Annotated in this window: 67 protein-coding genes and 2 tRNA genes (1 of these 69 running past the window's edge); 8 read left to right on the top strand and 61 right to left on the bottom strand. The window is 50.0% G+C overall.

The window, feature by feature from the left end; genetic code table 11:
- The 3 genes in view from FD09_RS05515 to FD09_RS05505 are tightly spaced (at most 16 nt apart) and all read left to right on the top strand, a layout consistent with a single transcriptional unit that may run on beyond the window.
- On the top strand, positions 1-25 hold the 3' portion of the coding sequence (locus FD09_RS05515) for a cupredoxin domain-containing protein (protein ID WP_057819180.1). Its footprint begins 347 nt before the window's first position; only the last 25 of its 372 coding nucleotides appear in the window; the start codon falls outside the window, past its left edge; its stop codon occupies positions 23-25.
- A gap of 16 nt (positions 26-41) precedes the next feature.
- Positions 42-308 (top strand): cupredoxin domain-containing protein, encoded by a 267-nt coding sequence (locus tag FD09_RS05510; protein ID WP_057819178.1) that lies wholly within the window; start codon positions 42-44, stop codon positions 306-308.
- On the top strand, positions 308-2233 hold the full coding sequence (locus tag FD09_RS05505) for a copper-translocating P-type ATPase (RefSeq protein WP_083487615.1): 1926 nt from the start codon (positions 308-310) through the stop codon (positions 2231-2233). The genes FD09_RS05510 and FD09_RS05505 overlap by 1 nt, the downstream gene beginning before the upstream one ends.
- A gap of 62 nt (positions 2234-2295) precedes the next feature.
- On the opposite strand, the gene FD09_RS05500 is transcribed toward FD09_RS05505, so the two are convergent.
- From FD09_RS05500 to FD09_RS05480, 5 genes are all read right to left on the bottom strand, one after another.
- Positions 2296-2940 (bottom strand): TetR/AcrR family transcriptional regulator, encoded by a 645-nt coding sequence (locus FD09_RS05500; RefSeq protein ID WP_057819174.1) that lies wholly within the window; start codon positions 2938-2940, stop codon positions 2296-2298.
- Between the two features lie 17 nt (positions 2941-2957).
- Positions 2958-4106: an ABC transporter permease gene (locus FD09_RS05495; RefSeq protein ID WP_057819172.1), complete on the bottom strand. Its 1149-nt coding sequence runs from the start codon at positions 4104-4106 to the stop codon at positions 2958-2960.
- Complete coding sequence (locus FD09_RS05490) at positions 4084-4824, bottom strand: ABC transporter ATP-binding protein (RefSeq protein WP_057819598.1); 741 nt, start codon at positions 4822-4824, stop codon at positions 4084-4086. The genes FD09_RS05495 and FD09_RS05490 overlap by 23 nt, the downstream gene beginning before the upstream one ends.
- Positions 4825-4941: 117 nt before the next feature.
- Positions 4942-5799 (bottom strand): alpha/beta hydrolase, encoded by an 858-nt coding sequence (locus FD09_RS05485; RefSeq protein ID WP_057819170.1) that lies wholly within the window; start codon positions 5797-5799, stop codon positions 4942-4944.
- 100 nt (positions 5800-5899) lie between these two features.
- Positions 5900-6685, bottom strand: coding sequence for a glucose-1-dehydrogenase (locus tag FD09_RS05480; protein WP_057819168.1), 786 nt, complete (start codon positions 6683-6685; stop codon positions 5900-5902).
- Between the two features lie 184 nt (positions 6686-6869).
- Between FD09_RS05480 and FD09_RS05475 the strand changes: the two genes are divergently transcribed.
- Positions 6870-7148 carry a hypothetical protein gene (locus tag FD09_RS05475; RefSeq protein WP_057819166.1) on the top strand — a complete coding sequence of 93 codons (279 nt, stop codon included), beginning with the start codon at positions 6870-6872 and terminating at the stop codon, positions 7146-7148.
- Between the two features lie 82 nt (positions 7149-7230).
- Here the strand turns inward: FD09_RS05475 and FD09_RS05470 are convergent, their stop codons facing one another.
- From FD09_RS05470 to FD09_RS05300, 37 genes are all read right to left on the bottom strand, one after another.
- Positions 7231-7449, bottom strand: coding sequence for a DUF3923 family protein (locus FD09_RS05470; protein WP_057819164.1), 219 nt, complete (start codon positions 7447-7449; stop codon positions 7231-7233).
- Between the two features lie 13 nt (positions 7450-7462).
- Positions 7463-8026, bottom strand: a complete 564-nt coding sequence (locus FD09_RS05465; protein WP_057819162.1) for a helix-turn-helix domain-containing protein — start codon at positions 8024-8026, stop codon at positions 7463-7465.
- Positions 8027-8172: 146 nt separating this feature from the next.
- On the bottom strand, positions 8173-8958 hold the full coding sequence (gene truA, locus FD09_RS05460; RefSeq protein WP_083487573.1) for a tRNA pseudouridine(38-40) synthase TruA: 786 nt from the start codon (positions 8956-8958) through the stop codon (positions 8173-8175).
- Positions 8959-8970: 12 nt separating this feature from the next.
- Positions 8971-9768 (bottom strand): energy-coupling factor transporter transmembrane component T family protein, encoded by a 798-nt coding sequence (locus FD09_RS05455; RefSeq protein WP_057819156.1) that lies wholly within the window; start codon positions 9766-9768, stop codon positions 8971-8973.
- Positions 9765-10637 (bottom strand): energy-coupling factor ABC transporter ATP-binding protein, encoded by an 873-nt coding sequence (locus FD09_RS05450; RefSeq protein WP_057819155.1) that lies wholly within the window; start codon positions 10635-10637, stop codon positions 9765-9767. The genes FD09_RS05455 and FD09_RS05450 overlap by 4 nt, the downstream gene beginning before the upstream one ends.
- Complete coding sequence (locus FD09_RS05445; RefSeq protein WP_201782861.1) at positions 10613-11452, bottom strand: energy-coupling factor ABC transporter ATP-binding protein; 840 nt, start codon at positions 11450-11452, stop codon at positions 10613-10615. Before FD09_RS05445 ends, FD09_RS05450 begins: the two co-directional genes overlap by 25 nt.
- 487 nt (positions 11453-11939) lie before the next feature.
- A complete protein-coding gene (rplQ, locus tag FD09_RS05440) occupies positions 11940-12320 on the bottom strand; it encodes a 50S ribosomal protein L17 (protein ID WP_057819150.1) in 381 nt (126 codons plus the stop codon).
- Positions 12321-12345: 25 nt separating this feature from the next.
- Positions 12346-13284 (bottom strand): DNA-directed RNA polymerase subunit alpha, encoded by a 939-nt coding sequence (locus FD09_RS05435; RefSeq protein ID WP_057819149.1) that lies wholly within the window; start codon positions 13282-13284, stop codon positions 12346-12348.
- Between the two features lie 82 nt (positions 13285-13366).
- A complete protein-coding gene (gene rpsK / locus FD09_RS05430; protein WP_057819146.1) occupies positions 13367-13756 on the bottom strand; it encodes a 30S ribosomal protein S11 in 390 nt (129 codons plus the stop codon).
- 17 nt (positions 13757-13773) lie between these two features.
- Complete coding sequence (rpsM, locus tag FD09_RS05425) at positions 13774-14139, bottom strand: 30S ribosomal protein S13 (protein ID WP_057819144.1); 366 nt, start codon at positions 14137-14139, stop codon at positions 13774-13776.
- A gap of 18 nt (positions 14140-14157) precedes the next feature.
- Positions 14158-14274 carry a 50S ribosomal protein L36 gene (gene rpmJ / locus FD09_RS15885; protein WP_081674905.1) on the bottom strand — a complete coding sequence of 39 codons (117 nt, stop codon included), beginning with the start codon at positions 14272-14274 and terminating at the stop codon, positions 14158-14160.
- 146 nt (positions 14275-14420) lie between these two features.
- Positions 14421-14639, bottom strand: a complete 219-nt coding sequence (infA, locus tag FD09_RS05420) for a translation initiation factor IF-1 (protein ID WP_057819142.1) — start codon at positions 14637-14639, stop codon at positions 14421-14423.
- A gap of 112 nt (positions 14640-14751) precedes the next feature.
- Positions 14752-15408: an adenylate kinase gene (locus tag FD09_RS05415; protein ID WP_057819140.1), complete on the bottom strand. Its 657-nt coding sequence runs from the start codon at positions 15406-15408 to the stop codon at positions 14752-14754.
- 11 nt (positions 15409-15419) lie between these two features.
- Positions 15420-16718: a preprotein translocase subunit SecY gene (gene secY / locus FD09_RS05410; protein WP_057819138.1), complete on the bottom strand. Its 1299-nt coding sequence runs from the start codon at positions 16716-16718 to the stop codon at positions 15420-15422.
- Positions 16718-17161 (bottom strand): 50S ribosomal protein L15, encoded by a 444-nt coding sequence (gene rplO, locus FD09_RS05405; protein ID WP_057819136.1) that lies wholly within the window; start codon positions 17159-17161, stop codon positions 16718-16720. Before rplO ends, secY begins: the two co-directional genes overlap by 1 nt.
- A 26-nt stretch (positions 17162-17187) precedes the next feature.
- Positions 17188-17373, bottom strand: a complete 186-nt coding sequence (gene rpmD / locus FD09_RS05400; RefSeq protein WP_057819134.1) for a 50S ribosomal protein L30 — start codon at positions 17371-17373, stop codon at positions 17188-17190.
- Between the two features lie 11 nt (positions 17374-17384).
- Positions 17385-17888: a 30S ribosomal protein S5 gene (rpsE, locus tag FD09_RS05395; protein ID WP_057819132.1), complete on the bottom strand. Its 504-nt coding sequence runs from the start codon at positions 17886-17888 to the stop codon at positions 17385-17387.
- 22 nt (positions 17889-17910) lie between these two features.
- On the bottom strand, positions 17911-18276 hold the full coding sequence (gene rplR, locus FD09_RS05390) for a 50S ribosomal protein L18 (RefSeq protein WP_057819130.1): 366 nt from the start codon (positions 18274-18276) through the stop codon (positions 17911-17913).
- 68 nt (positions 18277-18344) lie between these two features.
- A complete protein-coding gene (gene rplF, locus FD09_RS05385) occupies positions 18345-18875 on the bottom strand; it encodes a 50S ribosomal protein L6 (protein ID WP_057819128.1) in 531 nt (176 codons plus the stop codon).
- A gap of 24 nt (positions 18876-18899) precedes the next feature.
- The gene (rpsH, locus tag FD09_RS05380; RefSeq protein WP_057819126.1) at positions 18900-19298 is read right to left on the bottom strand and encodes a 30S ribosomal protein S8; all 399 of its coding nucleotides are present in this window, start codon (positions 19296-19298) and stop codon (positions 18900-18902) included.
- 27 nt (positions 19299-19325) lie between these two features.
- The gene (locus FD09_RS15880; protein WP_083487571.1) at positions 19326-19511 is read right to left on the bottom strand and encodes a type Z 30S ribosomal protein S14; all 186 of its coding nucleotides are present in this window, start codon (positions 19509-19511) and stop codon (positions 19326-19328) included.
- 11 nt (positions 19512-19522) lie between these two features.
- Complete coding sequence (gene rplE, locus FD09_RS05375; protein WP_057819124.1) at positions 19523-20065, bottom strand: 50S ribosomal protein L5; 543 nt, start codon at positions 20063-20065, stop codon at positions 19523-19525.
- 29 nt (positions 20066-20094) lie between these two features.
- Positions 20095-20460 carry a 50S ribosomal protein L24 gene (gene rplX / locus FD09_RS05370; protein WP_057819122.1) on the bottom strand — a complete coding sequence of 122 codons (366 nt, stop codon included), beginning with the start codon at positions 20458-20460 and terminating at the stop codon, positions 20095-20097.
- 36 nt (positions 20461-20496) lie between these two features.
- Positions 20497-20865 (bottom strand): 50S ribosomal protein L14, encoded by a 369-nt coding sequence (rplN, locus tag FD09_RS05365; protein WP_057819120.1) that lies wholly within the window; start codon positions 20863-20865, stop codon positions 20497-20499.
- Positions 20866-20896: 31 nt separating this feature from the next.
- The gene (rpsQ, locus tag FD09_RS05360; RefSeq protein ID WP_083487569.1) at positions 20897-21172 is read right to left on the bottom strand and encodes a 30S ribosomal protein S17; all 276 of its coding nucleotides are present in this window, start codon (positions 21170-21172) and stop codon (positions 20897-20899) included.
- A 20-nt stretch (positions 21173-21192) separates the two neighbouring features.
- Positions 21193-21399 carry a 50S ribosomal protein L29 gene (gene rpmC, locus FD09_RS05355; RefSeq protein WP_057819118.1) on the bottom strand — a complete coding sequence of 69 codons (207 nt, stop codon included), beginning with the start codon at positions 21397-21399 and terminating at the stop codon, positions 21193-21195.
- Positions 21389-21823: a 50S ribosomal protein L16 gene (rplP, locus tag FD09_RS05350; RefSeq protein WP_057819116.1), complete on the bottom strand. Its 435-nt coding sequence runs from the start codon at positions 21821-21823 to the stop codon at positions 21389-21391. The genes rpmC and rplP overlap by 11 nt, the downstream gene beginning before the upstream one ends.
- 3 nt (positions 21824-21826) lie before the next feature.
- A complete protein-coding gene (gene rpsC / locus FD09_RS05345) occupies positions 21827-22615 on the bottom strand; it encodes a 30S ribosomal protein S3 (protein ID WP_057819114.1) in 789 nt (262 codons plus the stop codon).
- Positions 22616-22629: 14 nt separating this feature from the next.
- On the bottom strand, positions 22630-22983 hold the full coding sequence (gene rplV / locus FD09_RS05340) for a 50S ribosomal protein L22 (protein WP_057819112.1): 354 nt from the start codon (positions 22981-22983) through the stop codon (positions 22630-22632).
- Positions 22984-23001: 18 nt separating this feature from the next.
- Positions 23002-23301, bottom strand: coding sequence for a 30S ribosomal protein S19 (gene rpsS, locus FD09_RS05335; RefSeq protein ID WP_057819110.1), 300 nt, complete (start codon positions 23299-23301; stop codon positions 23002-23004).
- Positions 23302-23349: 48 nt separating this feature from the next.
- A complete protein-coding gene (gene rplB / locus FD09_RS05330; protein ID WP_057819108.1) occupies positions 23350-24183 on the bottom strand; it encodes a 50S ribosomal protein L2 in 834 nt (277 codons plus the stop codon).
- Between the two features lie 35 nt (positions 24184-24218).
- Positions 24219-24503, bottom strand: coding sequence for a 50S ribosomal protein L23 (gene rplW, locus FD09_RS05325; protein WP_057819106.1), 285 nt, complete (start codon positions 24501-24503; stop codon positions 24219-24221).
- Positions 24503-25126 carry a 50S ribosomal protein L4 gene (rplD, locus tag FD09_RS05320; RefSeq protein WP_057819104.1) on the bottom strand — a complete coding sequence of 208 codons (624 nt, stop codon included), beginning with the start codon at positions 25124-25126 and terminating at the stop codon, positions 24503-24505. The genes rplW and rplD overlap by 1 nt, the downstream gene beginning before the upstream one ends.
- Positions 25127-25151: 25 nt before the next feature.
- Complete coding sequence (gene rplC, locus FD09_RS05315; protein ID WP_057819102.1) at positions 25152-25784, bottom strand: 50S ribosomal protein L3; 633 nt, start codon at positions 25782-25784, stop codon at positions 25152-25154.
- 34 nt (positions 25785-25818) lie between these two features.
- Complete coding sequence (gene rpsJ / locus FD09_RS05310) at positions 25819-26127, bottom strand: 30S ribosomal protein S10 (protein ID WP_057819100.1); 309 nt, start codon at positions 26125-26127, stop codon at positions 25819-25821.
- A 279-nt stretch (positions 26128-26406) separates the two neighbouring features.
- A complete protein-coding gene (celB, locus tag FD09_RS05305; RefSeq protein WP_057819098.1) occupies positions 26407-27777 on the bottom strand; it encodes a PTS cellobiose transporter subunit IIC in 1371 nt (456 codons plus the stop codon).
- A 24-nt stretch (positions 27778-27801) separates the two neighbouring features.
- Complete coding sequence (locus FD09_RS05300) at positions 27802-28296, bottom strand: hypothetical protein (protein ID WP_057819096.1); 495 nt, start codon at positions 28294-28296, stop codon at positions 27802-27804.
- A 231-nt stretch (positions 28297-28527) separates the two neighbouring features.
- Between FD09_RS05300 and FD09_RS05290 the strand changes: the two genes are divergently transcribed.
- Positions 28528-29343, top strand: coding sequence for a hypothetical protein (locus FD09_RS05290; protein WP_057819091.1), 816 nt, complete (start codon positions 28528-28530; stop codon positions 29341-29343).
- Positions 29344-29388: 45 nt separating this feature from the next.
- Here the strand turns inward: FD09_RS05290 and FD09_RS05285 are convergent, their stop codons facing one another.
- Both FD09_RS05285 and FD09_RS05280 read right to left on the bottom strand, forming a co-directional pair.
- The gene (locus FD09_RS05285; protein ID WP_057819089.1) at positions 29389-29763 is read right to left on the bottom strand and encodes a hypothetical protein; all 375 of its coding nucleotides are present in this window, start codon (positions 29761-29763) and stop codon (positions 29389-29391) included.
- 142 nt (positions 29764-29905) lie between these two features.
- The gene (locus tag FD09_RS05280; RefSeq protein ID WP_057819087.1) at positions 29906-30481 is read right to left on the bottom strand and encodes a MarR family winged helix-turn-helix transcriptional regulator; all 576 of its coding nucleotides are present in this window, start codon (positions 30479-30481) and stop codon (positions 29906-29908) included.
- Positions 30482-30691: 210 nt separating this feature from the next.
- Here FD09_RS05280 and FD09_RS05275 point away from each other — a divergent pair, with 210 nt between their 5' ends.
- Positions 30692-31087 (top strand): DUF1093 domain-containing protein, encoded by a 396-nt coding sequence (locus FD09_RS05275; RefSeq protein WP_057819085.1) that lies wholly within the window; start codon positions 30692-30694, stop codon positions 31085-31087.
- Between the two features lie 107 nt (positions 31088-31194).
- Here the strand turns inward: FD09_RS05275 and FD09_RS05270 are convergent, their stop codons facing one another.
- The 4 genes from FD09_RS05270 to rpsL all read right to left on the bottom strand — a co-directional run bounded on the left by FD09_RS05270 (position 31195) and on the right by rpsL (position 35042).
- Positions 31195-31758: a peroxiredoxin gene (locus FD09_RS05270; protein WP_057819083.1), complete on the bottom strand. Its 564-nt coding sequence runs from the start codon at positions 31756-31758 to the stop codon at positions 31195-31197.
- A 148-nt stretch (positions 31759-31906) separates the two neighbouring features.
- Positions 31907-34012: an elongation factor G gene (fusA, locus tag FD09_RS05265; protein WP_057819081.1), complete on the bottom strand. Its 2106-nt coding sequence runs from the start codon at positions 34010-34012 to the stop codon at positions 31907-31909.
- 104 nt (positions 34013-34116) lie between these two features.
- The gene (rpsG, locus tag FD09_RS05260; protein WP_057819079.1) at positions 34117-34587 is read right to left on the bottom strand and encodes a 30S ribosomal protein S7; all 471 of its coding nucleotides are present in this window, start codon (positions 34585-34587) and stop codon (positions 34117-34119) included.
- Between the two features lie 41 nt (positions 34588-34628).
- Positions 34629-35042 carry a 30S ribosomal protein S12 gene (gene rpsL / locus FD09_RS05255; protein ID WP_057819078.1) on the bottom strand — a complete coding sequence of 138 codons (414 nt, stop codon included), beginning with the start codon at positions 35040-35042 and terminating at the stop codon, positions 34629-34631.
- A gap of 316 nt (positions 35043-35358) precedes the next feature.
- Here rpsL and FD09_RS05250 point away from each other — a divergent pair, with 316 nt between their 5' ends.
- Positions 35359-35559: a hypothetical protein gene (locus FD09_RS05250; protein ID WP_057819076.1), complete on the top strand. Its 201-nt coding sequence runs from the start codon at positions 35359-35361 to the stop codon at positions 35557-35559.
- Between the two features lie 174 nt (positions 35560-35733).
- On the opposite strand, the gene FD09_RS05245 is transcribed toward FD09_RS05250, so the two are convergent.
- The 5 genes from FD09_RS05245 to FD09_RS05225 form a co-directional block, all read right to left on the bottom strand.
- Positions 35734-37074 (bottom strand): PTS sugar transporter subunit IIC, encoded by a 1341-nt coding sequence (locus tag FD09_RS05245; RefSeq protein WP_057819074.1) that lies wholly within the window; start codon positions 37072-37074, stop codon positions 35734-35736.
- A gap of 218 nt (positions 37075-37292) precedes the next feature.
- Positions 37293-38207, bottom strand: a complete 915-nt coding sequence (locus FD09_RS05240; RefSeq protein WP_057819072.1) for a lactate/malate family dehydrogenase — start codon at positions 38205-38207, stop codon at positions 37293-37295.
- A gap of 48 nt (positions 38208-38255) precedes the next feature.
- Complete coding sequence (locus tag FD09_RS05235; protein WP_057819070.1) at positions 38256-38843, bottom strand: TMEM175 family protein; 588 nt, start codon at positions 38841-38843, stop codon at positions 38256-38258.
- Positions 38844-38914: 71 nt separating this feature from the next.
- Positions 38915-40372, bottom strand: a complete 1458-nt coding sequence (locus FD09_RS05230) for a 6-phospho-beta-glucosidase (protein ID WP_057819068.1) — start codon at positions 40370-40372, stop codon at positions 38915-38917.
- 137 nt (positions 40373-40509) lie between these two features.
- Positions 40510-41286 carry a MurR/RpiR family transcriptional regulator gene (locus FD09_RS05225; protein ID WP_057819066.1) on the bottom strand — a complete coding sequence of 259 codons (777 nt, stop codon included), beginning with the start codon at positions 41284-41286 and terminating at the stop codon, positions 40510-40512.
- A gap of 108 nt (positions 41287-41394) precedes the next feature.
- Here FD09_RS05225 and FD09_RS15875 point away from each other — a divergent pair, with 108 nt between their 5' ends.
- Positions 41395-42072, top strand: a complete 678-nt coding sequence (locus FD09_RS15875) for a prepilin peptidase (protein ID WP_083487565.1) — start codon at positions 41395-41397, stop codon at positions 42070-42072.
- 307 nt (positions 42073-42379) lie between these two features.
- Here the strand turns inward: FD09_RS15875 and rpoC are convergent, their stop codons facing one another.
- The 8 genes from rpoC to FD09_RS05180 all read right to left on the bottom strand — a co-directional run bounded on the left by rpoC (position 42380) and on the right by FD09_RS05180 (position 55843).
- Positions 42380-46096: a DNA-directed RNA polymerase subunit beta' gene (gene rpoC / locus FD09_RS05215; RefSeq protein WP_083487563.1), complete on the bottom strand. Its 3717-nt coding sequence runs from the start codon at positions 46094-46096 to the stop codon at positions 42380-42382.
- A 27-nt stretch (positions 46097-46123) separates the two neighbouring features.
- On the bottom strand, positions 46124-49756 hold the full coding sequence (gene rpoB, locus FD09_RS05210) for a DNA-directed RNA polymerase subunit beta (protein WP_057819061.1): 3633 nt from the start codon (positions 49754-49756) through the stop codon (positions 46124-46126).
- A gap of 253 nt (positions 49757-50009) precedes the next feature.
- The gene (locus FD09_RS05205; protein ID WP_057819059.1) at positions 50010-50450 is read right to left on the bottom strand and encodes a GNAT family N-acetyltransferase; all 441 of its coding nucleotides are present in this window, start codon (positions 50448-50450) and stop codon (positions 50010-50012) included.
- Between the two features lie 2 nt (positions 50451-50452).
- On the bottom strand, positions 50453-51727 hold the full coding sequence (locus FD09_RS05200) for a peptidase U32 family protein (RefSeq protein WP_057819057.1): 1275 nt from the start codon (positions 51725-51727) through the stop codon (positions 50453-50455).
- Positions 51728-52651: a peptidase U32 family protein gene (locus FD09_RS05195; protein WP_057819595.1), complete on the bottom strand. Its 924-nt coding sequence runs from the start codon at positions 52649-52651 to the stop codon at positions 51728-51730.
- Between the two features lie 129 nt (positions 52652-52780).
- The gene (locus FD09_RS05190; protein WP_057819055.1) at positions 52781-55282 is read right to left on the bottom strand and encodes an ATP-dependent Clp protease ATP-binding subunit; all 2502 of its coding nucleotides are present in this window, start codon (positions 55280-55282) and stop codon (positions 52781-52783) included.
- Between the two features lie 407 nt (positions 55283-55689).
- A tRNA-Pro gene (locus FD09_RS05185) sits at positions 55690-55763 on the bottom strand.
- A gap of 8 nt (positions 55764-55771) precedes the next feature.
- A tRNA-Gly gene (locus FD09_RS05180) sits at positions 55772-55843 on the bottom strand.
- Between the last annotated feature and the right edge of the window lie 91 nt (positions 55844-55934).

The raw sequence follows: 55934 nt of genomic DNA, 5'->3' as shown, positions 1-55934 counted from the left end.
TCATGGAAAATTGATCATTAAATAATTGGAGGCAATCACACATGAATAAGCAAGAAGCAAACATTATCGTCGATGGCGGTTATAAGCCCGCCCAGGTTACTTTGAAGCAAGGCGTTCCCGCGCAACTCACCTTTAAACGCATCAGCAATGTCGGCTGTCTGGACCAAGTCCAACTGCCCGCTTTCCACATTAAGACTGACTTACCGCTCAACGAAGCCCAAACATTTGCCATCGACACCAGCAAACCTGGGGGATATACCTTCAGCTGCGGCATGGACATGGCCCACGGCAAGGTCGTGATTGAATGATGACCGTACGCAATCGGTTCATCTTCTCCCTGATATTCTCCTTACCACTATTGGTGAACATGATCGGCATGCCCTTTGGTTTCATGCTGCCGGGCGGCGATTGGACGCAATTCGTCTTGACCTCCGCAATTATGGCCGTGGCGGCCTGGCCTTTTATCCAGAGTGCCTGGGCCAGCTTCCGGCATCATCACGCCAACATGGATACCCTGGTGGCCATCGGTACGGTGACCGCGTACCTATATTCCGTCTATGCCCTCTTAACCAATCGCGCCGTGTTCTTTGAAAGTGCGGCGTTCGTCATCACCTTCATCCTGCTCGGCCAATACTTAGAAGCCCGGATGAAGGATACCGCATCCAATGCCGTCGGTAAGTTGATGGATTTGCAGGCCAAGGACGCTGAAGTCGTCCGGAATGGTCAAACCGTGCGGGTACCTTTAGCCGAAGTCAAAGTCGGCGATGTGATCCGTGTGCGCCCCGGGCAAAAGATTGCTGTCGATGGGGAAATTATTGAAGGCAGTTCCACAATTGATGAATCCATGGTGACTGGTGAAAGTATGCCGGTCTCCAAAAAGGTTGGCGACAAGGTCATCGGCGCCACGATGAACAGCAATGGCACCTTCCTTTTTCGCGCCGGTAAAGTCGGTGATGATACCCTCTTGGCCCAGATCGTTGAAATGGTGAAAAAAGCCCAAACTAGTCATGCCCCAATTCAAAAGACCGTCGACAAGATTGCCGATATTTTTGTGCCGGTTGTGCTGATTGCGGCGATTGCGACGTTTACCGTATGGTACGTCTTCTTGAATGCCAGTTTGGTCAATTCGTTGTTATTCGCCGTGTCTGTGGTCATTATCGCCTGCCCCTGTGCGCTCGGGATCGCGACCCCGACCGCGTTAATGGTCGGTACCGGCCGCAGTGCGAAACTGGGTATCTTAATTAAAAACGGTGAAGTGCTGGAAGCAGCGAATACTGTCAAAACCATCGTCTTCGATAAAACCGGCACGATCACTGTGGGGAAACCCAAGGTCACCGATATCATCGGTGATGAACAATCCGTTCTGCAAACCGCCGCCAGTTTGGAAGCGGCGTCTGAGCACCCCTTAGCTGCCGCTATCCTGGCCGAGGCCAAGGCGGCGCAAGTCACTGCGGCACCAGTCACAAATTTCCAAGCTGTGGAAGGTCAAGGCGTCACCGCCACGGTGAATGGTCAAGCCGCCTTCATTGGCAATACGAAGATGGTCCATGGTACCCTCTCCCCCGATTTGCAAAGCCAAATGAACGCGTTGCAAAAAGAGGCCAAAACCGTCGTGGTCGTCGGCGTTAAAGGTGCTGCGCTGGGCCTGATTGCGATCCAAGACACGCCCAAAGCCAGCTCTGCCCCGGCCATCGTCGCCTTGAAGAAACGCGGTTACCACACCGTGATGTTAACGGGTGATAACCAGCGCGTCGCTGAAGCCATCGCCAGCCAAGTCGGTATTGACGACGTCATCGCGGATGTTTTACCCGGCGATAAAGCCGCCGTGGTGGCCAAGCTGCAAAAAGAGGCCCCGGTCGCCTTCGTGGGTGACGGTATCAATGACGCGCCGGCTTTGACCACCGCCGATGTTGGCATTGCCATGGGTTCCGGTACCGATATTGCCATTGAGTCTGGTGGGATCGTGCTGATCAAAAACGACTTGATGGATGTCGTCACGGCGCTCACGCTAGCGCGGAAAACATTCAACCGCATTCGGCTTAATCTATTTTGGGCGTTTATCTACAACACGCTGGGCATTCCCATCGCCGCCGGCCTCTTTGCCGGTCTGGGACTTATCCTCAGTCCAGAATTGGCGGGCTTAGGGATGGCTTTAAGCTCTTTGTCAGCGGTTGCCAGTTCGCTGTTGCTCAATACCACGAAGTTGCAGACCAAACAAAAAATTGCGGCATAAAAAGAAGGTGATTTCAGCCCCATTCCAGGGCTTTGAAATCACCTTTTTTGTCTGCACAGTACTTAAGGATGCAGGCCTTTCAACAGAAATTCAACAATCTCTTGCGTCGCTTGATCCACATTTTGTTCCGGTGTCCTCGCGATGACGCTAGGGAGCACATAGCCCAGAACGGTGCTGATAATGTACCGGCCAATCCGGATGGCATCCCACTGCACCAATTCACCAGTGTCTTGAAACTGTTTAAACAATGGCGCCAAACCCTTGGTGAATAACTGACTGGCTCGGGCGGCTAAGGCATTGAACATCTGCGGATCGGCAACAATTTCTTGGACAAAGATCTTTAATTCTCGGCGATTTGCTAGACCGAATACGATTCGATCATGGACAGCGAAGGTTAATAAACTGCGAAAATCGGGAAATCCCGCAGTGGAAATTTCCTTAAAGAATTCTCCCGCTGCTGTGGGCAGAACTTGATCCACAAACGGTGTGGTGATGGCTTCAAAGATGTCGCGTTTGGTCTTGAACCGTTTGTAGACCGTCCCTTCCGACACACCCGCCAGCCGGGCAATATCTGCAGTGGAGGTGCGATCGTACCCTTTATCGGCAAAAAGTGTCAAGCTGGCCCGCAACACGGCCTTTTGCTTCGCCGACAAATCGGAATCTTGCAGACTGGCGGCAAAGAGAGATTCGACATTATTTAGAGCCATACTGGTCCTCCCCTTTTTTACACATTCCGATACTTACGCATCGTGATTAGATTGAGCATCAAGAAGCCGGCAACGAACACCAGTAGGATTAATAAACTCGGGGCGATACTGGTCAGGGAAGCACCCTTTTCAACCACATTGCTCATGCTCGTGGCCCCGTAATACAACGGCATGATGTGGGCAATGGCTTGCAGCCAATTGGGCATGGTACTCACCGGAATGATGCCGGAGAAGAAAATTTGGGGAATGACCACGATGGGAATGAACTGCATCATCTGGAATTCGGACGAGGCAAAGGTCGAAATGAACAAGCCCATGGTCAACGCCACCGCCGCCAGCAAGATATTGATCAGCAGCACGTTCCAAATACTGCCGATGATCTGCACTTTGAAGACAAAGATCGTGTATAGCACGACCAGCAAGGTTTGGACTAAAGCAAAGGCGCCGTATCCCGCCAGATAGCCGCTGATAATTTCACCCCGCTTCACTGGTGTGGCTAACAACCGATAGAGGGTACCGGTGGTGCGTTCTTTGAGCAGCGCGATACCGGAGATCAGAAAGACGAAGAAAAACACGACGAAGCCCATCATGATCGGCAACAGAGTGTCAAAGTACGTGGAATCACTGCTGCCGTATAGGTAGTGGGTCTTGACCGTGTAATTTTTACTCTGGCTCGGCTGCGCCGGTGTTTGAGCGGCCACCGCCGGATTACGGGTCGCTGCTGCCAGGGCTTGCTGCAATTTCTTGATGGCGGCCGCTTCCCGCTTGATGGCTGAGGCCGCCGCCTTAGTTTTCAGCTTAATTTGGGCAGCCTGTAGGCTTTGCTTGAGAACGGCACTCTTTGTTTGGTCGCTATTCGCCAAGGTGAGGGTGAGCTTATCCCCCTTTTGGATCAGCATCCCGGCATAATCATGCTTCCGAATTACTTTGTCCGCGGATTGCTTGGACGTATCGTGCTTAATAGTCACGTGGTCGGTGTCCACCGCTGAGACCAGGGTACTATCAACCCCGCGGACCGCCAGCGTGGCGGTTGTGGTAACGTTGGATTGAAACAGGAAATAAATCAGCGTCAAGATAAACAGCGGCGCGATGAACATCAAAGCAATGGTCCGTTTATCCCGTAGCATTTCCCGTAATACCCGTTTAATCATTCCGGCGATGCGCATCCTGATCCCTCCCTGCTTGTAAGAATACTTCTTCAATCGTAGCGACCTGATACTGCTTGGTCAGCTCTGCTGGGGTACCTTGAGCAATCGCCTCGCCGTTGCGAATCATCATGACGTGATCGGCCTCTTCGGCGTCTTCCATCACGTGGGTCGTCAGCAGAATGGTCTTACCCTCATCAGCAATCTTGTGCAGTTCTTGCCAGATCTGCTGGCGTAGTTCCGGGTCAATACCCACAGTCGGTTCATCGAGAATTAAGAGGGGCGGATCAGAAATCAACGCAATTGCCAGCGAGAGGCGGCGCTTCATCCCACCGGAAAAATCCTTGACGTATTTGTTGAGGTCATCATCTAAATTAACAACCCCGGCAGCATGGGGAATACGTTCGGCCATTTGCGCCTTCGTCACTCCCTGCATGGTGCCGAAGAAATCCAGATTTTCCCGCCCAGTCAAGACATCGTATAAAGCGTCTGTTTGGGCCATGTAGCCAATTTTCGCCAAGATCTGACGATTGGGCATGGTTGTGTCTAAAACGGTCACACTGCCCGCCTTAGGCTTCAGCATGCCCATGATCGTGCTGATGAGCGTCGTTTTGCCCGCACCGCTGGGGCCAATCAGGGCAAGAATGTCCCCGCTGGCGACGGTGAGGTTGATATCACGTAATACAATGGTTTTGCCATACCCCTGTTGCAGGTCATGGACTTGAATGGTATCGGTCAATTGTTGCACCTTCGATTTCTTTCATTGGTAAGTGAGCACTCACTTACTATACAACGAAATCGAAAAGTTGCAAGACCAAAACAAAAAAAGACTGGGATTTTTCCCCAGCCTAAGTTTCTAGTTCTGCCAAATAAAATTGATCAACAACCGATCGACTTCTGGATTTTCGTGCAATTTGCTATGTTGCGCATCCGGGCCCACAATCTTTTTCTCACGGTAAGACTTGGCCCGGTCTGCAATTAGGTACCGCAATGATTTGGATGATGCATTGCTGACATCGCCGTCGGAATGGGTCCCATCATCTTTGTCGCCGTAAATATTCAAGACATCTACTTGTTTCCAAGGATATTTCTGACGCAAGCCGAGTAATTCCTGATAATCAGCGTCCATTACCGTTGGCTGCCCACTCTTGCGTAATTTCATCTGATTGGGTTTATCGTTTATTCCAAGAATCCCGTTGTAATGCCCCGCAATATCCACTTGTTTCTGTAGTTTTGGCAGCTTGTTGTTTCCGGCGTTATCCAACAAATAGAATGCAATCGCCATATTCCCCATTGAGTGCCCCACCACATTAAATTTTGTGATGTGATACTTGGCTTGCAGTGCAACCAACACATTGCGCATCCAACGGCCATCCGTATGATAATGGGTATTTCGATTGTCGGCATAATTCACTTCTACGATGGGATTCTTAGCATTGGCCGGAATCTGCCCAACCAGAGTCACCTTGCCCTGCCGGCTAACGTCTGCCCGAATAATCGTATCAGTCACGCCCGCTTGTTTGGCTGCATTCGCCATATGTTCCTCGGCGTGATAGCTGCTCCCCCACCCATGGAAGAATAATGTTGGCGTCGTAATCTGGACATACTGAGACTGCGCACTGTCCTGTTGCCGGTTCAAAACAAAGCCGACCAGTGCTACCAACACAACCACGACGCCAACACTGCCAATAATCAACTTCGTTTGTTTATGCATGATCGATTCACACCTTCTGTGATCTAGCGTAACGATGAGCGGCAAGACTGTCTAATACTCAAATTGGATAGCTCACTATGTGTAAACTAAATACCTGACATTAACCCTGACCATCCTTAAATGCGGGATAAAGCGTCATGCCGCCGTCTACAAACAAGGTGATGCCTGTCACGTAACTGGACTCCGACGAAGCCAACCAAGCGGCCGCTGCTGCGACTTCTTCTGGTTTGCCGATCCGATCCATCGGCACCATTGCCACTGTTTGCGCGTATTGTTCTTTATCTGCTAATTTTTCTGCATTAATCGGTGTGTTGATTGCGCCCGGTCCGATACCATTCACACGAATGTTATCCTTGGCATATTCCATGGCAATACTCTGCGTAAACAACTTCACGGCACCCTTTGCGGCCGCATAACTCGCAAATGTTGGCCAAGGAATCTGCTCATGCACTGACGACATATTGATAATATCGCCGGGCTTGTGATTTTCCTTGAAATATCGCAGAGCCGTCTTAGCCCCCAAAAATACGCCAGTCTCGTTGATACTAATCACTTTGTTCCAATCAGCCAGCGACAATTCATGGGTGGGCGCCTGAATCTCCATTCCAGCATTGTTGACCCACACATCTAGACCGCCAAAATGTTTAATCGCCGCATCCAGTAATCCCTGGACGCCGTGTTCGGTACTCACATCACCGTATACACTAACTGCCTGACCACCATTTTTGACAATGACATCAACAGCTTGCTGGGCTTCGGTGGCGTCACTGTTGTAGTTCACTACCACGTGCATATGTTCTTTCCCAAATCGTTCCGCAATAGCACGGCCGATCCCCTTTGATCCGCCGGTAATCACGGCAACCTTATCTTTCAAATCAGTATACATGACCTTCACCTCTTATTTTCAGGATACCATGATTGCGTAAAAGGCGCGTCGAATAACCCCATCCATCTAAAGAATGAGTATTAAATCAGCCCAACGCAAGCTTTAAATGTAACCGCTTAGCAGTATATTTAAGCTGTTGGTAGCAGGTTGTCGTGCTTTAAAAAAATGTTTGGAGGTCATCATCATGAAAAAAGGAATTTTGGCCACAGAGAGCAATCCAGTGGATTATCAAAGCAGTTCCATCGTGAACGCCATGCTGAATTCAAAATACGACAAAAAAGCATTGGCGTCACTGAAAAAAGCATATCCTGATTATGATTGGCGCGAGGCTGGTGTGCAGGATCTCGTTAAAAGTACCGTGGATGCTGATTTAATCATTTTGTCTCGGAACGCGATTGCCTATGAAAAACAAATTAAGACAGCCAATCCAGACGTGGAAGTTAAAGCGTTGCAAAATACCTAACGCGGAATCGAATTTAAAACAAATATGCCTGGCGCCACTCATCGTTAGAGTAGTGTCAGGCATATTTGCTTGCTCACTAGTATCATCTTTCTTTGCGCGGCCGACTGAAAAACCAAACCAGTGCTTCAATGACAACAATCAATAAGGCAAAGGCCCCTAGCACGCCTAATGCCGCCATCCGCGATCCGAACGTTTCGACATGGCCCGCACCGTCCACTTGACGCAGCATGATAAGCATCGCACCGCTCACAAAAACAGCCGCGAAAAAAATGTTGATACCCCACCAAACTTTGTGTCGCATGTCATCCATCCTTTCATCGTTTTGTCATCAAGTGCTGCCGCAGTGCAAAAATGGCATCACCTGCGACTGGAAGAATCAGTAAAGCAGCCGTGACCAGATACACCAGCTGCAAACCAAAATCCATTGCAAAAAGATTCATCCACGCCGCACCAATACAAAACACTCCCGTTGCGCCTGCCATAATTCGCAGTCCCTGTACAGGAATGACCCGCCGCCACCAACCAATGAGCATAACAATCAGAATCGCCAGCAAGATGTCAGACAGGATCAACATGCGGCTAGTGGCCGCAAACGCCAGTCGCCCAATCACCATCACGGCGACGCTGGGTCCTAATAAAGTCGTCGGTCGTCCAGATTGATGAAATTGCCTTGGAGTGCCATCCAGCAAGTCATCAACCGACACATTGTAGTATTTAGCCAAGCGCTGAACGGTATGCAAATCAGGCAAGTTGCGTCCTGTCTCCCAACTGGAAACAGTCTGGCGCGATACGAAAAGGTCTGTGGCGACTTGTTGTTGGGTGCGCCCGTGCTCCTGGCGAATTTGTTTCAATCGCTGTCCAAAATTTTGATCCGCCATGGGTAATCCTCCTTTACCATATCGTGCCCGCTTGAAAAAGCCTAGCTACGTTCTCTAGCACGCGTATTCTTACCTTCAGATTATCCCACCTTGCCTGCTTCGACAACAAAAAAAGGGGCGGCATAAAAGTCCGCCCCCGAATGACACTATTGTCGTTCAGCCACCGCTTGTTGCAGTGCGGCTTCATCGTAATACACTTCTTGTAAGTACAACCCGCTGGCCGGCGCTGTGATTCGTGCTTCCTGCCGATCTTTCACCGCATATAACCGGGGAAATTCATCCACAGGCCGCCGGTCATTGCCAATCTCCAGCAGCACACCCACTAAGATACGAACCATGTTGTAGAGAAAGCCATTACCGATAAACTCGAAATAGATTTCGTCCTCATCCGGGTGGTCGACCATCCGGGCGGTATAAATTGTCCGCACCTTGTTCTTAATCACACCACCGGAAGCCGCGAAGCTGGTGAAATCATGAGTGCCCACCACATCCTGAATGGCTGTTTCAATCCGCCCCAGATCCAACTGATACGGATAATGACCAGTATAGAACCGCTTGAACGGATCAGTGAATCGTGTACGCGAGACCCGATAACCATATCGTTTACCGACTGTCGAGAACTGGGCATGGAACGTCTCAGGTACAATGGCAACATCCTTGATTACGACATCCAATGGCATCATCGAGTTCAAGCCGAGTAACATATTTCTCGGAGGAATATTTCCCGGGAAATTAAAATGAACGACCTGCCCCCGAGCATGCACCCCGGCATCTGTCCGACCGGCGCCAAAAACAGTCACCGGTGTTCCTTTGGTCATTTTTAAGAGTGCCGCTTCAATCGTTCCTTGCACAGTGCGTAAGTTGGGTTGGCTTTGGAAGCCATGAAACTTAGTACCATCATAGGCTAAAATCACACGATAACGGGGCATCATCAGCTTCCTTTCTTATGCCGTCCGAACAAATAGAATAATGACAGTGAGCACGATAAAGACACCGAAACTCAACGTGTCCCGCGTATGCCACTGAATAATCCGGTAGGTCGTCCGGGGTGCATCGGTGCGGTAACCGCGGGCTGTCATCGCATCATCCAAATCTTCGGCGTGCTGGATAGCACTGACAAATAGTGGAATCAGTATTGGGACGACCGCTTTGATCTGCTGAATCAAATTACCACTGCCAAAATCCACGCCACGGGCACGTTGGGCATTCATGATTCGGACAGTCTCATCCATCAGTGTGGGGACAAAGCGTAACGCAATGGAAAGCATCAGGGCAATGATATCCACGGGAAAGTGGACCCACTTCAACGGTGTCATCAATGACGATAACGCGCTGGAAATGTCCAATGGCGAAGTCGTTAGCGTCAACAGCGTGGACATACAGATGATGATCACCAAGCGCAGGAAGATGAACCAAGCGTTGAGTAAGCCGGCCGTTGACAACGCAAACGGTCCCCAACTCCAAAAGATTTGACCGCCGCGGGTGAAGAACACCTGAATCATGACGGTAAACAAAATCAAGACAATGGCTGGGCGAATCCCGCGCCAAAAATAAATGAGTTTGATCTTAGTCAATAACACTGCCAATAGTGTGAAAAGTCCCAAAACCAAATATGAAAGTCCGTTGTCCGCCAAGAACACGATACAGATAAAATAAAAGACCAAGACAATCTTGCTCCGTGGATCCATGCGATGCACCAAGGAGTCGCCGGGCAGGTAACGACCAATCATCAAGTTTGTCATGACGGTCTCCCTCCCTCAGGGTGCAAAACTTGAATCAGCTCCTGGGCCAGTGCCTTTTCAGTTAACGGCACAGCCGGCAGCGGAACACCTTTGGCCTGAAGTTGGCGGGCAAACTGTGCGGCCCGGGGCAGCCCTAGGTGCTGCGCGGCCAACCACGCCGGATCAGCAAATACTTCAGCCGGTGTCCCTTGCTTGATCAGTTGACCGTGGGCCATTACGAGAACCCGTTCAGCAAAATTGGCCACGTCTTCCATTTGATGGGTCACTAAAACAATCCCAATCCCTTGTTCACGGTGTAAAGTGGCAAATAACCCCATCAACTCAGCGCGGCCCTTGGGATCCAGACCGGCAGTAGGCTCATCCAGAATCAACAACTCCGGCTCCATGGCCAATACGCCCGCAATCGCCACCCGGCGCATTTGACCGCCACTCAAGTCAAAGGGCGACTGCTGATAATATTGTTCATCAATGCCCACGAGTTGCAGCGCGTGATGGGCCTGGGTCAATGCCTGTTCCTCCGTGGCCCCGAAGTTCTTGGGACCAAAGGCGACATCTTTTTCCACAGTCTCCTCAAAAAGCTGGTTTTCGGCAAACTGAAATACCAGTCCGACTTTTGCCCGCAACGGCTTCAAATTCTTATTGCTGGTCTTGGCAGTAATCAGACGATCACCGATTTTGACCGTGCCTGCCGTTGGTTTGAGCAAAGCATTGAGGTGTTGCAACAGGGTGGACTTACCGCTGCCGGTTTGACCAATAATGGCGGTGTAGGCGCCATCGGGGATTGTCACACTGACATCCCGCAGACCATCACCGGCAAAGGGTGTCCCGGCTTGATAAGTATAACTTACATGGTCGAGTACAATTTCCATATCTGCTCTGCCATTTCCTCTTCTGTAAGATAGTGCGCGGGTAACGGAACCCCGGCATTGCTTAAATCCGTCTTCAGTTGTTCCGTAAACGGGACAGCGAGTCCCATATCGATCAGTTTCTCACCCCGCGCAAAGATTTCCGGTGGCGTACCGCTGGCCACCAAGTGACCGTTGTCAATGACGATGACGTTATCCGCAGCGGCCGCCTCTTCGAGGTCATGGGTCACGGCTAAGATCGTCAAATCCTGCTGGGCCTTCAGGTTCCTAATTGTCTGCAGCACTGCCACCCGGCCTTCCGGGTCCAACATACTGGTGGCTTCATCCAAGGCAATAATATCCGGGGCCAGTGCGACAATTCCCGCGATAGCCACCCGCTGCTTCTGACCACCAGACAAATGAGCCGGTTCCCGGGTGGCAAAGTCCGTCATACCCACTTGGGCTAAAGCGTTTTGTACCCGGGGAATCATTTTATCCCGAGGTATTTGGGCATTTTCCAAACCAAACGCCACATCATCAGCGACCGTAGACCCGACAAACTGGTTCTCGGGGTTTTGAAAAACGACTCCCATCTTGCGCCGAATATCCCAAATGTGCGCTTCATCCACCGGCATTCCCGCCACCGTCATTGTGCCTGCATCCGCTGTGACAAGCCCAGTTAACGCCTTAATCATCGTCGACTTGCCACTGCCGTTGTGCCCAATAATGGCCGTCCAAGAATGGGCCGGCACAGTGAGGCTAATATCATCCAGCGCTGGATGCTGCTGTTCGGCGTATTTCACCGTCAGATGGTCAATGGTAATGATCGGTTCTTCCACATCGTTGCCCCGCTTTCGTTCATTGTACATACCGTATTAGTATAACGAAAAAAGACGCCGACCAAAAGTCAGACGTCCCAAGAAATTATCTGTTCATGCAGCAAAAACTGCTCAATGGTGCTAAATACTAATACAGAAGTTCGAGTATAGTGCCAAGGCGGAGCAATCGGAGGTGGCAGGTAGCTCAAACCGCCGTCACAGCTTGCTACGCCTGTGGCTACGCACTTGCTGCAACCTGCCACCGGAGATTGCGTAGCCTTGGCACGGCTGGAAACAGCTTTATCGCCGCCCCCATCTAAACGGGCTTCGCCGACCAGGAGCGTAGGCGCCCTCTGCATACAAAAAAACCAGTTCTCTGGTGAGCACTGAAGCCCCAAATGGGACAACCAGGCCAAGCTAGACTCGGAGTTGCCAATCCATCATCGTAGCGCTCGTTTTTCGCCAAAGAAATGATTTTAATTGAAGTATATGATTGTCGTTTTGGGGATTAAACCAATTCGATGATCACCATCGGCGCAGCGTCGCCACGACGAGGAGATGTCTTCATAATGCGGGTATAACCGCCTTGACGTTCTTTGTAACGCGGTGCAATATCGCTAAACAACTTCTGAACAGCAGATTGTACAACCACGTCATCGTCTTCTTCGCGGATGTCAGCAACTTCGTCACGGACAAAGGCAGCCGCTTGACGACGAGCAGAAAGGTCACCCTTCTTACCCAATGTGATCATTTTTTCAGTCGTCTTGCGAATTTCTTTGGCCTTGCTTTCAGTTGTCGTGATCCGTTCGTTGATGATCAGATCAGTCGTCAAGTCCCGCAATAAAGCGCGACGAGCAGAACTATCACGGCCGAGTTTACGATAACTCATGAATGATTCCCTCCTTCTGAATGTATTAGTCGGCGTCTTTCAGGGATAACCCTAAATTAGCTAACTTCGTCTTCACTTCTTCAAGTGATTTACGACCCAAGTTACGAACTTTCATCATGTCCGCCTCGGTCTTATTGGTCAACTCCTGAACGGTGTTGATGCCAGCCCGTTTGAGACAATTGTAGGAACGAACAGAGAGATCCAACTCTTCGATGGTCATCTCCATCATCTTTTCCTTGTGGTTCTCTTCCTTCTGAACCATCACTTCAGCGTTCTTGGCTTCATCTGTTAAGTTCACAAACCCAGCCAGATGCTCAGTGAGGATCTTGGCAGCAAGAGAAATCGCCTCGCGGGGACCGATGGAACCATTTGTCCATACCGCCAGCGTCAGCTTATCAAAGTCGTTACGCTTACCCACACGGGTACTCTCGACTTGGTAGTTAACACGTTCGATCGGGGTGAAAATGGAATCGACGGGTAATACACCAATCGGCATATCATCACTCTTGTTCTGATCTGCCGGTACATATCCACGCCCGGTCTTGACAGTCATCCGCATGTGCAGATGACCGCCATTGGCGATCGTGCAAATGTATTGCTCAGGATTCAGGATTTCAACATCGTCATCCGTGATGATGTTGGCAGCGGTCACGGTGGCTGGTCCTTCCGCATCGATCTCTACAGTCTTCTCCTGGTCAGTGTTCAGTTTCAAGGCAAGCTTCTTAATGTTCAAAATAATCTGAGTGACGTCTTCCAAGACACCATCAATGGTGGAGAACTCGTGCAGTACGCCATCAATTTGAACACTCGACACAGCAGCCCCGGGCAGAGAGGACAAAAGGACGCGTCGTAGCGAATTACCAAGGGTTGTGCCGTAACCACGTTCCAGAGGTTCGACGACAAACTCGCCATAATTCGTAGTTTCGTCGACCTTAGTAATATTCGGCTTTTCAAATTCGATCATATTAGTGATGAGTACCCCTTTCAAAACGTGTCTTCGATCAAATAAAAGCGGCAATACAAACTGCTATTACGCAACTGGGGCCTTATACACGACGACGTTTTGGTGGACGGGAACCATTATGCGGTACCGGTGTCACATCACGAATCGCGGTAACTTCCAAACCAGTCGCTTGTAAAGAACGAATTGCAGCTTCACGACCAGAGCCAGGACCTTTGACAGCCACTTCGACGCTCTTCATGCCGTGTTCCATAGATTCCTTAGCAGCAGATTCGGCAGCCATCTGGGCTGCAAACGGTGTGGACTTACGGGAGCCCTTAAAACCGAGTGCACCAGCAGAAGACCAGGCAATGGCATTTCCTTGCGGATCCGTAATCATGACTAATGTGTTGTTAAACGTTGAGTGAATATGGGCCACGCCGGACTCAATATTCTTCCGCACACGGCGCTTCCGTGTGTTCTTACGAGTAGCCATTCATTAACCTCCCTTTATTACTTTTTCCGTCCGGCAATCGAGGTCTTAGGACCTTTACGAGTGCGGGCATTATTTTTCGTGTTTTGGCCACGGACGGGCAAACCCCGACGGTGACGCATACCACGATATGAACCGATTTCTTGGAGCCGTTTGATGTTCATCGAAACGGACCGACGAAGATCACCTTCAACAGGAATTGTGTCGATAGCGGCACGGATCTTCTCTTCTTGGTCGGGAGTCAAATCACGAGTCCGAACGTCTTCAGAGACGTCAGCCTTCTTCAAAATCTTTTGTGCAGTCGTATTGCCGATCCCAAAGATATAGGTCAGAGCAATAACGATTCGCTTATCACGGGGTAAATCTACACCTGCGATACGAGCCATTTAGTTCACCTCCAAATTTTAGCCTTGACGTTGCTTATGCTTAGGGTTAGCGGAGCAAATAATGCAGACGCGACCCTTACGCTTGATAACCTTGCAATGTTCACACATCGGCTTTACAGACGGACGTACTTTCATAAGGTTAGTCCTCCTTTTGACAGAGAGCTGGGCACCCCGGGAGACGGCGTTTGCTAAGGCAGGACCGGCAAAAATCCGGAATTTGGATTTTTAGCCGGTACTGACTTAGCATGAGCCGTCTGGGGTGCGCAGCTCGTTTACTTGAGCTACTTGAAACGGTAAGTGATCCGACCCTTAGTCAGATCGTAAGGAGACAGTTCTACAGTCACCCGGTCACCTGGCAGGATTCGAATGTAGTGCATACGAATCTTACCAGAAACATGGGCCAACACTGTAGCGCCGTTTTCCAGTTCTACTTTAAACATGGCATTGGGTAAGGTATCAGTAACCTTGCCCTCTACTTCAATGACATCGTCTTTGGCCAAGAAAGGCTTCCTCCTCAATTTATCTACAATACGCAAAAAAATGTGCGAGCTATCCCCACACAACATACTGACAAAGTATAACATGGCAATTCAATATTGCCAAGCGACCCGATCAGTGCGCGAATTGCTGGAGAACTTGTTTAACTTCTGCAAACACCGAATCGATGTCTTGATCACCATTGACACGGTGCAGAATGCCTTTCTTCTGGTAAAAATCAATCAACGGCGTGTTCATCTTGATGTTCACGTCTAAACGATTCTTCACCGTCTCCGGTTTGTCATCGTCCCGTTGATAGAATTCATGATGACCGCAACGGTCACATGTCCCAGCAACCTTAGGCGGGTTGAAGAACTTGTTGTAAGTAGCTCCGCAGTTTTTGCAAATGATGCGGCCAGATAGCCGCTTCATTAACTTGTCTGGGTCCACTTGGATATCGATGACAGCATCCAACGGTTTGTTCAACTCCGCAGTAATATCATCCAAAGCATGCGCCTGGTTGATATTCCGGGGATAACCGTCGAGCATGTAACCTTTATCCACATCCGGTTGACTCAAGCGCTCTTTGACCAAGGCGTCGGTGACGGAATCCGGCACCAAATTGCCCTTGTCGATATAAGACTTCGCTTGTAAGCCAACCGGTGTTTCATTCGCCATGGCCTCCCGGAACATATCCCCTGTGGAGATATGGACAATCGGGAAAGCATCTTCGATTCTCTCAGCTTGGGTACCTTTACCAGCACCAGGCAAGCCCATTAACATCAAATTCATGCATGCGACTCCTATTCTCGAATAAACCCAACGTATTTACGCTTCATGAGTAAGCCATCCAACTGTCGAGCTGTTTCCAGCGCAACCCCCACGACGATCAGGAGTGATGTACCACCTAACCCGATGGATTGGGGCAAGCCCCAGATGTTAGCCGCTAATTGCGGTAACAACGCAATGACCCCTAAGAAGAGGGCACCGACTGTGGATAACCGCATCAAGACGCTAGAGAGGTACTTCTCAGTACTATTCCCTGGCCATACACTGGGAATATAACTTCCCTGCTTTTGCAGGTTCTCGGATACCTTTTGCGGATTAACTTGCACAAAGGCATAGAAGAAAGTGAACAGAACGATCAATACGGTATAAATAATCGCACCGGTCGTGGTCTGCATGCTGAAAATGTTGCTCAAAGTCTGATACCAGCCTGTGTCACCGTATTTACCCTGGAAGACCATCAAGATGGTCTGCGGGGTCACGATGAACGAACTGGCGAAGATGACGGGAATCACCCCAGCCACATTGACCTTCAGCGGTAAGTAGCTTTCGCTGCCCCCGCCGACAGCCCGGCGTGTATATCGAATCGGAATCTTCCGGTTGGCTTGTTGCATGAAGGTAGTAAATTGCACGATCAAGAAAATAACAACCGCGATTGCTACCAAGAACAAAATACCCAACCAGAGACTGCCGGAGTCCTGATTAATAATCTGCTCAGACACCAATTGGTAGATACCATCTGGCAAGCGGGCGATAATCCCGGCGAAGATCAACATGGAGATACCATTGCCGATCCCCTTATCCGTGATTTGTTCACCCAGCCAAGTCAACAGCATCGTCCCACCAGTCAAGATGATCCCGATGGTCAGATACGTGCTTAGGTTAGGCGTTTTGACCAGTTTATATTGGCTCAACGCGTTAAACCCAGCCGTAATCCCGATGGACTGTAAGAAGCCCAACACGATCGTAAGGTAACGGGTCACTTGGTTCAGCTTACGCCGACCGACTTCACCCTGTTTGCTCCATTCCACAAACTTGGGAATGATATCCATCTGCAACAGCTGGACCACGATTTGCGCCGTGATGTATGGAGAAACCCCCATCGAGAAGATGGAATAGTTGGCCAAGCCCCCACCAGAAACTGTATCCAATAAAGGAATCAGTCCTGATTGGGAAATCTTAGTCAAACTGGCCGCATCAATCCCTGGTGCTGCAATTTGGGCACCCAGCCGATACACGATGAAAATGCCTAGAGTAAAGAAGATCTTGTTACGGATCTCCTTGACCTTGAAAGCATTCCGAATAGTAGCAAACATTAAATCACCTCAACAGAACCGCCTGCTGCTTCGACAGCTTCTTTGGCAGCTGGTGAGAATTTAGCGACTTTGATATGGAGACTCTTCGCAGTCAATTCACCCTTCGCCAATAATTTGATGCCGGCTAATTGTTTCTTGACCACGCCAGATTCGACGAGGAGTGCCGGAGTGATCTCAGTACCGTCGTTGAAACGGTTGAGATCTTGCAGGTTGATGACTGCATATTCCTTGCGGTTGATGTTATTGAAACCGCGTTTCGGCATACGCCGGAACAGAGGCATCTGGCCACCTTCAAAGCCCAGACGAGTCTTGCCGCCTTGACGTGCCAATTGACCCTTCGTACCTTTACCGGCAGTCTTACCGGTACCAGAACTGGTACCACGACCGACACGCTTGCGCGGGTGGCGGGAGCCGACAGTTGGTTGTAATTCGTGTAACTTCAAATCGTGCACCTCCTTATTGCTTTATATTAGTCCTCAATGACTTTGACGTCGATTAAGTGTGCAATCTTGGTCAGGGCACCGCGTGTCGCTGCGTTATCTGGCAGCGTAACAGTGCTGTTGACCCGCCCTAAGCCTAATTCCTTAACAACTAAACGCTGTTCGGGAATCCGGTGGGCAACGGAACGGATTAACGTAATCTTCAATTGTGCCACGGTGATTCCTCCTATTCAGCAGTAAGTTGTTCAACTGGTACGCCGCGCAATTGTGCTAATTCAGCGGCGGTCTTCATTTGTGCAATACCATCGAAGGTTGCGCGAATGACGTTAATGGGGGTATTGGAGCCAAGGGACTTGCTGGTGATATCGCCGATACCGCCCAATTCCATGATGGCCCGGACAGCACCGCCAGAAGCGATCCCAGAACCAGCTACGGCCGGCTTCAACAAAATTCTGCCGGAACCGAAATGACCGATAACTTGGTGGGGAATCGTTGTGCCAACGATCGGTAATTCAACCAAGTTCTTCTTGGCGTTCTCCACGGCCTTACGAATGGCTTCTGGTACTTCTTGTGCTTTACCAGTACCAAAACCAACGTGACCTTCATGATCGCCAACGATAACCAACGCTGCGAAACGCAGACGACGACCACCTTTGACAACCTTGGTGACCCGGTTGATCGATACGACGTTGTCTTCCAGATCTAAATGACTAGGATCAATAACTGCCATAAAAGTATTTGCCTCCTTTGAATTAGAATTGTAAGCCGTTTTCCCGAGCTGCTTCAGCCAGGGCTTGAACACGGCCATGATATAGGTAACCGCCACGGTCGAAGACGACCTCAGTGATGCCCTTGTCAGTTGCCCGCTTGGCAACAGCAGCGCCGACTTTAGAAGCCTGCTCTGTCTTTGAACCTTGAGCCAAGTCGGACTCAATAGTTGAGGCACTTGCGAGCGTAACACCCGCTACGTCATCAATTACTTGCGCGTAGATGTGTTGATTAGAACGGAATACGTTCAAACGTGGGCGCTCTGCAGTACCAGAAAGCTTGCCGCGGACACGTGCATGACGCCGTTGCCGCGTCTTGTTTTTATCTGGTTTCGAAATCACAATGTTCACCTCATACAAATATTTTCGATGGCTGGTTCATTGGCCAGCCAAGTAACAATGAAACAAAAACCGGTAAATTACTTACCAGTCTTACCTTCCTTACGCCGAACATATTCGTCAACGTAACGGATCCCTTTACCCTTATAAGGTTCAGGCGGGCGGACGTCGCGGATCGTGGCTGCAAATGCGCCCACAACCTGCTTCGAAATACCGCTCAAGTTGATCTCTGTGTTAGAAGGTACTTCGATCTTAACACCCTTGGGGGCGTGCATCTCTACTGGATGAGAGTAGCCAACGTTCAAGATCAGGGTATCACCCTTCAATTGCGCACGATAACCAACACCGACCAGCTGCAACTTCTTCACATAACCCTCGGTGACACCGACCACCATGTTGTACAGGTTGGACCGGGTCGTACCGTGAATTGCCTTCAAAGAATCATTGGGGCGATCCAAGTGGATTTCGTTGTCTTCTTGCTTAATGGAAATGGCAGAATCAAATTGACGTGTCATTTCACCCTTAGGGCCTTTGACGGTCAATTGATCGCCATCGACAGTCACCGTAACCCCTGCAGGGACGGTGATCGCTTTATATCCAATACGACTCACTGTGTTACACCTCCTATTAGTGAATTACCAAACGTAAGCGATAACTTCGCCGCCAACGTCTTTGGCCCGTGCTTCCTTGTCTGTGATAACACCATCAGACGTAGAAATAATCGCAATACCCAAACCATTCAATACCTTGGGTACATTGTCGGACTTCACATAGCTGCGCAGTCCAGGCTTAGAGATCCGCTTCAAACCGGAGATAACCCGCTCATTGTTCTTACCATATTTCAGGAAGATGCGGATAATGCCCTGTTTGTTGTCATCGATGACCTCGTAATCACGGATGAAGCCTTCACGCTTCAAGATCTCACTCATATCTTTTTTCATCTTGGATGCAGGAACTTCCAAGGATTCATGACGCACCATGTTGGCGTTACGAATCCGTGTCAAGTAGTCTGCAATCGGATCAGTCATGACCATGTGGTTTTAACCTCCTTCTGACTGGTTTTACCAGCTCGCTTTGTGCATACCCGGAATTTGACCTTCATGAGCTAACTCACGCAAGCAGATCCGGCACAGTTTAAACTTACGATAAACAGAGTGTGGCCGACCACAACGCTGGCAACGTGTGTAAGCCTGCACGCTGAACTTAGCAGGCCGCTGGTTCTTCACGATTAACGATTTCTTAGCCAAAGTGCTCCTCCTTACTTGCTGAACGGCATGCCGACTTGGGTCAGTAATTCCCGTGCTTCTTCGTCGGTTTGGGCAGTCGTTACAATAACGATGTCCATGCCGCGAACACGATCGACCTTATCATAGTCGATTTCTGGGAAAATCAATTGTTCCTTAATGCCCAGAGTATAGTTACCCCGACCATCGAAGGAATTCTTGCTGACACCACGGAAGTCACGCACCCGCGGTAGAGAAACATTGATAAGCTTGTCTAAGAAGTCATACATCCGTTCGCCGCGCAAAGTGACCTTTGCACCAATGGACATGCCTTCACGTAAACGGAATGTGGCGATGGACTTCTTAGCCTTCGTGATCAACGGTTGTTGACCAGCGATCAGACGTAATTCATCGACAGCGTTGTCCAAGTTCTTCGCATTGGATACGGCATCACCAACACCCATGTTCAAAACGATCTTAGAGATTTTAGGGGTTTGCATCACGGATGAGTAATGGAACTTTTCCATCATGGATGGCGTAATTTCTTTAACGTAACGTTCTTCTAAACGATTTGCCATTAACTATTTTCCTCCTTTCGCTGGTAGTCCTACTTATCGTCCTTAGCCGACTTCTTGTCGTCTTTGGCGTCTTCAGCAGGGGCGGCGTATTCGATCGTTTGACCAGACTTCTTGGCATAACGAACTTTCTTACCGTCTACTTCTTTGTAACCGACACGCGTAGGCTTGCCGTCTTTGGGATCTAACAACTGAATGTTGGACGCATCGATCGGTGCTTCCACATCAGTGACAGAACCTTGCGGGTTGTCTTGGGTCGGCTTCTGGTGTTTCTTGACCATGTTGATGCCTTTGACAATGACGTGGTTATTCTTAGGAAAGACACGTGTGACAACGCCTTCCTTACCCTTGTCCTTGCCTGCAATTACCCGAACGCGATCTGTGGTTTTCACAAACATGCTTTGTTGCCTCCTTGCTGTTTTGGAATTGGTGGATTAAAGAACTTCTGGTGCTAAGGAAATGATCTTCATAAAATCGTGTTCACGCAATTCCCGTGCAACAGGGCCAAAGATACGTGTTCCCCGAGGACTCTTGTCCGGGTTGATCAGTACCGCAGCATTTTCGTCGAACTTGATGTAGGAACCATCGACACGGCGGGCACCAGAGACGGTACGCACGATGACGGCTTTAACGACGTCACCCTTCTTGACAACACCACCTGGTGTAGCCTGTTTTACAGTTGCAACGATAGTGTCACCGATGTTAGCCGTTTTACGGTTAGAACCACCAAGAACTTTGATCGTTAAAAGTTGACGTGCACCAGAGTTGTCGGCGACGTTTAACCGAGTTTCTTGTTGAATCACTAGTTGTTCCTCCTTTCGTCAACAGTGTGCGTTAAATCTGGACGGACTTGCTCACAATACTCAATAACCGGAAGTGCTTGGTCTTGGATAACGGACGTGTCTCCATGATCCGCACAGTATCGCCAACATTTGCTTCGTTGGTTTCATCATGGGCGTAATACTTCTTGGTATACTTGATCCGCTTCTTGTAAGTGGGATCTGTCTTGTATGTTTGGACGACAACCGTGATGGTCTTATCACCCTTGTTGGCAACAACAAGGCCTTGATATACCTTGCGGTGATTACGTTCAATAGTTGCTTCGCTCAAGTTAACTGTCTCCCTTCCGATTATTTACTAGCCGCTTGCTCATGCAAAACGGTCTTAATGCGAGCAATGCTCTTGCGAACTTCAGACAAACGCGCAGTGTTTTGCAACTGACCAGTCGCTTGTTGGAAACGGAGGTTAAATAGCTCTTCTTTGTATTGCTTTTCTTGTGCAAGCATTTCGTCTGTGGACATACCACGGACTTTTTCGTTAAAATCTTTAGCCTTCATTAGATTCGCCACCTACTTCCTGACGCTTGACGATCTTGGTCCGGATTGGGAGTTTGTTAGAGGCTAACCGCAAAGCTTCCTTTGCAGCAGCTTCTGTCACGCCACCGATTTCGAACATGATCTTTTCCCGTTTAACGGGTGCTACCCAACCTGCAGGTGCACCTTTCCCGGAACCCATCCGGACACCAACACCTTTAGCAGTGTAGGATTTGTGAGGGAAAATACGGATCCAAACCTTACCGCCACGCTTGGTATAACGAGTCATGGCAATACGTGCGGCTTCGATCTGCCGGTTAGTGATCCAGTGCGATTCCAGTGCTTCCAAACCATAGTCACCGAAGTCGACTGACTTACCACCCTTCGCAGCGCCCCGCATTTTACCACGGAATTCACGACGGTGCTTGACACGCTTAGGCACTAACATGGGTTATTTCCCTCCTCTATTTTGATTTCGATTCTGACCTTGGCCCCGGTTTTGCCCTTGACCACGGTTTTGGCCTTGTCCACCACGACGATTGCCGCGATTTTGCGGACGACCAGAACGTTGGTTTTGTGAAGGACCTTCATCGTCTGCTGCTGGCTTTTGACCAGGCAATACTTCGCCCCGGTAGATCCAAGTCTTCACACCTAACTTACCATAAGTGGTGTGGGCTTCGTCCCAGGAGTAGTCGATATCGGCACGCAGCGTATGCAGCGGCACGGTACCTTGGTGCTGCATTTCCTTACGGGCAATGTCGGCACCGTTCAAACGACCAGATACCAATACTTTGATACCCTTTGCGCCTGCGCGCATGGAACGTTGAACTGCTTGCCGTTCTGCCCGACGGAATGCGATCCGGGCTTCCAGCTGCTTGGCAACAGAGTCACCAACCAGATGAGCATCCAGATCAGGTTTCTTGATTTCGACAATGTTGATGTGGACCCGCTTGCCAGTTAAGTCATTCAACTGCTTGCGCAGGTTTTCCACTTCTGCACCACCCTTACCAATCACCATACCTGGCTTGGCAGTGTGGATGGAGACGTTGACCCGGTTTGCGGCCCGTTCAATTTCCACACGGGAAACGGAGGCATCAACTAATCGCTTAGCGATGTAGTTGCGAATCTCCAGGTCTTCATGCAGATTGTCTGCAAAATCTTTGCGCTCGGCATACCAGCGTGCATCCCAATCGCGGATGACACCGACCCGGAAGCCGATCGGATTAATTTTTTGACCCACTCGTAATTCCCTCCTTATTCTTCTTTTTCAGATACGGTGACCGTGATATGGCTCGTCCGCTTGTTAATTGGTGAAGCGGAGCCTTTGGCACGAGGACGGAACCGCTTGAGGGTTGGGCCTTCGTTAACAAAAGCATCGGAGACATACAGGTTTTGCGCTTCAAGATCATAATTGTGCTCAGCGTTTGCAACAGCTGACTTCAACACTTTCGTGATGATTGGGCTGCCGGCGCGGGGTGTAAATTGTAAAATCGCCAGCGCTTCCGCAACACTGCGTCCACGGATCAAATCAATGACCAGACGCGCCTTTCGGGGAGCGATGCGGACTGTCCGCGCAATGGCGGTTGCTGAGGTAATTGTATCAGCCATGAGTTCTTTCCTCCCTTACTAGCGTGCTGCAGGCCGTGCTGCAGGTGCTGTCTTCTTATCGTCAGTACCGTGACCGTGGAATGTCCGGGTCGGTACGAATTCGCCTAATTTGTGGCCAACCATGTCTTCCTGGATGTACACGGGGACATGCTTCCGACCATCATAAACGGCAATCGTGTTACCGACAAAACTCGGGAAAATTGTGGACCGGCGGGACCAAGTCTTAATAACTTGCTTCTTTTCGTTGCCTTCTTGGGCTTCGATCTTCTTCAGCAAGTGCTCGTCCGCGAACGGTCCTTTTTTCAAACTGCGACCCATTCGTAAACCTCCCTTATGCGTAAATTACAAAGGACAACATCATAATGATTATTTGCCCTTCCGATGACGAATGATAAGCTTCTCTGAACGTGCCTTGGTATTCCGGGTCTTCTTGCCCAGGGTCTTCTTGCCCCATGGAGACATTGGAGACGGATGACCGATGGGTGCTTTACCTTCACCACCACCATGCGGGTGATCGTTAGGGTTCATAACAGACCCACGAACAGTTGGCCGAACGCCTAACCAGCGTTTACGACCGGCTTTACCAATGGCAATTAATTCATGTTGTTCGTTACCGACAGAACCGATGGTAGCGCGAGCAGTCGAGATGATCATCCGCACTTCGCCGGAACTTAAACGAACCAACGTATACTTGCCTTCGTTGCCCAATACTTGAGCAGATGCACCAGCGGAACGAGCCAATTGGCCGCCCTTGCCTGGTTGCATTTCGATGTTATGGATAGTCGTCCCATCAGGGATGTTACCCAATGCCATCGTGTTACCGATTTGAATATCGACTTGGTCGCCGGAAACAACCGTCGCCCCTACCTTGAGCCCTTTAGGCGCAATGATGTAGGACTTAGTGCCGTCTTCGTAACCCAGTAAAGCAATGTTAGCCGTCCGGTTAGGATCGTATTCGATTGCCTTGACCGTTGCTTTGACATTGTCTTTAGTCCGCTTGAAATCAATAATCCGGTAAGCCTTCTTATGACCGCCGCCCTTATGCCGAACAGTGATATGCCCGTGAGCGTTACGACCTGCAATCCGTTTCTTGGATTCCAACAGGCTCTTTTCCGGTGTCGACTTAGTAATTTCAGCGAAGTCGGAACCGGTCATATTACGACGACCGTTCGTCGTCGGTTTGTACTTAATAATGGCCACGCGATTCCCCTCCTAGTTGTTAAAATTCATCTTGCTTAATCTTCGAACAGTTTGATTTCTTTGCTGTCTTCAGTCAAAGTCACTACTGCTTTGCGCCGCTTCTTTGTCTTGCCGACAAATTGGCCAACCCGCTTCTTCTTGGGCTTCACGTTGGCAATATTAACCTTCTTGACTTGAACACCGAAGATCTCTTCAACAGCGTGGCGTACAGCCACTTTGTTGGCAGTGGGTACAACATCGAAGGTATACTTCTTGTCGTCCATCTGATCCATTGATTGTTCGGTCACAACGGGGCGTAAAATAATATCTCTTGCTGCCATTATGCGAGCACCTCCTCAATCTTGGAGAGCGCTGCTTGGGTGATGACCAGCTTGTCGCTGTTCACAACGTCCAACACGTTAACGCCAGTTGCGGGAACAACGCTCACGTTAGCTAAGTTCCGAGCGGATAAAGCAGCTTGCTCGTTGCCAGCTTCAATGGCGATCAGTGCCTTGCTCTCTACCTTCAGGTTCTTCAATACGTTTGCAAATTCTTTCGTCTTGGGAGCGTCAAACTTCAACGTATCCACGACGATCAAATCGCCATCCAAAACCTTTTGGGAAAGTGCGGACTTGATTGCCAAGCGGCGTACCTTCTTAGGCAACTTGTAAGCGTAGGACCGTTGAGTCGGGCCAAAGACGATACCACCACCACGCCATTGCGGTGAGCGGATCGAACCTTGCCGTGCACGGCCAGTCCCCTTTTGCCGCCAAGGTTTGCGACCGCCGCCGCGAACTGCGGAGCGATTCTTGACTGCATGGGTACCGTGCCGTTGTCCAGCGCGTTGCATGATGACGGCATCCGTGATAACGGAGTTGTTCGGTTCAACACCGAAGATCTCGTCATTCAACGTAATTGTGCCGTTTTCAGTGCCATCTTGTTTGTATAATGTGACGTCTGCCATTTAGTGCTCCTCCTTTCCGTAAATGTTATTTATTGTTTTTAATAGCGGAGCGAATCGTAACTAATGATTTATTTGCACCCGGTACATTACCCCGGATCAAAATCACGTTGTTTTCAGTGTCAGTGGACACCACTTCGAGGTTTTGCATCGTCACTCGGTGGTTGCCCATCCGACCGGGCAGGGCCTTACCCTTGAAGACCCGGTTGATGATGGAACCCATTGAACCGGGTACCCGGTGATAACGAGAACCGTGGGTTTCAGGACCACGGGACTGGTTATTCTTCTTGATGTTACCTTGGAAACCATGGCCTTTCGAACGACCGGTGACATCCACGATGTCGCCGGTCTTGAATTCGTCGACTTTGACTTCTGAACCAACTTCGTAGTCGCCCAGCGCAACGTCCCGAATTTCTCGAATGTAGCGCTTAGGCGTCGTGTTAGCTTTTGCTGCATGACCTTGTGCAGGTTTGTTGCTCAATACACCGCGCAGATCGTCGAAGCCCAATTGTACTGCATCGTAGCCGTCCGTTTCCGCGGTCTTAACTTGTAATACCACGTTGGGATCAGCCTTGATGACTGTAACAGGGATCAACTCGCCGTTCTTGGTGAAGACTTGAGTCATACCTACCTTTGTTCCTAAGATACCTTTTCTGGCCATGAGTACACCTCCAATAAATTTGATTTGATAATAATTACAGCTTGATTTCGATATCGACACCACTAGGCAGATCCAACTTCATCAGTGAATCAACCGTCTTAGGCGTGGGATCGATGATGTCGATCAGACGCTTGTGGGTCCGCATTTCGAATTGTTCCCGGGAATCCTTGTACTTATGGGGTGCACGGATCACTGTATAAAGGGAACGTTCAGTAGGCAGCGGAATCGGGCCAGAGATCTTAGCGCCGGTACGTTGTGCTGTATCCACAATCTTATCAGCCGCCTGATCTAATGTCCGATGCTCATATGCCTTCAAACGAATACGAATCTTTTGTTTTGCCATTGTGTTACCTCCTTCGTCTATTTTCATAAAGTAGACTAGCTCAGTAGAAATTTCCGGCCTGACCCGTGGCAAAGCACCCGGGCGTGTCGCAACCTCCCACGTCATAGCTACTGCCCTGTTTCCATCAGAGGGGTGTAGTATCCCCCTGAAAAAACAGCACCTTTGATATTCTACAAGAGAACTTCCCTGATTACAAGGGTTGTTTTCAAAAGAATATAAAAAGCCACCTTCCAGTGGAAGATGACTTCTATAGTATACACGAATCTGTGTGGAATTGTTTTATGCAGCCTTGGCTAATTCAGCTTCCTTAGCCTGTTCGCTAGCGTGAAGCTTCGTATCGTAAGACTTGATGAACGGGAACCAGATGATGAAAGCAGCTAACGCGCAGACAACACCTAATACGGCTGCACGCCAGTCACCACCAGCACCAATAAATCCGGACATGCCGACGGGAGTTGGCCATGCCACTTGAGCGATTGGTGGTTTCACCATGTGGAACTTAATGGCGAAGTAAGCGACAGAAGCAGATGTCATCGGTGCCAGGAAGAACGGTACGGCGACATATGGGTTGTACACGATTGGCAAACCAAAGATGATTGGTTCGTTGATATTGAAGAGTGACGGTACAAGAGCTGCCTTCCCAATTGCCCCGAGTTGCTCAGATTTAGCAAAGAAGGCAATAAAGATACACATACCCAACGTTGCACCAGAACCACCAACAGTGACGAAGCAGTTATTGAATTCGCCGGCGAAAGGAATGTTAGCACCCTTAGTATTGGCAATCATGTTAGACAGCACGATGGGAGTTAAGAATGATGTTACGATTGTAGCCCCGTGAATACCAACGATCCACAAAGCATGCATGATGAAGTAAATCACCATAATTCCGATCCATGTATTGGTCAAGTTCGTGACGAAACTGAACGGTACTGCGATTACCTTAAAGATATCTGTGTTCAAAGCAACTAACGCACCGTTGATAACTAAAACAACCAGTGCAATTAATGCGGCCGGAATCAACGCAGTAAATGCGTTGGCTACACCAGTTGGAACGGCCGGCGGCAATTTGATTGTGACATTGTGCTTTACACAGGCTGTGTAAATTTTTACTGCCACAATCGACATAATGATAGCTGTAAAAATACCTGTCGTACCGATCCGCGTAACACCATTATTCATTTCCCAACCAGCAATGATTGTTTGGGTCTTGTTGTTGATGTTGATCAGCTTCATGGCGCCATCCTTCATCATGAGTTCAGGAACACACATCATGAAAGCCATTAAACCCAACAGAGCACCGTTGATCGGGTTGACGTCAACATTTTCTTCAGATTGTTGAATGCGAGTATATTCATAGGCAAACACCAAACCAAAGTAAAGTGCCAAGACACCCATTGTGGCGGTGTTAGCCAACATGTACAAGTCGTTGATCCGATCAAAGCTGACACTCCAAAGGCCCTGCAGGCCTTTGAACGATTGGGGTAAAACACTGATAATTAAAACCATGGACCCCACGATCGTGAACGGGATGGAAGCCATACCAGCTGCCATGACGGCCCGTACGATTCGGAATGAAGCCAATTTCCCCATTGGCCCCATCAAGTGGTCGTTCATGAATTTGAAGAATTTACTGTTTTCTCCATTATCCATTGTCAAAAATCCTCCTAATGATTGCTATTGCAAACTTTCTTGATAATTCTTCATGTTGCGCAGATAACGCCGATCCTTATCGTGCTCAATCTTGTAGGTCTTGTATTCAATAAATACTGCGATCAACAAGCCTAAGCCCAAAACGATCAGCACTGTCGGCACACTTTTAGCAGACATAAATGGGAAAACCCACTGTAACTTGCCTGCAGCGACAAAAATCAATGCCAGTGCGTTGCTAGCACCCTGAAAAAAATAAGTAATGCGGGTAATTGGTAAGCGGTTACTTCGATCCCAATACTTCCGCACCTGCTCGACCGTGACTGCAGTGACGCCCAGCAATAATGCCAGCGGCCACATCCACAATGTCTGGCGGGTCCCCACCATCAATATCACCCAGTAGAGATTGGCGAATAAAAAAATAGCGTTCAAATAACGGATTGCCAAGTACCGGTTGAAATACATACTGGTGATACCCTGAGCCTTACGCCGCTGTTCAACTTCTGCACGGTCTTTTGTCATTTGTCCCACACCCCCTCGGTGTTTTGATGTCCCAAATAAATAACTACACTTTTAGTGTAACCGATTACGATGGCACCGTAAACAACTGTTTCGAAAACGGCGTTCCGTTTTGAGTAACCCGTTCCATGGGGCTTTAGTCCGATTTTTTCGAATTCAGGAGATAATACTATGATTTTGGTCAAAAGATGCTACCATGGTTGTAGGAAAACGGTTCAGAGGGAGATGGACATCATGTGGCGACATCACTTACGGTCAGCGTCAATTCAGTCGGAATCAGATTATTTTGATCGCCAGGCCAAACGAGGATTAATCTTTGTCCGCCGGCGGGGCAATTGGTGCGAGTTCACCAAAGATCCTCAAAATTACCGGGCCTATGTATTTCTCACCACGGAAACACTGACAACGGAAAGCCCGTTGGTGGTACATTTGGTCACTGAGAAACTCACGCCTGCATTATTCTTCAACGTGATTTATGTGACAATTGAAAATATGCCGGATCAAATCATCCAGATGCCCGGGACACAAAAGTCATACGCTGAGTTCTACCAGAAAAAACATCAATGGCGACCAGCTGTCGGTATGCTGGCGACACTCATTGGTGGCCTATTGGTCGGCTCCAATAGTGTCGTCCAATCTATCTTGCCTACCCAAGCAGTCGATGCGTATCTCTGGCTATCTACGATTCTGGGGCTGTATCTTTTGATTGTTGGTGTATCGACTTTTGTTTTCTACATCTTTGGTAGCGGCATTACAATGCGTGCCATGGGATTCGTGAGTCCCATTACCACCGATTTTTGGTTAGTCGTCAATTTACACGATGATAAAATGATGGCGAACGAAAAAATTGCCGCCCAAATCCAAAAATTGATCGATAATCATCGCACTCATCTCATTTCTCAAGACGGTAATGCCTATCATTACGCACTCCCCGCCTGGCCAACTGATCAGATGCGCTTAAAAGACGACTTCATGCTTTTATTCGGCTCTCAGGCCGATATTTCAATCGACGAAATCCATCCTAAGCCTCGTCCGAAAAAACGCAGATAAAAAAGGCAGTGATACGCGCAAAAATGTGTATCACTGCCTTTTAGGTTAGATCGAGTTCGTATCCTTTGTCCCTGCGCGCTCTGCACTAAGCCAAAGTTCGCGCATGACTACCATATAGTAAATCGTCACCACCACTAGAATTACGGCAACGACTAAACTGATGGTCCACCCACGATTAGAAGCCGGTTCTAGCACTAGATAATTGAAACCCACAAGAAACGTCATTGCGAACAAGACTAACCACTGACGGAAGTTAGTATCTCTAAGCTTTTGTTCGTAAGGATTCCCATCAATCGTCTGGAGCTTAATCCGCTTCGGAATCGGTAACGGCTTGTTTCCCAGGCGCACTTCATTCTCATGATGAAGCCGCAGGTAAGCCGCCATCGAATACACAACCAACAAAAACAAATTCCATAGCATCAGTGATCCCCACCTGTCATGGTACTTTCGTTACCTTAATTATAGCGGTTGCATTTCTTTTCCCAAAATTTTCAGCCTACTAAAAAACGGTCGCCCGTTCCCTACATCAGGAAATGGACGACCGTTATTTTGGATGGCTCAATTAGAACCGCGGAAATTCACGGCCAAAGTGCGGGCCGTCGCCGCCAAAGCCACGGGGACCACGCGGACCGCCGAAACCGTGCGGACCACCATGATGACGATGGGGACCCTCAAAACCAAAGGGCGGCTGGTCATCATCGGGAATATCCTTCACTGTTTCTGCCAAATGATCATTGGCCTTGTTTAACAAAGCCAACAGTTGCTGCTGCTCTTCATCAGAGAGACCGGCTAAGACTTGATCGGCAAAGTCGGTTTGGGCCTTCTCTGCTTCACTGAGTTTGGCTTGGCCGGCTTCCGTAATATGGATGCGGCTGGCACGCTTATCATCGGGATCTTGCTCCCGGGTGATAAAACCAGCATTCTCCAGTTTGCCTAGGAGTTCAGACACGGACGATGGCCGGATATCCAAGATCTCTGCCAATTGGGCGGAGGTGGGTTGATCTTGATCAGCGATCACCCGTAACAGGCGGGCCTGCCCATGATGGTGCGGTGGTTGCGGTTGCTGCCAAGCTAAACGGCGGCTGAAGTGACCGAAACGACGAAACGCGCGGAATACATCTTGCGAATTGTTGCTCATAAATTTTCGACTCCTTGAATTGTTTTATTTGTTCGGTACCTAAATATCAGGTACCTAACTGTTTAGTATAGTACACCCAATTAATAGTCTTGTCAAACTATTTAGGTGCCTTACTATTTCCCGCCAAATGACCTTACATTTTCGTTCGCGCCTACCCTTGTTCAGCTTGCTATACTCATATCACACATTTAAGGAAAGCAGGAAAGCGAAATGAAAAAGATTTTAGGGGTAATCCTTGTGATATTAATCGGTGTCGGCGGTCTTTATAGCTACCAATACTGGAATAAGACTTATAATGCCAAGACTGCCTATGCCATTGCCCCGGCAGTACCGAAAAAGACAGAAACCGTGGATATGGACGGTAAGAAGGTCGTTGAGGATGGTCAGCAACTTTATTCCTACGACTACAATATTCAATTTGTCCGAGAAGATGGTTCGAAGGTCACGATCCCGGTGGAAATCTCTAACAAAGATCCAAAACCATTGACACCAGGTACTTATCTCAAGGCCAAGGTCTCTCAAACTCGTGCCACGGAAGGCCCTAACCCTGTCAGTTCCGCCAGCGCGGTACCCGCCAACGTCCGCCGGATTCTTCAATCAAAATAACCAGCCAATATAACTAGACAATAAAAGAGGCAGAACCGTTTTTACGCGGGTCTGCCTCTTCTTGTTGTGCCGCCCTCCTCGTCAAACTCAGCGGAACAACAACCGAACTAAATTTTACCAACCAAGTCGGCCCCCGGGGTTAACGTCTTGTCACCCGGATGCCAATTAGCGGGACAAACCTGATCACCGTGAGCCGCCACAAACTGGGCAGCTTCCAGAGTCCGTAAAATCTCATCGGCGTTCCGGCCAATTCCCATGTTATTGACCACATAGGATTGAATATTACCTTCCGGGTCAATAATAAATGTGGCCCGGTAAGCTTGACCGCTGGCTTCCTGTCGCACCTGCAGTGCATTGGCTAACACACCGGCGGGATCGGCCAACATCGGATATTGGATCTTACCAATAGTCGGACTTTGTTCGTGCCAGGCCATATGGACAAATTCGGTATCCTCAGAAACGGAGTACACTTCCGCGTTGTGACTCTGAAATTGTGCATAGTGATCCTGTAGATCACCCAACTCAGTGGGACAAACAAACGAAAAGTCGGCTGGATAAAATGCCAAAATTGACCAGTGACCCATCATGTCGGCACGGCTGACATCGTGGAAATCGCCATCCTGATATGCCTTCACGGTGAAGTCCGGTAATGTCTCTCCAATAAAGCTCATAAAATTCCTCCTACCTCAGATCCTACTTTAGAATGATTCTTGATCCACTTCTTAGCATAAAACATTCTCAAGTATTTTCAAGGCAAAAAGAAAACCCCTGAACAAGTTAGCGTCCAGGGGCTCGGTGTATACACCCGGTGTTAGGAAATTAGTTTTCCCGCGGGTTGTTGTTGCCACCATTCTTCTTGATGATTTCTGCTTGGATGCTCTTAGGCGTCGGTTCGTAGTGGTCGAAGGTCATGGTGAAAGTACCACGGCCCTGAGTCGCACTCCGTAACGTTGTCGCATAACCAAACATTTCGGATAACGGTACAAAGGCGTTGATTACCTTGGCATTGCCGCGGTCTTCCATACCTTCGATCCGGCCCCGACGACCATTAATCTGGCCCATGACGTCACCCATGTATTCTTCAGGCATGACGACTTCGACCTTCATGATCGGCTCAAGGATAACTGCACCGGCAGTCGGTACAGCGTTCCGTAAAGCCAGTGAAGCGGCAACCTTGAAGGCCGCTTCAGAGGAATCGACTTCGTGGTAAGAACCATCATACAGCTTAGCCTTCACGTCAATCAACGGATAACCCGCCAAGACACCGTTAGCCATGGATTCCTTCAAACCTTGTTGAACAGCTGGAATGTATTCCCGCGGTACAACACCACCGACAATCGCGTCTTCGAATTCGAAGCCCTTGCCGGGATCGTTCGGTGTGAATTCAATCCAGACATCACCATATTGACCTTTACCACCGGACTGACGAACAAACCGGCCTTGTGCAGAGGTTTGTTTCGTGAATGTTTCCCGGTAAGCCACTTGTGGTTCACCAACTTTGGCAGCCACGTGGAATTCACGGCGCATCCGATCGACCATGATATCCAAATGCAGCTCGCCCATGCCGGCGATCAATGTTTGACCAGTTTCTGGGTTAGTCTCGGCCTGGAAGGTCGGGTCTTCTTCAGACAGCTTCTGAATCGCATTGTCCAGCTTATCCCGGTCTTCCTTAGAATCAGGTTCGATGGAGACTTGGATAACGGGATCAGGAATTTCCAGAGATTCCAGAATCAACGGGTGATCTGGATCAGTCAAAGAGTCACCAGTGGTGGTGTTCTTCAAGCCGATCGCCGCAGCAATATCACCGGAGAAGACTTCGGGGATTTCTTGACGGTGGTTAGCGTGCATTTGCAGCAAACGACCAACCCGTTCACGGACTTCCTTCGTCGCATTCAAGACGTAGGAACCAGATTCCAAGGAACCGGTATAAACCCGAATGTAAGTCAACCGACCAACGAAGGGATCAGTGGCAATCTTGAAGGCCAGGGCAGCGAATGACTTGTCATCGCCGGCCACCAGTTCAACCTTGTCGCCAGTATCCGGATCTGTGGCGTTATATGGCTTAACATCCAAAGGAGACGGCAGATAGTCAATGACGGCATCCAACAGCATCTGTACACCTTTGTTCTTGAAGGCAGACCCTGCTAAAACAGGATAGAACTTCAAGTCAATAGTGGCCCGACGAATCGCAGCGCGCAATTCATCGTTGCTGATTTCGTCACCTTCCAGATACTTCTCCATGATGTCGTCATCCACATCAGCGACTGCTTCAACAAGCTCAGTCCGACGCTTCTTGGCCTCATCCAAGTAATCTGCAGGGACGTCGACGGTATCCCACTTTGTGCCCAATTCATCTTCGTCGTACAAGTCGGCCTTCATGTCGATCAAGTCGATGACGCCTTCGAATGAATCTTCAGCACCGATTGGCATTTGCACAGCGTGGGCGTTTGCGCCTAACCGTTCATGCAGCGTCTTAACAGAGTAGTCGAAGTCTGCGCCAATTTTATCCATCTTATTGACGAAAACAATCCGCGGTACACTGTAAGTCGTTGCCTGACGCCAAACGTTTTCTGTCTGCGGTTCAACCCCAGACTGGGCATCGAGGACAGTGATGGCCCCATCAAGGACCCGCAAGGAACGTTCAACTTCGATTGTGAAGTCAACGTGTCCGGGGGTATCGATGATGTTAATCCGGTGATCCTTCCACTGGGCAGTGGTGGCTGCGGACGTAATTGTAATCCCACGTTCCTGCTCTTGTGCCATCCAGTCCATTTGGGAAGCCCCTTCGTGGGTTTCGCCAATTTTGTGAATCTTACCGGTATAGTACAGAATACGTTCGGTCGTGGTTGTTTTCCCTGCGTCGATATGGGCCATGATCCCGATATTGCGAGTCTTGGCCAGAGGGAATTCACGCGTATTAGCCATGAATTAATGTTTCTCCTTCCAAAATTGTTACGAATAGATACAGGTGGAAAAGTTGGCTATTCCGTGAACCAAACTTCGATTCAAAGAATAGCCAACAGCGTTGATTACCAACGATAGTGTGCGAATGCCCGGTTGGCGTCTGCCATCTTATGGGTATCTTCACGCTTCTTCACGGCTGCACCAGTATTATTGGCAGCATCCATGATTTCCCCGGCCAGACGTTCCTCCATAGAGTGTTCGCCCCGTAACCGAGCATAGTTGACGATCCAGCGCATACCCAGGGTCGTCCGGCGTTCCGGCCGTACTTCGATAGGTACCTGGTAGTTAGAACCACCGATACGACGTGCCTTGACTTCCAGAACAGGCATAACATTCTTCATCGCTTGTTCGAAGACTTCCAAGGGATCGTTACCAGTTTGGCTCTTTACGATGTCGAAGGAATGGTACAGAATCGTTGCTGCGGTTCCGCGCTTGCCGTCATACATCAAGTGGTTGATTAAACGAGATACTAATTTTGAATTGTAGATTGGATCCGGCAGTACATCACGTGTCGGAACATGTCCTTTTCTTGGCATTGCTCAAAAACCTCCTGTTGCGTTTTTATCGATTATTTGAATTACTTCTTGGGACGCTTAGCACCGTACTTAGAACGGCCTTGCATCCGGCCATCCACACCGGCAGTATCGAGCGCACCACGAACGATATGGTAACGCACACCAGGCAGGTCCTTCACACGGCCGCCACGGATCAAGACAACACTATGTTCCTGTAAATTGTGACCAATACCAGGAATATAAGCAGTGACTTCGATCAAGTTAGACAGACGAACACGGGCATACTTACGCAATGCGGAGTTCGGCTTCTTCGGGGTCATGGTACCCACACGAGTAGCGACACCCCGCTTTTGCGGTGCGGGATTATCGGTTAATTCTTTCTTCATACTGTTATAGCCGAAGTTCAACGCCGGAGCGTCAGACTTGGATGTACGAGATTTACGACCTTGACGTACCAATTGGTTAATTGTTGGCATGTAGAGGGTCCTCCTTCCAGAATCTGTTAATTAATTTTTTATTTACTGTCCACATATCCAGGCGTGCCCACGTGTCTAAAAAAATAGGCGAACCCAGATTGACTATACAAATGCTAAATCAGCAGTTCAGCACGTTCCGACACGGAAACACTGGATGAAAAAGCACCTTGAAAATAATACCATGCTCACTGGCGGAAAGCAACCGCCAGCACAGGATAATATCCTGATTGATAATAATCGTCAATGCAACTAGGATACCATATTAGTTGGTAATCAGCGACACACTCAAGTCACTTTCGTGAAAGGAGCATTGAATTTGCACATCTTATACGGCTGGATCGCCATCCTCGCCGGCTTCTTCCAACTCTGGATCACCCAACGCCAATACCAACAATTCCGCCAATCCCCACCACCAAATAACCGGATCTTCCTATGGTTGGGTTTTGGTTTCGCACTTGTAATCGGCTTAATTTTCGTGATCGCCGGTCTGGGTATTCTTCTCGGCTTAGTCCATTAGCAGAGCTGACACAAACTTTCGAATCCAGATGGATATAGTGCCAATGCGGAGCAATCGGAGGTGGGATGGGCTCAGCTGTGGAAACCACACCGCGCGCAGCTTTGGCACGGCTGGAGACCAAAAACACGGCCATCTCAATTGTGAGATCGCCGTGTTTTTTACTACCTATTAGGATTAGTTCGTCTTAGCCTCTTTAGCCAATGTCGCCTGCTCGTCCGCATACATCGTCCGATCCAACCGGATGGCGAATGGCAGATAAACGAAGAACGTCATGACCAGCATCAACAATTGCCAGATGGCTGTCCGCCAGTCGCCGACCAGGAAGCCGGACAGAACCGCTGGCGTCGTCCAAGGGACATACGACCCATTGAACAACGGAATCAAACCAATCTTGATGGCGAAGTAGGTTAAGCCCATGGAAATCGCTGGCGTGATGAAGAACGGAATGAACATCAACGGGTTCAACACAATCGGCAAGCCGAATAGAATCGGTTCATTGATGTTGAAGATAGCCGGCGCAATTTCCAAAGCACCCAGTGACTTCATTTGGGCCGACTTGGCAAAGATAATCATGAAGATGACCAACCCAATTGTCATCCCAGAACCAGTCACGGTACCGAATTGATCCAGCAAAGCTTGGGTCACAATGTGGCCGCCGTTTTTAACGGTTAAAGCCTGGTGGGCAGAAACGATCTTGGCGTTGTCCAAGGAGTTGGCTTGCAGTAACGGTCCAACAATACCGCCGATGATGATGGCGCCATGGACCCCGAAGAACCACATGAACGGGATAATCAAGGCAATGACCATCGTCCCGCCGAAGGAGTCGGTGACCCCTTGCAACGGCGTCTGAATCATCTTGTAAATGAATTGAGTCATTGTGGTGCTGCCGAACTTGTCAAACAGGATATACACAATTTCCCAACCCACGGTAACTGCAAATGCAGGAATCAACGCGGTGAAGGAATCGGAAACGTTAGCGGGTACCTGTTCTGGCAACTTGATCCGAATGTTCTTCTTCAAGAACCAGGAATATGCCCAACCAGTGATCATTCCGATCAGGATAGCGGCGATCATCCCTTGGCCCCCTAACCATGTCCGATCAATGAAACCAGACAGATAAGATGGGTCCTTAATTAATACCTTCGTGCCGGCCGCATTGGAGATGGCCGTAGTGGGACGCATTACCAGTAAGAAACCAACAACAGCGGTAATCCCGCCGGATAATGGCTCAAACCCTTCGTTCTTTACCCAGGAATAACCGATCCCTAGCACGGCAAAAAGTGCCATGATACCAAAGGATGCATTATAAGCCTGGTTCAACCAAGCGGCCCAACCAGTCTCGTTCATGAACTGAATCCATGATTGAACTGGGAAGTTCGCAATAATCAAGAATACGGAACCGACGATGATAAATGGGATTGAAAATACCATCCCATCCCGCAGCGCCATGATGGCCTTCGTGTTCACGAATTTCATCATGGGCGGCATGATTTTGTTGTTGATAAAGTCATTCATGCTTGAATCCCCCTATAAGATTGCTGAATAATGACTGATGCTTATTTGTAATATGAACACGCTTTTATTATGGCATACCCGCAAGCTTTGTACAGCGTTTTCAGAGCTGAAAAAACGGAGACTCAGGGAAAAAACAAGTGCCAAGTGTGAAACTGGTAACCGGATTCAAAAAGCGCCCTACCGGGATCTATATCCTGACAGGGCGCTTGGTTGTTTGCTTAACTTAACGCATGTAGTTTTGCTAAATTTGCTTTGATGGTTTCTGCCGCATGGGCATAGGCATCCACTTCATCACCGCTTAACCCCATCGGCGGATTATCGATCACCCCTGTCCGGCCAATCGTCGTGGGGTGGCCAATAGCAATGTCAAACTCCGGATCATACGCGGAACACGGGAAGATCCGGTGGGCATCGTTGCATACCGCCAATGCAATCTCACAGGCAATCGTGGCGATACCAAAGCTGGTGTAGTGCTTAGCCCTGAAGATCTGCCAACCGCCCAGCCGGGCCGCTTCAGAGATTTCATCCAGTTTCACATTGGGAAAATCTTTGATCGGTTTGTTATTGACCCGCACAGAGGACCACGCCGTGAATTGATCTGCACCGTGCTCCCCCATGTTGTAGCCGCGCACATCGGCGACATTAACACGGACTGCTTCGGCTACTGCCCGGCGCATCCGGTATGTATCCAGGGCAGTGCCAGTCCCGATGATTTGATTGCGGCCTAGATCCAGCTTTTCCTGCCAATAAGAAACCGCCACGTCACAGGGATTACTGACATCGATCAAGACTCCGTGGAAACCAGACGCTGCCAGCTTCGGAGCTACGTCATCAATCGCCGCCTTGGTGGTCTTGATCTCAGAGTTACGGTCACCATCCTTGATCACACTAATATCGCCTGCAGAGAAAATAACAACATCTGCATCCCGCAACGCGCTGTAATCATTCGCGATCAGTTTGGTGTACGTACTTAACCCGCCAAGACTGTCCTTTAAGTCGGCCCGTTCTGCTTCCGCCCAACCTTCTTTGCTGTCAATCATGACGAGTGTATCCGCTAAGCCTTTCGTCACAATATTAAATGATGTTGTCACACCCACATGACCAATACCGATGACACCAATTGTTCTTGCCATAATAAAGCCCCATTTCTATCCTTTACTCTATTATACTGTTTTCCCACTTTAACGGCCGTTGCTCACATGCCGCTCAATTCGCCGTTCCGGCATCACCCACAACACCAGTAATAATGTGTCGACAATGACAGTCAACGGCGGCCAAATGAACGCCAGGAAAATAGCCACAATATTACCCGCCATGGAAATATAAGGCTTATTGTATCCCTTTCCCACTAATTTCCGAATCTCCGGATTCTCGCCATCGGCATGGATCAATGCGCGCACAAGGACAAAAAACATGGCATCCATTAAGAACATCACGGTGCCAAAAAGCATCTCTGGGGCCACACTATCCACATGATTGTCCCCCACCCAAGCGGTGGCAAAGGGAAATAATGAAACGACCAGGATAAAAATCGTATTGACCCACAACACGGTCCCATCGATGGACCGGACGATCTGGAATAGATGGTGATGGTTATTCCAATACACGGCCAAAATTAAAAAAGATGCCAGGTAGATGGCAAAGGCGTGCCGCAGCCCCCACAGGGCACTAAACTGGCCGCTGGTCGGCGGATGCAGTTCCAAGACCATGACCGTGATAATAATCGCAAAAATTGCGTCGGTAAAGGCTTCCATTCTTTGCTTCGGCAAACTTAACCGCCCCTTTCTCACCCACCCAGTATACAAGAAAACCGCTCCGAAGAGCGGTTTTCCTGCTTGGCCTATTTACTAGGCACGGTGACATCACCGAGATCTTCACCGTTAGTTTGAATCACATGTTTGTACCAGTAGAAGGAGTCTTTCTTCGACCGAGCCAAGGTACCCTGGCCGTCGTCATCCTTGTCTACATAGATAAAGCCATAGCGTTTGCTCATTTGCCCAGTCCCAGCAGAAACCAAGTCAATGAAGCCCCACGGCGTATACCCCATCAGATCAATCCCGTCTTCTTCCACGGCCAGTTCCATTTGTTCAATGTGCTGACGCAGATAGTCGACCCGGTATGGATCGTGGACACTGCCATCGGCTTCCTTCTTGTCCACAGCGCCAAAGCCGTTCTCGACAATGAACAGCGGCAGATCATAACGGTCTGCAAACCAGTTCATGGCGTAGCGCAACCCTTGAGGGTCAATTTGCCAGCCCCAATCAGATTGCTTCAAGGTCGGGTTCGCAACCAAGTCCCGGGATTCGACATACTTGTAACTGGCGGGTTCTTTTTCCTGGGCCTTCACCGCGAAGGACATGTAGTAGCTGAAGCCGATGTAGTCGACTTTGCCAGCCTGTAAGACATCCATGTCCGCCAAAGTAATATCCAGATTGAATCCCTGGTTTTCTTGATATTTCCGTAACCAGTGGGGATATTCACCCTTGGCCTGCACGTCTGCAAACCAGTAACGCGTCTGCATTGCCCGTTCTGCCTTAAAGACATCGCGCGGATCTGGGGAGGCCGGATAGATGGGTACCATGGCAATCATGGCCCCAATTTGGAAGTCCGGATTAATCTGGTGGCCGATCTGCACTGCCAGTGCACTGGCGACTGTTTCATAATGTGCTGCTTGATACATCACGGCTTCTGCATTTTCCCCCGGCTTGATTTGAATACCGGAGTTAGTGAACAGAGCGAAGGTGCCTTCATAATTGGCTTGGTTATTAATTTCATTGAAGGTCATCCAATACTTGACCTTATCCTTGTACCGCTTGAATACTGTGGTCGCAAAGCGCACAAAGAAATCGATAACCTTGCGGCTGCGCCAGCCACCGTATTCCGTCACCAAATGATAAGGCATCTCAAAGTGAGATAACGTAATCACTGGTTCGATCCCGTATTTATGGAGTTCATCAAACAAATCGTCGTAGAACTGCAGACCCTCTTCGTTGGGTTCCGCATCATCGCCGTTGGGGAAAATCCGGGTCCAGGCGATGGATGTCCGGAAAGCCTTCAGACCTAGTTCCGCAAAAAGTTTAACGTCTTCCTTGTAGTGGCCGTAAAAATCGATGGCATCGTGGTTCGGGTAGTTCTCACCGGGCTGTACACCCGCTGTGATTTTCCGCTCGACACCATTGGCGCCAGCTGTCATCACGTCAGCAACGCTGACGCCTTTACCGCCGGCCTGCCAGCCGCCCTCTAATTGATGCGCCGCGACGGCACCGCCCCACAAGAAATTCTTTGGTAATTTACTCATGATGATCCTCCAGACATATTGATGTGATTGACTATCGATATGTTCAGTGTATCCGCTATCACACCCTAAGTACAGGCAATTACCAGGTAAAAAACGGGGGCGAAGATTTCGGCACATGTCACAAACCAGAAGACGTGTTACGCTTCTGGCTTCTCTTGGGTATCTTGCTGGTGGCCATTGACCCGCTGATCTAGGCGATGTCCCATCAGCTCCAACAGATAAACCACAGGGACTTGGGTCGTCATGTTCAGCGTGCCATTGGTCACTTCCGGCATATAGTACGCAATCGTCAGGTCCGAAAGATGGGCTAAAGTCGAATTGGTGTGATTGGTTACTGCAATGACTTTGGCATCTGTCCGCTGAAGCTTCCCAACCATATCCAGCACTTCCCGGGACTCACCGGACACGGACAACACTAACACCACGATATTGGCGAATAACTTCTTATCCGTGGGCATCGGTTGGAATGGATCAATGATCGGCAGGACTAATTTTCCCATATTAGAAATGAAGCGGGCACCATACTCAGCTAAAAAGCCGCTGGTGCCGATGCCAAAGGTCAAAATCATATCCGCATCGGCGATCCAATCCACGGCCTTGTCCAATAGATCCTCAAAGTCAGTGGTATTCACCTTATGAAAAAAATCGGCCAACGGTACCGTGATGTCAAAGGAATCTGGATGTCCCTGCTGTTCTTGATTCAATCGATCTTGCTTCAGAGCAAAGCGCAATTCCGCGAATCCTTCATATCCCATTTTTGTGGCAAACCGCAAAATCGTCGTGGTCGATACATGGGCTTCTTTAGCCAGCTCACGAATCGTCATTTTCTCCACCTTGTCGCGATTTTTCATTATGTAGGCGTACACATCTGTCTCTAGGCCATTGAGGTCTTGTAGCTTATCGTATGCAAACATACTCCCATCCATTCCTTTCCTAGCGCACATTCTCAAACTTAAGAATACGCGGAAACCCGTGCGCAAACAATAGTGTGGTTGGCGTACGTAGTGAGTGAGGTGATCATCATGTTAATTCTTTGGGGAACCCTGACTGGCGCATGCTGGGGTTCATTCTTACTCTGTCGCGCCTGGCGCACGACCCAAACCGTCTCGCAGCCACACCGTTCTTATTGTAGCAGTTGTAAGCGCTTAATACACTTTTATGACAATATTCCGGTACTTAGTTATTTGCTGCTTCGCGGCCGTTGCCGCCATTGTGCCGCCGCCATCGATCCACGTTTTTGGCTCGGTGAACTCTGTGGTGCCGCAAGCGGCGGGCTCATCATGACGGCCGCCCTCTGGCAATCCCCAGTCCTTTTGCTCTTCCTATTCTTATTAAGCTTCCTCGCCGCCAGCGACCTCTACCACTATGCTTTCGACGACCGCTGGTTTTGGCTTGGGACAATTCTTTGTCTACTGATTGCAGTGGCCACACAGCATCCGCTCCACTGGTGGGCCGCTTTTGCTGCCGCTGCGATTCTTATCTTCCCAGTCTTTTGGCAAAAAATGGGCGCGGGCGACCTCGAACTCATCACCCTCGCCACGCTGATATTCGGTCCTTACCCCATCCTCCACTGGCTCCTCACCGCCAGCACCCTCGGTCTCCTCATCACCTTCCTCACCCACCACCAAAAAAAGCCCATCCCTTTTCTCCCCATCCTCTACATCGCAGCACTAGTCGTCATCACCGCCTACCACTGGTGACCGACCGTTTTTTTTGCAATGGGAGGTTCCGCGGTCACGCTCAATCTAGTGCCAATGCGGAGCAAGCGAAGGTGGCAGGGGGCTCAGCTGTGGAAACTGCAATAAACTTGCCCCGGTCCTGGGCAAGTTTATATGCAGTTAGGCGACTTTGAGACCGCGCCCCTCAGCGGGCTCAAAGCGCCGTCACAGCGTTCCAGCCCCCTGCCACCGTAGCTTGCGCAGCATTGGCACGGCAATCGCGCACCAAAAAAGCGCGCCCCGCAATTTTACTCGCGAGACGCGCTCCATTTGTACCTAATTCAACCTGTTACTTCGAACTCGGACCGTCATCCTTCGTCGGAACTGGGTCATCATCCGTCGCATTACTATCAGCAGCCGTACCCTTCTCCTCTGCTTGACGCTTCATCTGCGCCTCAATATCGGAGATCGAATACACATTATCCGGCTTCGCGCCGACAGTCAAAGGCTCCATCTCCCGGTACTTCGCCATCCCGGTACCAGCCGGAATGATCTTCCCGATAATGACGTTTTCCTTCAAACCAATCAACGGATCGTTCTTGCCGCGGATTGACGCATCCGTCAATACCCGAGTCGTTTCCTGGAAGGAAGCGGCAGACAGGAAACTGTTGGTTTCCAGTGCAGCCTTCGTGATCCCCAACAGAACCGGCCGACCAGTGGCAGGAATTCCACCCTTGATCAAGGTCTGATGGTTCTGTTCGCTGAAGTCCGCAATATCGAGCAAGGTTCCTGGCAGGATGTCGGTATCGCCCGGATCCATGACCCGTACCTTTTGCAACATCTGCCGAATCATTACTTCGATATGCTTATCACTGATATCCACACCCTGCATCCGATATACCTTCTGGACTTCATCCAGCAGGTAGTTCTCAGTGGTCAGGGCATCACGGACTTTAATCAGTTCCTTCGGGTCAATTGAGCCGACTGTCAACTTGTCGCCACGGTGGACATGGTCGCCTTCCTTGACAGTGACACTGGACGCATAAGGCACGCTGTAAGTCCGCGTATCGGTCTTACCTTCGACGGTGATTTCCCGGGTATGTTCAGCCGGGTTCTCATCAATCGCACTGATCTCACCAGTCACTTCGGTAATCACAGACAGACCTTTAGGATTCCGCGCTTCCACAATTTCTTGCACACGAGGAAGCCCTTGGGTAATATCTTCACCACCGGCTACACCACCGGTATGGAAGTTACGCATGGTCAACTGAGTCCCTGGTTCGCCGATGGACTGAGCAGCGACAGTACCAACTGCTTCGCCGACTTCGACTTCTTCACCAGTGGCCAAGTTACGACCATAGCAGCGACGGCAAACACCATGCTGCGTGTTGCAGGTGAAGACGGAACGGATCGTGACACTCTCAACGCCGGCATTGACGATCTTTTCAGCCAAGTCTTCGTCGATCAGTGTGTTCTTCGGGGCGATGGTCTCGCCTGTCTTTGGATCCTTGACCGCCTTCATCGTGAACCGACCAAAAATTCGATCGTGGAGCGGTTCGATCATTTCGTTACCTTCACGAATCGCGGATACCTTCACGCCACGGTCAGTACCACAGTCCTCTTCCCGGACAATGACATCCTGGGCCACATCGACCAACCGTCGGGTTAAGTACCCAGAGTTGGCAGTCTTCAGCGCCGTATCGGTCATCCCTTTACGGGCACCATGGGTGGACATGAACATTTCCATGACGGATAAACCTTCACGGAAGTTCGAGGTAACGGGCACTTCCATCATCCCGCCGTTTGGCGCAGCCATCAGACCCCGCATCCCGGCTAACTGGGTGAAGTTAGAAATGTTACCCCGGGCACCAGAATCACTCATCATGGAGATTGGGTTGGCCGGATCGAAACTATCAATCAACCGTTGTTGAATGGTATCTTTCGCTTCGTTCCAAATGCTGATAATCCGGTTATGCCGTTCGTCATCGGTAATTAAACCACGACGGAACTGCTTGGATACTGTGGCGACCTTCTTATGGGCGTCATCCACAATATTCTGCTTATCAGGCAAGTCCGGTACATCAGCAATCCCCACGGTAATCCCAGACAATGTGGAGATCGTGTAACCCAGCGTCTTCATGTCATCCAGCAATTCACTGGTCCGTTGTACCTTGTAGATCTTGAAGACCTGGGCAATGATATCGCTCAAATAGCCTTTCTTGAAAGGCGGGATGAGTGAAGCATTGGCCAAGTAATCATGAATGTCTTGACCAGGTTTCAGGAAATACTTATCCGGAACGCCATTGGTCAAGTTATCCGCAGTGGGTTCGTTCAGATACGGGAAGTCTTCTGGCAAAATCTCGTTGAAGAGGATCTTACCAATACTGGTGACCAAAATCTGGTGCCGTTGTTCATCAGTGAAGGGCTTCTGGGTTAAACCATCAACAGCTAAACCAACCCGACTGTGGTAATGCACTTTACCGGTACGATAAGCCAAAACGGCTTCATTCGTATCCTTAAAGATCATACCTTCGCCACGACGGCCCTTGTCTTCCAAGGTCAGGTAATAGTTCCCCAACACAACGTCCTGAGACGGTGTCACGATGGGCTTACCATCCTTAGGGGCCAAGATATGGTGGGCTGCCATCATTAACATCCGGGCTTCAGCCTGGGCTTCATCAGACAGCGGTACGTGGATCGCCATCTGGTCCCCGTCGAAATCGGCGTTGTAAGCTTCACAAGCCAATGGGTGCAACCGAATGGACTTACCATCGACCAAGACTGGTTCGAAGGCTTGAATCCCTAACCGGTGCAATGTTGGTGCCCGGTTCAACAGGACGGGCCGTTCTTTAATGACGTCTTCCAATACATCCCAGACATCATCGTCTTGGCGCTCGATTTGGCGTTTGGCATTCTTGATGTTTGAAGCCAAACTGCGCTTCACGAGTTCCCGCATCACATATGGCTTGAATAATTCCAACGCCATTTCCCGCGGTACCCCACATTGATAGAACTTCAATGTCGGGCCGACATCGATAACGGAACGACCAGAGTAGTCCACCCGTTTACCCAGTAAGTTCTGCCGGAACCGGCCTTGCTTACCTTTCAGCATATGGGATAAGGACTTGAGCGGACGGTTACCCGGACCAGTCACCGGACGACCACGACGACCGTTATCGATCAACGCATCGACGGCTTCTTGCAGCATCCGTTTTTCATTTTGCACGATGATGTTCGGGGCGTGCAAATCCAGCAGACGCTTCAACCGGTTGTTACGGTTGATGACCCGCCGGTATAAATCGTTCAGATCAGAAGTGGCAAACCGGCCGCCTTCCAATTGAACCATCGGCCGCAGATCAGGCGGGATCACGGGAATCACATCCATGACCATCCATTCCGGCTTATTACCGGATTCCAGGAAGGCATCCAGAATGTCCAACCGACGAATCGCGCGGGTCCGCTTTTGCCCAGACGCAGACTTCAATTCTTCCTTGAGTTCTGCGACTTCTTTCTCTAACTCAACGTCTTGCAGTAATTCTTTGACCGCTTCGGCACCCATCTTGGCATTGAAGTTGTCACCGAACTGTTCCCGCTTTTCACGGTATTCCCGTTCAGTTAACAACTGCTTCTTCTCCATATCAGAGTCGCCAGGATCGATGACGACGTAAGACGCGAAGTAAATGATTTCTTCTAATGCCCGCGGGGACATATCCAACACTAAGCCCATCCGAGAAGGGATGCCCTTGAAGTACCAGATATGAGAAACCGGTGCAGCCAATTCAATATGGCCCATCCGTTCCCGCCGTACTTTAGACCGGGTCACTTCGACCCCACAACGATCGCAGACAATTCCCTTATACCGAATCCGCTTGTACTTGCCGCAGGCACATTCCCAGTCCTTGGTGGGGCCGAAAATACGCTCGTCGAACAAGCCATCGCGTTCCGGCTTGAGTGTCCGATAGTTGATGGTTTCTGGCTTCTTCACTTCACCATAAGACCAAGAACGGATCTTATCTGGTGAAGCGAGGCCAATTTGCATACTTTCAAACTTATTGACGTCTATCAATGCGTGACCTCCTGTTTATTGCGCGTCCTACTGACCGTCTGTCTTGGTGTCGGTACTCTTGGCTTTAGCCGGAGCACTGTCACTATTCGTGGCTGCTGTCGTGGCTTTCGTTGCTTCTTCTTGAGCCTTCTTGGCCTCTTGTTCCGCAGCGTATTTCGACAACGCGTCCACATTCAGTACGTCATCGTCGTCATCGTCCATATCCCGCAATTCGATTTCATTCTTGTGGGAATCCAGGACCTTCATATCCAAGCCCAGTGCTTGCAATTCCTTGACCAGCACCCGGAACGATTCCGGTACGCCAGGCTTGGGAATCGGTTCGCCCTTCACGATGGCTTCATAGGTCTTGACCCGGCCTACCACGTCATCGGACTTGTATGTCAGGATTTCTTGCAGGGTGTAAGCAGCGCCGTATGCTTCCAGCGCCCAAACTTCCATTTCACCAAACCGCTGACCACCAAACTGCGCTTTACCACCAAGGGGTTGTTGCGTCACTAAGGAGTACGGTCCAATGGAACGGGCATGGATCTTATCGTCGACCATGTGGGCCAGTTTGAGGTAATACATTACCCCAACAGAAATGCGGCTATCGAAAGGTTCGCCCGTGCGGCCATCATACAACAATGACTTGGCATCTTCGGCCATCCCAGCTTCTTTGACAGTATCCCAAAGATCTTGATCCTGGGCCCCATCGAAGACTGGTGTGGCAATATGAATACCCAAATTGCGGGCGGCCATACCCAAGTGCAATTCCAATACCTGACCAATGTTCATCCGGGAAGGAACACCCATGGGGTTCAGGAGAATATCAACCGGCGTGCCATCTGGCAAGTACGGCATATCTTCTTCAGGAACCACGATGGAAACAGTCCCCTTATTCCCGTGTCGACCAGACATCTTATCGCCGACTTGAATCTTCCGCTTCTGAGCAATGTATACCCGGACCAGCATATTGACACCAGGGGACAGCTCATCGCCGGCCTCCCGGGTGAAGATCTTCACGTCTTGGATAATACCGCCGCCGCCATGAGGTACCCGCAGAGAAGTATCGCGGACTTCCCGCGCCTTTTCCCCAAAGATAGCGTGCAGCAAACGATCTTCCGCAGACAGTTCGGTCATTCCCTTAGGTGTGACCTTACCAACTAGAATGTCGCCATCCCGCACTTCAGCACCGATCCGGACGATCCCGAATTCATCGAGGTCCTTCAAGGCATCTTCACCGACGTTCGGAATTTCCCGGGTGATTTCTTCCGGTCCAAGCTTGGTGTCCCGCGCTTCAGATTCATATTCTTCAATATGAATGGAAGTGTAGACATCATCCTTGACCAGTCGTTCACTCAGAATAACCGCATCTTCATAGTTGTACATGTTCCAAGTCATGAAGGCGATCAGCGGATTTTGCCCTAAGGCTAACTCGCCGTTCTCCATAGCTGGCCCATCAGCAATGATTTCATTATTGTCGACCTTGTCGCCTTTACGTACGATCGGTCGTTGGTTGTAACTCTTACCCGCGTTAGACCGGCGGAACTTGGTCAGCTTGTACTTGTCCAAGGCACCGTCATCCCGACGAACGCGGATTTCCTTGGCGTCCACATATTCAACGGTCCCAGGATGCTGCGCCAGCATCGCGGTCCCAGAGTCATGGGCTGCCACATATTCCATCCCAGTACCGATCAACGGTGCGTGGGGATTGATCAAAGGAACAGCCTGCCGCTGCATGTTGGCACCCATCAAGGCCCGGTTGGAGTCGTCGTTTTCCAAGAAAGGAATACATGCGGAAGCGACAGAGACAACCTGCTTAGGAGAAACGTCCATGTAGTCGACGTTCTTAGGATTGATTTCCAAGTTTTCATCTTTATGCCGCGCCAGGACAGTGTCATCCCGGAAAGAACCATCATCGTTCAGTACCGAGTTGGCCTGCGCCACGATATAGTTATCTTCTTCGTCGGCAGTTAAATAATCGATCTTATCGGTAACCTTATGGGTTTCCCAAGATACCCGGCGATACGGGCTTTCAATGAAGCCGTACTTGTTGACCCGGGCATAGGTGGCTAAGTTGTTGATCAAGCCAATGTTGGGGCCTTCAGGAGTTTCAATCGGACACATCCGGCCGTAATGGGTATAGTGTACATCCCGCACTTCATAACCGGCCCGGTCCCGGGTTAAACCACCCGGTCCAAGGGCAGAAAGACGGCGCTTGTGGGTTAATTCGGCTAACGGGTTGTTCTGGTCCATGAACTGGGACAACTGCGAAGAACCGAAGAATTCCTTGATGGAGGCCACCACTGGCCGAATGTTGATCAATTGTTGCGGCGTCACGGTATTGGCGTCTTGAATTGACATCCGTTCCCGGACGACCCGCTCCATCCGGGCTAAACCGATCCGGAATTGGTTCTGGAGTAATTCACCCACAGAACGAATCCGCCGGTTGCCCAAGTGGTCGATATCATCGGTGGAGCCAATGCCTTCTTGCAAATTCAAGAAGTAATTGACGGAAGCGAAGACATCAGCCGGTGTCACATGCTTCACCTTGGGATCAATGTGACCGTTACCGATCATGTTAACTTCCCGTTCTGGATCAGCCTTGGAATACACCTTGATGATTTGCAGCGTCATGGGATCAGGCACCACGGCATCTTCTGCCGGGGTGTAAGTGACGGTCTTGAAGTCGTCACGATCCAAGTACGGTGCTAACTTTTGCATCACGTGCCGATCCACGACGTCGCCTTTATTGGCAATGACTTCACCGGTATCCGGATCAGCCAGTGTTTCCGCCAATGTTTGGTCCAACAAGCGCGTCTTCAGGTTCAGCTTCTTATTAAATTTATACCGACCCACGGGCGCAGTATCGTAGCGCTTGGGATCAAAGAACCGCGCATACAGCAAGGAGCGAGAACTATCAACCGTCTTCGGTTCGCCTGGCCGTAACCGTTCATAAACATCCTTCAAGGCTTCGTCAACCCGGGTGTCTTCTGTGTTTTTATGGATATCTTTTTCCAGCGTCAGCATCAAGGATTCAGAATCGCCCAGGATGTCGATGATGTCGGAGTCAGAACCATAACCCAACGCCCGTAACAATACGGTGATGGGCAGCTTACGGGTCCGGTCGATCCGGACGTAAGAAATATCTTTGGCGTCTGTTTCATATTCCAACCAAGCGCCCCGGTTGGGGATCACCGTGGTGCCCCAAGTTGTCCGGGAGTTCTTATCGACTTGTGAATTGAAATAAACACCGGGAGAACGAACCAACTGGGAAACGATAACTCGTTCTGCCCCGTTGATGATAAACGTCCCCTGATCAGTCATTAACGGGAAGTCACCAAAGAAGACATCCTGGGATTTGATTTCCCCAGTGTCATGGTTGGTGAGCCGTAAAGTGACGTGCAGCGGTGCAGAGTAGTTCGAATCATGTGCGCGTGCTTCTTCTACCGTGTACTTAGGCTCCAGCAGCTTGTATCCTTGATATTCCAAAGATAGTTTGCCTTGGAAGTCGTCGATGGGCATAATGTCATCGAACATATCCTTCAAGCCTTCGTCCAAGAACCATTGATACGAATTCGTTTGAATTTCGATCAGGTTCGGCAGATCCAGCACTTCTTTGATCCGTGCATAACTTCTGCGGGTGCGGTGTTTACCATATTTCACTAAATGACCTGACAAATGATTCACCCCTCATAAGTGTTGACCGGAGTCGGCAGCGACAAAATGTTAAGATTTTATTAAGAATGCGTCTTTTTCCGAATTTTGGGCAAAAGAAAGGTCAAAAACCGCTCTGTGTACGAAAACGTACGTGCTGTTTTTGACCACCTATTTGCACGTTACGGACAATAGATCGCAACCTGCTTTTTCCGACTCATAGACATATACTTTTAGTAGTTTACCACGTGGAAATGAAAAGTCAACCCCGTGGGTTTCACTGATGCCACTGCATGGTGGCTTCTGCTTCCCCAGTGTCTGCATCGGTACCCTGGGCCAGCGTCGTGAAGCCGAGCGCTGTGTAGAATCGAGCCGCCGCCTGATTTTTGACATACACCTGCAGCGTGATGCGGTGGTGGTGCTGTTGCAAATGATGCATGAGCTGCGTGCCGACGCCTTGCTGTCGGGCCTGACGCGCCACAAAGATGCCCGCCAGAAAGTCGCCCTGCATCCCGGCAAACCCGATGATTTGGCCAGCCGCATCCAGGGCCACGGTCACTTCGGCATCCGGGAGTGCCGCCAATAACGCCGCCTGGTTCTTTTCCCAATACTCGGTGGGAATAAAACCATGCGCTTCCTGGTTACCGGCTAACCAGATTTGTCCCAGCCGTTTGAGTTCGGCCGGTGTCAGGCGGTGTAGAACTTGAATCTGCACCATGACTACGCCTGCACATGAGTACGGGTGTGACGCCGCACCTTCAATCCGCGCAGAAAGTCACCAGGAGCCACGCGGTGCGGGCAATGGAATGTGACGATCTGCATCGCATGGGGCGCACGGTCAATGGCCTCACCGTCTTCGTCATGCAAATCTTCGACCGTCATGGCGTAATGGGTAAACCCTGGTCCGTAGAATTCAATGTGGTCACCCACACCGAAGTTGTTCCGTTGCTGCACCGTCACGGTCTGCGTGGCGGCATCGTAGTGCTCTACTTCGCCGATAAAGGCGTAACTGGGCCGCTTGCGCTGCTCACCCAACAGTTCATCCTGTTCATCGGGGGTGTCGTAATAGAAGCCAGTGGACATGCCGCGCTGAGCGACTTTCCACAATTCATCCACCCAGGCCGGATCAGTCTGGTAGTGTTCCGGATCGCGCATATAAGCATCCACTGCGGCGGAATAGACATTAGCCACCGTGGACACATAATGCACAGTCTTCATTCGACCCTCAATTTTCAAACTGTCGACACCAGCGTCAATTAGATCAGGAATGTGTTCGATCATGGCCATGTCCACCGCACTCATGGAGAACGCTTCGGGCTTGCCGTTGTCGTCGGTCCCCAACAGGGACTGCTTATCCCCCAATTGGGGCAGATCGAAGAGATCGTACTTCCAGCGACAGTTTTGCGCACAGCCGCCCCGATTGGCATCTCGCAGTCCCATGTGGTTAGACAGCACACACCGGCCGGAATAGCCGATACACATCGCCCCATGGATAAAAGCCTCGATTTGGATGTCGGTGTGCTTCCGCATTTCGCGAATTTCCTCAATCCCGACCTCCCGGGCCAAAACCACCCGTTCCAGCCCTTCATCCTGCCAGAAGTTCAGGGTCTCCCAATTACAAGAAGATGCCTGAGTGGACAAATGCACGGGTAAACCAGGAGCGGACAGAATACAGGTCTCGATCAGCGCCGGATCAGACACGATCACGGCATCCACGCCTTGCGCCTGGACATTCCTGAAAAAGTCTTCGGCCCCAGGCAGATCCTGTTCGTGAGCCACAATATTCGCCGCCACATAAACCTTGGCATGGCGGGCATGGGCATATTCGACCCCGGTCTTCATCTGATCAAAGGAGAAGTTGCCGGCCCGGGTCCGCAAACCATAGGCATCGCCGCCGATATACACGGCATCCGCCCCATAATCAATGGCCACTTTCAATTTTTCTAATGTACCGGCTGGGGCCAGTACTTCTGGTCGTTTCAATGTTCGTTCCATTTATTTCACACTTTCTGGATCAATATCGAAGAAGCCCGTATCTGTTTCTCGATTCACCGGGGTATTGTCAGTGACGATTCTTTGACCATCCGCCGCCAGCTCGGCAGTCCAGGTGCCCTTGGCCAGCGCATCCCGGGCATGGGCGAAGGCAGCAACAATCTGGGCAAATTGCTGGCCGTGGACAAACAGCCCGTCCATCTTCCAGTACTGAATGCCCAGCTCATGGACTTTCGTCAATTCCGGCATCAGATTCACATCATTGGTGGCAAAAACGTGGGTCCCATTGCGGTCCTCATAGATGGAATAGTGGGTGTCCGGTTTATGCGGCGCAGAAATGAACAGCCCCCGCTGACGGTCGGTGCGTTCTTGGTGCTTTTGCACAAAGGAGAAGTAATTATCCAGTAACGGCCGGCCGGATTGGTGGATCGCACTGGCGCCATAGACTAAGTAACTAATCGGCACCTGGACGTGCTGCTGCAGCGATTTTAATTCACCATAGGGCACTTCTGCTGCCACTTGAGCCGCCACGGCACCGTGATTGGCCCAAAAATTGATCTGCCGAGCACTGGTCACCAAGTCGGCCCCATCATATAAGTATGGCAATGGAAAATGATTCTGCTGCAGCAAGTGAATGGCGCCAGGATCGCCGATACTGACCATGTCCACCTGCAGATCTGTCAAAAACTGTAAGTAGTCCGCGACTTTCACGATACGGTCATTGTGGAAAATGGCGTTGACGGCCACGACAATTTTCTTTCCCTGGGCATGAACAGCCTGTATTAGATCGGTTAATTCATCCCGGTCAAAACTATGGGGCAGGCGCAGCCCAAATTCGTCTTCGCCGGCGTATATCCAATCTGCCCCAGCTTTCATTACCATCTCGGCTTGTTCCATTGATTCTACGGTCGCAATTATCTCTGCCACGTATGCCATCCTCTCGTTTCTGTTGCAATGTTCTTATTGTAGCAGGCATGGTCGCGTCAGACCAGAGTATCCAAAAAGCGGAGCAGCAAGCGCGTATTATCCGCTTTACTGCTCCGCTTCTTTCAATTATTAAGCTTTAACGGTTTCCTTGGGTGGTGTGGACTTGGTGTGCGGGTGCTTGACGTTTACAGTGATCTTGCCTTTGCGAGCACCGATGGTAATGTGATCACCGGCCTTGATATCACCGTTCAGAATCATTTCACTCACCGCATCTTCCACTTGCCGCTGCAGTGCGCGACGGATCGGGCGGGCCCCATAATCAGGGTCAAAGCCCTTCGCGGCCACCACATCCAGCGCTGCAGTCGTCATCTTCACTTGCACGTCCTGTTCAGCCAGCCGTTGCAATACTTGCTTGGCCATAATCTTCACGATTTCCCGCAGTTGTTCCTTGTCTAATGCATGGAAAACCACGACCTCATCGATCCGGTTAATGAACTCTGGCCGGAAGAATTGCTTCAGTGCCGCCATCACCTTTTCACGCATTGAATCGTAACTCTGGCCCTTATCTTGGACACCGAAGCCGACCGCTTTATCGTCACGGACAGCGGTGGCTCCCAAGTTAGAAGTCATAATCAAGATTGTGTTGCGGAAATCGACCCGGCGACCCTTGGAATCGGTCAAGTAGCCGTCATCCAATACCTGCAATAGAATATTGAAGACATCGGGATGGGCTTTTTCGACTTCATCAAAGAGGACCACAGAATACGGCTTGTTGCGGACTTTCTCCGTTAACTGACCGCCTTCGTCGTACCCGACGTAACCTGGCGGTGAACCAATCAACCGAGAAGTGGTGTATTGTTCCTGGTACTCAGACATATCGACCCGAATCAGGTTGTCCTCGGAACCAAACATTGCTTCGGCCAGGGCCTTGGCTAATTCAGTCTTCCCAACCCCGGTGGGACCCAGGAACATGAACGAACCAATCGGCCGATTCGGATCCTTCAAGCCGCTGCGGGCCCGGCGAATGGCCCGAGAAACCGCTGAGACGGCCTCATCTTGACCAACCACCCGTTTATGCAGCACACTCTCCAGATTGACCAGACGTTCACTCTCGCTCTTTTGCAACTGAGTCAACGGTACGCCCGTCCATTCGGAAACCACTTGGGCAACATCTTCGCCGGTCACTTTGATATCCGTACGAAGACCTGAAGTATCATCTTGGGCTGCGGTGACTTCCAGCTTCGACTTCAAACCCATTTCTTGCTCACGGTAGTTGGCCGCAGTTTCGAAATCTTGATTCTCAATCGCTGCTTCTTTCTTACTGATCAAATCTCGGATCTGATCCTGCAATTTGTCTTCCGGGGACTTCTTGTCAGCAGAATCCAAGCGTACCTTAGCGGCCGATTCATCCATCAAATCAATCGCTTTATCAGGCAGGAAGCGGTTCGTAATGTAGCGATCAGAGAGGACCACAGCTTCGTGCAAAGCTTCATCACTGATTGAAATACCGTGATGCTGCTCATAGCGGGGCCGCAAACCCTTCAGGATCTGTTCGGTTTCCTCTGGAGTCGGCTCATCGATTTGCACGGTCGCAAACCGCCGTTCCAACGCGGAATCCTTCTCAATATACTTTTGATATTCATCCAGCGTGGTGGCCCCGATCAGTTGCAGCTCACCCCGAGCCAAAGCTGGCTTCAAGATGTTGCTGGCGTCAATGGCGCCTTCTGCACCACCGGCCCCAATCAAGGTATGCAATTCATCAATGAAGAGAATCACATTACCGTCACGATAGATTTCATCAATCACTTTCTTTAACCGATCTTCAAACTCGCCCCGGTATTTCGTACCAGCGACCAGGGAACCCATGTCCAACATCATCAGCCGCTTGTTGGTCATGTCTTCCGGTACTTTGCCCTCAATGATGCGTTGGGCCAGGCCTTCCGCAATGGCGGTTTTACCAACCCCTGGCTCACCGACCAAGACCGGGTTGTTCTTTGTCCGCCGAGAAAGGATTTGAATCACCCGCCGGACTTCTTTTTCACGACCGACCACTGGATCCATCCCGTTTTCCCGGGCTAATTGGGTCAAATCACGAGCCAACCCATCCAATGTCGGGGTGCCTTGCGGCGCACTGCCACTGGCCCCGCGCCGATCCATGGGCCGCTGCTTGCCAGTGTCCCGAACACCCATCTTCTTCAATAATACTTGGCGGGTCTTAGAAAGACTTAATCCCAGGTTAGTCAAGATTCGGGCTGCCAAAATATCGTCTTCGTGTAAAATACCCAATAACATGTGCTCTGTACCGATCTTGCTGGCACCTAAGCGCTTGGCTTCATCACCGGCATAGGACAGGATCTGTTTAGCCTTCGGTGAATAGGGTAAATAACTTGTTTCATCGGGTTGGTCAGAAGCAGAAGTCGCTCCGAAACCAGTGAAGCGCTCGATCTCTTCTTTCACGTCATCTGGCGAAATCGTCAGTTGCCGCAGAGTCTTGCCGGCCACCCCATCCGTTTCCAGGACCAACGCGAGCAACAAGTGCTCTGTCCCGACGGCATGGTGATGGAAGTAGCGCGCTTGCTGTTGGGCTAATGCCAACACGTTACGGGAGCTGTTCGTAAATAAGTTATCCAAAGGGCTTTCGCTCCTTTCGTAGTCGCAAAGCGTTTCTGGTCAAAGGCAATTGGGCCTGGTTGACTAGGAAACGATTAGAAGTTTGCAATGTAACCATCATTTTATGATGTGGGGAATATTATACCGAAACTGCTGTAAAATGCAACCCCCGCACATCGTCATCAACTGTGACTTGATTCGACGTGTATTTTACCCCAGTCATTGATGCTTGTCCAAGAAAACAACTTTCTCATGGAAAAGCATCAATGATCAGACAAACCAATCGAATCTTACGTACCATCTCTAGTCTAAACAAGGAACTGGGCGCTGTCGAGTATTCCGATTGATTCTCATCAAGAATTTTGCCAATACATACAAAAACAGACCGATGTCGGGTGACAATCGATCTGATTCCTATTTCTTAGTGATCGGGAAAACAGGATTTGAACCTGCGACCCCTACGTCCCGAACGTAGTGCTCTACCAAGCTGAGCTATTTCCCGGTAAAAAAAGCGGAAGACGAGATTCGAACTCGCGACCCCCACCATGGCAAGGTGATGTTCTACCACTGAACTACTTCCGCATACTCTATTAAATTAATTGTCCGGATCGGGAAGACAGGATTCGAACCTGCGACCCCTACGACCCTAACGTAGTGCTCTACCAAGCTGAGC

It is taken from the genome of Schleiferilactobacillus perolens DSM 12744, assembly GCF_001435585.1.
Lineage (GTDB): Bacteria > Bacillota > Bacilli > Lactobacillales > Lactobacillaceae > Schleiferilactobacillus > Schleiferilactobacillus perolens.
The sequence above is the reverse complement of the archived record's forward strand: the minus strand, read 5'-3'. Positions and strand labels throughout refer to the sequence as shown.

Excerpts from the sequence above, each read along its gene's own strand:
- FD09_RS05510 (WP_057819178.1), top strand. The coding sequence starts at position 42 with ATGAATAAGCAAGAAGCAAACATTATCGTCGATGGCGGTTATAAGCCC.
- FD09_RS05505 (WP_083487615.1), top strand. The coding sequence starts at position 308 with ATGACCGTACGCAATCGGTTCATCTTCTCCCTGATATTCTCCTTACCA.
- FD09_RS05500 (WP_057819174.1), bottom strand. The coding sequence starts at position 2,940 with ATGGCTCTAAATAATGTCGAATCTCTCTTTGCCGCCAGTCTGCAAGAT.
- FD09_RS05495 (WP_057819172.1), bottom strand. The coding sequence starts at position 4,106 with ATGCGCATCGCCGGAATGATTAAACGGGTATTACGGGAAATGCTACGG.
- FD09_RS05485 (WP_057819170.1), bottom strand. The coding sequence starts at position 5,799 with ATGCATAAACAAACGAAGTTGATTATTGGCAGTGTTGGCGTCGTGGTT.
- FD09_RS05480 (WP_057819168.1), bottom strand. The coding sequence starts at position 6,685 with ATGTATACTGATTTGAAAGATAAGGTTGCCGTGATTACCGGCGGATCA.
- FD09_RS05475 (WP_057819166.1), top strand. The coding sequence starts at position 6,870 with ATGAAAAAAGGAATTTTGGCCACAGAGAGCAATCCAGTGGATTATCAA.
- FD09_RS05470 (WP_057819164.1), bottom strand. The coding sequence starts at position 7,449 with ATGCGACACAAAGTTTGGTGGGGTATCAACATTTTTTTCGCGGCTGTT.
- FD09_RS05465 (WP_057819162.1), bottom strand. The coding sequence starts at position 8,026 with ATGGCGGATCAAAATTTTGGACAGCGATTGAAACAAATTCGCCAGGAG.
- truA (WP_083487573.1), bottom strand. The coding sequence starts at position 8,958 with ATGATGCCCCGTTATCGTGTGATTTTAGCCTATGATGGTACTAAGTTT.
- FD09_RS05455 (WP_057819156.1), bottom strand. The coding sequence starts at position 9,768 with ATGACAAACTTGATGATTGGTCGTTACCTGCCCGGCGACTCCTTGGTG.
- FD09_RS05450 (WP_057819155.1), bottom strand. The coding sequence starts at position 10,637 with ATGGAAATTGTACTCGACCATGTAAGTTATACTTATCAAGCCGGGACA.
- rplQ (WP_057819150.1), bottom strand. The coding sequence starts at position 12,320 with ATGAGTTATCGTAAACTCGGCCGTGATAGTTCTGCTCGTCGCGCTTTA.
- FD09_RS05435 (WP_057819149.1), bottom strand. The coding sequence starts at position 13,284 with ATGATCGAATTTGAAAAGCCGAATATTACTAAGGTCGACGAAACTACG.
- rpsK (WP_057819146.1), bottom strand. The coding sequence starts at position 13,756 with ATGGCTACTCGTAAGAACACACGGAAGCGCCGTGTGCGGAAGAATATT.
- rpsM (WP_057819144.1), bottom strand. The coding sequence starts at position 14,139 with ATGGCTCGTATCGCAGGTGTAGATTTACCCCGTGATAAGCGAATCGTT.
- rpmJ (WP_081674905.1), bottom strand. The coding sequence starts at position 14,274 with ATGAAAGTACGTCCGTCTGTAAAGCCGATGTGTGAACATTGCAAGGTT.
- FD09_RS05415 (WP_057819140.1), bottom strand. The coding sequence starts at position 15,408 with ATGAATTTGATGTTAATGGGCTTGCCTGGTGCTGGTAAAGGTACCCAA.
- secY (WP_057819138.1), bottom strand. The coding sequence starts at position 16,718 with ATGTTTGCTACTATTCGGAATGCTTTCAAGGTCAAGGAGATCCGTAAC.
- rpsE (WP_057819132.1), bottom strand. The coding sequence starts at position 17,888 with ATGGCAGTTATTGATCCTAGTCATTTAGATCTGGAAGACAACGTCGTA.
- rpsH (WP_057819126.1), bottom strand. The coding sequence starts at position 19,298 with ATGGTCATGACTGATCCGATTGCAGACTACTTGACACGGATTCGTAAC.
- rplE (WP_057819124.1), bottom strand. The coding sequence starts at position 20,065 with ATGGCAAATCGTTTAGAAGAACGTTACGTTAAAGAAATTACGCCATCC.
- rplX (WP_057819122.1), bottom strand. The coding sequence starts at position 20,460 with ATGTTTGTGAAAACCACAGATCGCGTTCGGGTAATTGCAGGCAAGGAC.
- rpmC (WP_057819118.1), bottom strand. The coding sequence starts at position 21,399 with ATGAAGGCTAAAGATTTTAACGAAAAAGTCCGTGGTATGTCCACAGAC.
- rplP (WP_057819116.1), bottom strand. The coding sequence starts at position 21,823 with ATGTTAGTGCCTAAGCGTGTCAAGCACCGTCGTGAATTCCGTGGTAAA.
- rplV (WP_057819112.1), bottom strand. The coding sequence starts at position 22,983 with ATGGCTGATACAATTACCTCAGCAACCGCCATTGCGCGGACAGTCCGC.
- rpsS (WP_057819110.1), bottom strand. The coding sequence starts at position 23,301 with ATGGGTCGCAGTTTGAAAAAAGGACCGTTCGCGGACGAGCACTTGCTG.
- rplW (WP_057819106.1), bottom strand. The coding sequence starts at position 24,503 with ATGGCAGCAAGAGATATTATTTTACGCCCCGTTGTGACCGAACAATCA.
- rplD (WP_057819104.1), bottom strand. The coding sequence starts at position 25,126 with ATGGCAGACGTCACATTATACAAACAAGATGGCACTGAAAACGGCACA.
- rplC (WP_057819102.1), bottom strand. The coding sequence starts at position 25,784 with ATGGCCAGAAAAGGTATCTTAGGAACAAAGGTAGGTATGACTCAAGTC.
- rpsJ (WP_057819100.1), bottom strand. The coding sequence starts at position 26,127 with ATGGCAAAACAAAAGATTCGTATTCGTTTGAAGGCATATGAGCATCGG.
- celB (WP_057819098.1), bottom strand. The coding sequence starts at position 27,777 with ATGGATAATGGAGAAAACAGTAAATTCTTCAAATTCATGAACGACCAC.
- FD09_RS05300 (WP_057819096.1), bottom strand. The coding sequence starts at position 28,296 with ATGACAAAAGACCGTGCAGAAGTTGAACAGCGGCGTAAGGCTCAGGGT.
- FD09_RS05290 (WP_057819091.1), top strand. The coding sequence starts at position 28,528 with ATGTGGCGACATCACTTACGGTCAGCGTCAATTCAGTCGGAATCAGAT.
- FD09_RS05285 (WP_057819089.1), bottom strand. The coding sequence starts at position 29,763 with ATGCTATGGAATTTGTTTTTGTTGGTTGTGTATTCGATGGCGGCTTAC.
- FD09_RS05280 (WP_057819087.1), bottom strand. The coding sequence starts at position 30,481 with ATGAGCAACAATTCGCAAGATGTATTCCGCGCGTTTCGTCGTTTCGGT.
- FD09_RS05275 (WP_057819085.1), top strand. The coding sequence starts at position 30,692 with ATGAAAAAGATTTTAGGGGTAATCCTTGTGATATTAATCGGTGTCGGC.
- FD09_RS05270 (WP_057819083.1), bottom strand. The coding sequence starts at position 31,758 with ATGAGCTTTATTGGAGAGACATTACCGGACTTCACCGTGAAGGCATAT.
- fusA (WP_057819081.1), bottom strand. The coding sequence starts at position 34,012 with ATGGCTAATACGCGTGAATTCCCTCTGGCCAAGACTCGCAATATCGGG.
- rpsG (WP_057819079.1), bottom strand. The coding sequence starts at position 34,587 with ATGCCAAGAAAAGGACATGTTCCGACACGTGATGTACTGCCGGATCCA.
- rpsL (WP_057819078.1), bottom strand. The coding sequence starts at position 35,042 with ATGCCAACAATTAACCAATTGGTACGTCAAGGTCGTAAATCTCGTACA.
- FD09_RS05245 (WP_057819074.1), bottom strand. The coding sequence starts at position 37,074 with ATGAATGACTTTATCAACAACAAAATCATGCCGCCCATGATGAAATTC.
- FD09_RS05240 (WP_057819072.1), bottom strand. The coding sequence starts at position 38,207 with ATGGCAAGAACAATTGGTGTCATCGGTATTGGTCATGTGGGTGTGACA.
- FD09_RS05230 (WP_057819068.1), bottom strand. The coding sequence starts at position 40,372 with ATGAGTAAATTACCAAAGAATTTCTTGTGGGGCGGTGCCGTCGCGGCG.
- FD09_RS05225 (WP_057819066.1), bottom strand. The coding sequence starts at position 41,286 with ATGTTTGCATACGATAAGCTACAAGACCTCAATGGCCTAGAGACAGAT.
- FD09_RS15875 (WP_083487565.1), top strand. The coding sequence starts at position 41,395 with ATGTTAATTCTTTGGGGAACCCTGACTGGCGCATGCTGGGGTTCATTC.
- FD09_RS05205 (WP_057819059.1), bottom strand. The coding sequence starts at position 50,450 with ATGGTGCAGATTCAAGTTCTACACCGCCTGACACCGGCCGAACTCAAA.
- FD09_RS05200 (WP_057819057.1), bottom strand. The coding sequence starts at position 51,727 with ATGGAACGAACATTGAAACGACCAGAAGTACTGGCCCCAGCCGGTACA.